The organism is Pseudocitrobacter sp. 2023LY-00077 (assembly GCF_055796175.1).
On record NZ_JBSPEI010000004.1, the window covers coordinates 187,590 to 245,260 of the forward strand.

Below are 57,671 nucleotides of genomic sequence, written 5' to 3' on the forward strand. Positions count from 1 at the left end.
AGGTTATGCAAATAAATAACCCGCCTGTGGGCGGGTTCCTTTTGGGTTATGCGAAGCGCAGTACCCAGGCATCAGAACGTTGGTCGTAATGTTTACGGTAAAGGACAGAGTGTTCGCCGTTGAGTACGGCAGGGACGCTGGTGTCGGCATCCCAGGCGTCTAGCTGCATGCATAAGTCAGGGTCGGATTTACAGGGGATGCTTAACGTTCGTTCACCGTGCTGCTCGCCGTGCAGTTCGGCATCATCTATCTCGAATGCGCCGATGCGTACGTTGGTTTTACTCATGATGCTCTCCGTTGGTCGCTGATATTGTGGTACGACCAGTTCAGGTCGCCCATTTTTTAGCGTAGCCAACGAAGAGAATATCGCCAGTCAAAAAGTGCGCTATTTTTGCGCGCTTATCAGGGTTTTTCGGCAAAAAGTTTGCCGTCGCGGACCAGTTCGCGCGGATAACTGTTTTTCAACCGTGAGCTGATTCGCTTCGCCAGCCCAAGCGGGAAGCCCTGATACGTCACCACCACATCGTCGTGATTTGGCACATTTTCTGGGTAGATATCGCGCCCGCGATACCACTCCTGTGCCTCAGTCTGCGTCAGCTCATGCCCCAGTTTGTCGGTTTCGGCCAGCGCAATCACCGCTTCGTGCTGCCAGCGATAACCTTTGTTATGCGTCTCGGCAAGCTTGAGGCCAATGCGCGAGAAACGGACTTTTCCGAGCAGCGGTTCAATCTCTGCCGGGAAGAGCCAAATCTCTTTATCGCGCTGCCAGAGGGAAAGCGCGTCATTCCAGAACAGTCCGACCTGACTGGCTGCCTCAGTGACGGCGGCGGATTCGCGGGTTTTCATCGGTGTGAACGGGAATTTACCCACTTTATAGCCCGGTGCTGGCAGAGGCTCGACCGAGGCGATTTTACGCAGACGGGCAACGAAGAAGCCTTCGCAATCGTAAATTTGCGGGAAGACGTGGAGGAAACCTTCGGGCGTGATCGCCTCTTTAGCTGAAGGGAACAGGGTTGCCAGCGATTCGATTTCCACAGCCTGCGGATACTGTTCCAGCAGCCAGGCCAACACCGATTCGTTTTCGTCGCGATTGAGCGTACAGGTTGAATAGACCAGCGTACCGCCAGGTTTCAGTGCGTGAAAAGCGCTGTCGATAAGCTCTCGCTGCGTGGCGGCAATCTCAAGATTACTTTGTACCGACCAGTTTTTCAGCGCGTCGGGATCTTTACGCACTACGCCTTCGCCGGAACACGGCGCATCAAGCAGAATAGCGTCAAAACTTTCCGGTACTGCCGCACCGAAGACGCGGCCATCAAAATGGGTCAGCGCCACGTTGGCAATACCGCAGCGGCTGATATTGGCGTGGAGAACTTTTACCCGGCTGGCGGAAAACTCATTGGCGAGAATTGCACCCTGGTTGCCCATGCGAGCGGCAATCTGGGTGGTTTTCGATCCGGGAGCGGCGGCGACGTCCATCACCCGTTTTGGCAGCTCGTCCCCGGTAAACAGCGCAGCGACCGGCAACATCGAGCTGGCTTCCTGAATATAAAACAGACCGCTAAGGTGCTCAGCGGTGCTGCCTAACGGCAGTGACTCTTCGTCTTCGCGTTCAATCCAGAAACCTTCCGCACACCAGGGCACCGGCGTCAGTTGCCAGCCATAAGGGGCGACCAGTGCCAGGAAATCGGCAACGCTGATTTTCAATGTATTGACGCGAATACTGCGGCGCAGCGGGCGCTGGCAGGCGGCAATAAAATCATCAAAGGCGAGGTGAGCAGGCATGGCCTCACGCATCTGCGCGAGGAATTCATCGGGAAGAAAGACAGAGTTTTGAGCCACTGGGGAGTACCACACGTAAACAGAGAGCGTGCAGTTTAGCATAAACGCCCCGGCGCAGTGACACCGGGGCGTTTAACATTAACGTGGCAGGGCGGTGCCCCATTGGCGCCACTCTTTCGGCTCCTCTTCCTGTAACAGGAAGTGTTTGCCTGCCTGCGCTTTCGGCGCGAGCGGTGTGCCTGGCGGCGTGGCAAAGGCAATACCGCCGCGAATGAACTGATTGAAGGTGCCGGTTTTCACCACGCCCCCTGTCAGGCCGAAGTCGAGGCTGTAACCGGAAGCCAGCCAGAAGACTGAGTTGTTGCGCACCAGATGCTGATAACGCTGGCTGATACGTAGTTCAACCATCACGCGGTCAGAAAGCGACCCCAGCGTCAGACCCGTTACCGTGCCCACTTCGATACCACGGAACAACACCGGGGTGCCAATGCCCAGCGAACCGGCTTCCGGCGCTTCCACCACAAGACTCAGCCCGTCGAGATAGCGGGAGTCGGCGATGGTGGCTTCCTGCAGCTCAAATTCGCGACGTGGCGAACCCTGGCCCATCTCAACGTTGATGTAAGGTTGCAGGATGGTATCGAGGTGCTCTACACCGGCAGCGGAAATCTGCGGCGTCACAACCGAGAAGCGACTGCCGCGACGCGCGAAGGTATTCACATACTCCGGATAAAGCACCGCGCGCGCCTGAACTTCGTTGCGCCCGGCGTTCAGTTCCAGCGTTTGTACCTGTCCAATATCAATGCCCAGATAACGAATTGGCATGCCTGCCGCCAGTTTCCCGGCATCAAAGGCGTGCAGCGTAATCTGGCCACCTACCGCACGCGCCGCCGTTTCAGACGCGAACAGGATACGTTTGTCGCCTTTACGGGTATTACCACCCGCGCCGCTCAGGTTATCGAAACTGATCGCGCCTTTCAGCGCACGGGACAGCGGCGAGGCCTGAACGGTTAACCCGCTTCCGTTCAGCTGTACTTTTGCACCGCCTTCGGCCCAGAACACGCTGTCCGGCGTCAACAGGGAACGGTATTCCGGTTTGATGTGCAGCGAGATATCAAATGCGTTAGCGCGAGGGCTTACGGTAATCACTTCACCCACTTCAAACTTGCGATACAGCACCACGGACCCCGCCTGAATATCCGGCAAGGTTTCAGCTGTCAGGGTGAGAGTAGAAGTAGGCAGCTCGCTCAGGCTATTTTCCTGCGCTTTCTCGAGGTTGGCGTACAGCGGATAATCGGCTTTCATCTCGCCTTTTTCACCCGGCAGAATGCGGATCCCGCCGCTCAGCCATTCATTGGCGCTCGCGCCGAGGAATTCAACGCCATCAAGACCGACTTTGACATCGACGCGGCTGTTCACCACAAACTTGCTGTCGCCATGGATCAGCTCACGATATTGCGGCTCGATTGCGATGGTGAACGTGACGCCTTTATTCGTCAGCTTACGCTCCATCACCTGGCCGACCTTCACGCCGTGCAAAATCAACGGTTGCCCGGCATCAATGCCGTAGCTTTCCGGCGCGCTCAGGGAGAGCGTCATGACGTCAGGCTGTTGTAACAGCGTTTTGCTGGCCGGGAGAACCGTAAAGCTGTCTCGTGCCTCGCCTTCGCCCGGCACCAGCTCAAAGGTACTTCCGGTGAGAAGCATGCTGAGATTGGCGTTCTCCAGCGACAGTTTTGGCTCATGCAGTTCAATGCGCGTTTTCTCGCGCAGCAGCGTGACCACGCTGGGGTCAACGGTCATTTCGCCCGTCACGGAGCTGTCGGTATTGAGATTCAGTTTGGTCAACTGACCCACTTCCAGCCCCTGATAGAGCAGGGGAGTAGAACCCGCTTTCAGCCCCTGACCGCTGGGAAGCTGCAATTTAACGATAACGCCGCGCTGGCTGTGGGCCAGATCTTCATACAAACCGTACTCGTCATTTTGCGCAGCCACTTCTGAATTTTCCGGTGAGTCGAAGGCTATCGCCCCGTTAACCAACGCGGTTAAGCTTTCAAGCTGCACCTTCGCACCGCTCAAATCGACGTCTGCTTTGATACCCGACACATTCCAGAAGCGGCTGCCTTTTTTCACCAGATTGGTGAAACGGCGCTCAATCAGCACGTCGATGGTCACCCCGCGTTTGTTGGCATTAATGGCGTAATCGTACACGCGTCCAACGGGGATTTTGCGGTAATAGACCAGCGAGCCGCTGCTGAGCGAACCGAGATCCGGCGCGTGCAGGTGAATCATCAGCTCGCCGTTATTCAGACGATATTTTGGCTGCGTATCCAGCGCGGTGAAGTGATCGCGCGCTTTACCTTTGCCGGGCATCATGCCGATATAGTTACCGCCGACCAGCGCATCCAACCCGGAAACACCGGCCAGAGAGGCCTTCGGCGTCACCAGCCAGAATTGCGTATCATCACGCAGCGCGTCTTCCATATCGCTTTTGATGCTGGCCTTCACTTCGATACGGTTCAGGTCTTCGGTCAGGCGAATTTCCTGCACCGTACCCACTTCCACCCCCTGATAGCGCACAGGCGTACGGCCAGGAACGATACCGTCCGCCGACATGAAGTCGATGGTGATAGTGGTGCCGCGATCTTCGTAACTGTTCCAGATGAGCCAGCCTGCAATCATCAGCGCGATGATCGGAAGCAACCAGAAAGGTGAAATGCGACGTTTAATTTTAATCTTCGCTTCAGTCGGTGAAGCGGGCGTTTCCTGACTCATGAGCGTCCCAAAGTAAGCGGCTGTCCAGCCAATTAACAGCAAGAATAGTCAATATCACCGCGGCACCGAAATAAAAAGCCGCCGGGCCCATTGTAAAGGCGAGAAGCTGATCGCGATTAATCAGCGACATGGTCAACGAGATCACAAACAGATCCAGCATCGACCAGCGACCAATCCACGTCACGAATCGCAGTAACAGAATTCGCGTGCGTAAACCCTGTTCACATTTGGAATGAATGCTAATCAGCAGCGTAAACAACACGATGATTTTGGTAAACGGTACCAGGATACTGGCGAAGAATACCACGGCGGCGACGGCGACGTTACTGTCCGCCAGAGAAAGAATCCCCGACATGATGGTATCTTCCTGTCGCCCGCCGTTAACGTAAATAATTGATATCGGCAAAAAGTTTGCCGGTAACAGAAAGATGACGGAGGCAATCAGCGCTGCCCAGCATTTCTGCAGACTCTGGCGACGCCGCCTGGAGAGTGGAACGTGGCAACGATGGCAGCGCCCGCGCGAATCCGGGAAGCCGGTGTGATGGCATTCCAGGCACACCATCAGCCCTTCATGGGGGCGGGTGACCGGGCGTTGAGGATAGAAGCGTTCCCAGAGCTCCTCGATATTCAGATGGATAAGCGTCAGAATGCTGAGGATCACCAGAGAAATAAACGCCAGCAGGCCGAGACCTGGTTGCAGGAAGGCGTAATCCTGTACCTTAATAGACGCAACGGCGATCCCTACCAGATAAATATCCAGCATCACCCACTCTTTGAGCTTCTCCAGCATCAGCAGCACCGGGCGCAGGTTCATGCCCAGAATATTGCCAAGCCAGAGATAGGCGATGGCGATAACCAATACCGCTGGCGCGGCGACGCTACAGAACAGCACCATTGCGGCGGTAATGGGATCGCCCTGGGCGGTCATTTGCTGGATACCGTGTAGCACGTTTGCGTCGATGCGTACGCCAAGCAGATGCAGACGGAGCAATGGCTCGCTCCAGGCGAACGGCATCAGCAGCATCATGGCAATCGCCATTGCGCCAAGACGCGTTAACGACCAGTCGCGACCGTCGCGAACTTTGGCATTGCAGCGCGGGCAATAGGCACATTGGTGCGATTTAACCGACGGTAACTGAAAAAGCGTATCGCACTGCGGGCAACGTTGGTATTGTGCCTGCGGGATAGGATCACCCATCGCATGAATACGAATTTTCTGTGTCGGTGTAATGCGTGATGTTTTTAGTGGCATTTATTACATCGTAGAATGAATGTATAACTCTATCTTAACTCATGAATGGATTGAACTTGAGCCCTGACGCATTTAATGCTTATTTTATAGGGGTATGCGTCGTCGATAGTATCAGTAATTGAAGTAGACAATAGTGGTTTAATAATGAACAAAACAGAACTTTACGCGGATCTTAACCGTGATTTTCAGGCATTGATGGCAGGTGAGAACAGTTTTCTAGCTGTAATCTCTAACACCAGCGCGTTGCTTTTTGAACGTCTGGCGGATGTTAACTGGGCAGGTTTTTATTTACTGGAAGGCAATACGCTGGTTTTGGGGCCATTCCAGGGCAAGCTGGCGTGCGTGCGCATTCCGGTTGGCCGGGGAGTATGTGGTACGGCGGTGGCGAAGAATGAAGTGCAGCGCGTAGAAGACGTGCACGCGTTCGACGGTCATATCGCCTGTGACAGCGCCAGTAACTCCGAAATCGTACTGCCGCTGGTGGTTGACGGAGAGGTGATTGGCGTGCTGGATATCGATAGCCCGCTCTTTTCACGCTTCAGCGAAGAGGACGAACAGGGCCTGCGTGAACTGGTCGGTCATCTCGAAAATGTGCTTGCTGGCACCGATTATCAAAAATTCTTTGCCCGCGTCGAAGGATAATCAACGGATAACGTAGCATTTAGCGATGGCGTCATTATAATGTCGCCTGTTCATGCCTGCGGCTTGTTGGCTACGTCCGTTGTAATCAGGAAATTTCATGGAAAATCAACCTAAGTTGAATAGCAGTAAAGAAGTTATCGCATTTCTGGCCGAACGTTTTCCGCACTGCTTCAGTGCCGAAGGTGAAGCTCGTCCTCTGAAAGTCGGTATTTTTCAGGATCTTGTCGAGCGTGTTGATGGTGAGATGAACCTCAGCAAAACCCAATTACGTTCCGCATTACGTCTTTATACTTCAAGCTGGCGCTACCTTTACGGTATCAAAGCTGGCGCAGTACGTGTCGACCTCGACGGTAACCCTTGCGGTGAACTCGACGAGCAGCACGTTGCCCATGCTCGTCAGCAGCTTGAAGAAGCCAAAGCGCGTGTTCAGGCTCAGCGTGCTGAACAGCAGGCGAAAAAACGCGAAGCTGCCGCTGCTGCGGGTGAAGGCGATGCACCGCGTCGCGAGCGTAAGCCGCGTCCTCCGGTTCGCCGCAAAGAAAACGCTGAGCGTAAACCACGCGATGCTAAACCTGCTGCGAAAGCCGTACGCGAAGTACGCGAAGAAAAGCTTACTCCTGTTTCCGACATTTCTGCGCTGACCGTTGGTCAATCCCTGAAAGTCAAAGCGGGCAATAACGCAATGGACGCCACGATTCTGGAAATCACCAAAGATGGTGTCCGCGTGCAGCTTACTTCTGGTATGTCAATGATAGTACGCGCAGAACACCTGGTGTTCTGAAACGGAGGCCGGGCCAGGCATGAACAAACTTTTTAGGCTCTCCGCCCTCGCTGGCCTGTTTTTAATAACAGGCCACGCCTTAGCGGTGGAAGATATTACTCGTGTTGATCAAATTCCGATTCTTAAGGAAGAGACTCAGCACGCAACGGTGAGCGAGCGCGTGACATCGCGCTTTACCCGTTCTCATTACCGTCAGTTCGATCTCGACCAGTCCTTTTCCGCCAAGATTTTTGACCGCTATCTGAACCTGCTCGATTACAGTCACAACGTCCTGCTGGCCAGCGACGTTGCGCAGTTTGCTTCGAAGAAAGGACAGATTGGCGATGAACTGCGCTCGGGCAAGCTCGACGTGTTTTACGATCTCTACAATCTGGCACAAAAGCGACGTTTTGAACGTTATCAGTACGCGCTGAAAGTGCTCGAACGCCCGATGGACTTCACCGGCAACGACACCTTCAATCTTGACCGGGCAAAAGCGCCATGGCCAAAAGATGAAGCCGAGCTGAACGCCCTGTGGGATGGCAAGGTCAAGTTCGATGAACTGAGCCTGAAGCTGACCGGGAAAGATGAAAAAGAGATCCGCGAGACCCTGACGCGTCGCTATAAGTTCGCGATTCGTCGTCTGGCGCAAACCAACAGCGAAGACGTTTTCTCGCTGGCGATGACTTCTTTCGCGCGCGAAATCGACCCGCATACCAACTATCTCTCTCCGCGCAACACCGAACAGTTCAATACCGAAATGAGCCTGTCTCTGGAAGGTATTGGCGCCGTGCTGCAAATGGATGATGACTACACGGTAATCAATTCCATGGTGGCCGGTGGGCCAGCGGCGAAGAGTAAAGCGATTACGGTTGGCGATAAAATTGTCGGCGTAGGCCAGGCGGGTAAAGGCATGGTCGATGTGATCGGCTGGCGTCTGGATGATGTCGTGGCGCTGATTAAAGGGCCGAAGGGCAGTAAAGTTCGTCTGGAAATTCTGCCTGCGGGTAAAGGTGCGAAAACCAAAATCGTCACCCTGACGCGCGAACGCATTCGTCTGGAAGACCGTGCCGTGAAGATGTCGGTGAAAACCGTCGGCAAAGAGAAAGTGGGCGTGCTCGACATCCCTGGTTTCTATGTTGGCCTGACGGAAGACGTTAAGGTGCAGTTGCAGAAGCTGGAAAAACAGAACGTCAGCAGCGTGATTATCGATCTGCGTACCAACGGCGGCGGGGCATTGACGGAAGCGGTATCGCTCTCTGGCTTGTTCATTCCGTCCGGCCCGGTTGTGCAGGTGCGTGACAACAACGGCAAAGTGCGTGAAGACAGCGATAACGACGGCGTGGTGTACTACAAAGGCCCGCTGGTGGTGCTAGTTGACCGCTTCAGCGCCTCGGCATCTGAAATCTTTGCTGCTGCCATGCAGGACTACGGACGCGCGCTGATCGTCGGTGAACCGACCTTCGGGAAAGGCACCGTTCAGCAATACCGTTCTCTGAATCGCATTTACGATCAAATGCTGCGCCCGGAATGGCCAGCGCTGGGTTCCGTGCAGTACACCATTCAGAAGTTCTACCGCATTAACGGCGGCAGTACGCAACGTAAAGGTGTAACACCGGATATCCTGATGCCGACCGGTTCGGAAGAGACGGAAACGGGCGAGAAGTTTGAAGATAACGCATTGCCGTGGGACAGCATTGATGCCGCGACCTATGTGAAATCCGATGATTTAACACCGTTTGGTCCGGAACTGCTGAAGCTGCACAATGCGCGTATCGCGAAAGATCCTGAATTCCAGTACATCATGAAGGATATTGCGCGCTTTAATGCGATGAAAGATAAGCGCAATATTGTCTCTTTGAATTACGCTCAGCGTGAAAAAGAGAATCTGGAAGATGATGCAACACGTCTGGCTCGCGTTAACGATCGCTACAAACGCGATGGAAAACCGTTGCTGAAGAACATCGACGATTTGCCGAAGGATTATCAGGAGCCGGATCCCTATCTGGATGAAACCGTGAATATCGCGGTTGACCTGGCGCATCTTGAAAAAGACAGGCCAGCCGCAACACCTGCGACCAGCAAGTAATTCTCCCTAAATAAAACAGGCACAAGCGATTGTGCCTGTTTTTTTACATCTCTAAACCGCGCGTAAGCAAGTGTGCGAAAAAATGTAAAGTTGTGTCTTTCTCGTGACTTACCCGCCGTGGATAGTTGAAAATTGTATTAATACCCATACGATGTGGGTAATCGCATAGTGCGTTTTGTTAAAACGAGGTTAAAAGTAAATTATGATGCGAATCGCGCTCTTCCTGTTGACCAACCTTGCTGTGATGGTTGTGTTTGGGCTGGTGCTAAGCCTGACAGGAATTCAGTCGAGCAGCATGACGGGCCTGCTGATTATGGCTCTGCTATTTGGTTTTGGTGGTTCTATCGTTTCGCTGATGATGTCGAAATGGATGGCGCTGAAATCTGTGGGTGGGGAAGTGATTGAGCAGCCGCGCAACGAAACGGAGCGCTGGCTGATGGACACCGTGGCGCAACAATCGCGTCAGGCCGGTATTGGTATGCCGCAGGTCGCTATCTATCATGCGCCGGATATCAACGCCTTTGCCACCGGCGCGCGCCGTGATGCGTCTCTGGTAGCGGTCAGTACGGGTCTGTTGCAGAACATGAGCCGTGACGAAGCGGAAGCGGTCATCGCGCACGAGATTAGCCACGTGGCTAACGGTGATATGGTGACCATGACGCTGATTCAGGGCGTGGTGAACACCTTTGTTATCTTCATCTCGCGCGTCATTGCGCAGATTGCCGCCGGTTTCCTGAGCGGTAACCGTGATGAAGGTGAAGAGGGTGGTAACGGTAACCCGCTTATCTATTTTGCGGTTTCAATGGTCCTTGAACTGGTGTTCGGTATTCTGGCCAGCATTATTACCATGTGGTTCTCGCGTCACCGTGAATTCCACGCGGATGCTGGTTCAGCGCGCCTGGTAGGGCGTGAAAAAATGATCGCAGCCCTGCAACGTCTGAAAACCAGCTACGAACCGCAGGAAGCCAGCAGCATGATGGCCTTCTGCATCAACGGTAAGTCCAAAACGCTGAGTGAGCTGTTTATGACTCACCCGCCGCTGGACAAGCGTATCGAAGCGCTGCGTACCGGTGAGTACCTGAAATAATGAAAAAGCGCCTCAATCGAGGCGCTTTTTTTTAGCTCTGTACGCGCGGTTGCGTCACCCTCAAGCCGCTAAACAGCGCTGCAACTACCGCCAGACTTCCTGCCAGCAGCAATGACACATGTGTCCCGCTATCGCCAAACGCATTAAACATCAACGCCACCAGCGCCGCACCGGTGCTTTGCCCCAGCAGGCGAGCCGTACCCAGCATCCCGCTGGCGCCACCGCTTCGCTGCCGGGGTGCGGCGGAAATAATGGTGTGGTTGTTGGGTGACTGAAACAGACCGAACCCTGCGCCGCACAGGATCATGCGCCAGATGATATCCAGATCGGAAGGCGATGAAGGCAGCAGAGCAAGCGCAAACAATCCGCAGGCCATTACCGCCATGCCAAGCGCGCCCAGGAATCCGGCGTGGACTCGCTCAATTAAATACCCGGCCAGCGGCGCCATTACCATGGTGGCTAAAGGCCAGGGCGTCAGCAGCAAGCCCGTTTCCACTTCGCTGCGCCCCATCATGGTTTGCAGGAAGAAGGGAAGCGATACCAGCGCCAGCATCTGCGCGCAGAAAGAACAGATAGACGTGCAAATAGAGAGTGAGAACAACGGGATACGCAGTAAATCGACCGGTAATAGCGGTACGGGTAAACGCAACTGACGACGGATGAAAAAGAAACCGACAATCAGTAACAGCACCACTTCCGCGACCACCTGCGTGGTCGATTGCCCCTGCGCAAACCCGCCCAGTGCGGTGATCAGCAGACCAAACGTCAGGGCATTCATGATTGCGCTTGGCAGATCGAAGCGCGTGGCCTGGCTGCGCGAACCGTTTGCGGGCAGATAACGCACCGCCAGCACCCACGAGATAATGCCCAGCGGCACGTTCACAAGGAATAGCCATTGCCATGACGCGACTGACAGAATCGCCGCCGCGATGGTCGGCCCGGCCGCTGAGGAGACGGCAACCACAAACGAGTTAATCCCCATACCGCGCCCCAACTGGCGCTGTGGATAGATGAGCCGAATGAGCGCCGTATTCACGCTCATGAGCGCCGCGCCGCCAAGGCCCTGCGCCACGCGCGCAAGCGTTAGCATCTCCAGCGAATTCGACATCGCACACAGCCCAGACGCGAGGGTAAAGACAATCAGGCCGATTTTGTAGATCCGGTGATAGCCAATCATGTCCCCCAGAAAAGCCAGTGACAGCAGCGAGATGACGATAGCTATCTGATAGGCGTTGACTATCCAGATAGACGCTGCCGGTGAGGCATGCAGATCGCTGGCAATTGTCGGTAAGGCAACGTTGGCGATAGCCCCATCGAGCACCGCCATCGTAATACCGAGCACAATGGTTAAGATAGCGCCATACCGTTGAGGGACAGGTAAGCCATCTGAGATTTTTTTATCCATGAGAAAAATGCGGTTTTTAAGAAATTATTTGTCAGAAAACTATTTTAGCATTGATTATTCGGCTGTATGTCGCAGATTTGTAACCAGGTTGCAGAAGATTCATTGCGACGAACGCTTTGCGAAATTATAATAAAAACCGGTTCTAATTTTTATAAAACAGTTGCGATGAGGTGATAAATGGCAGTTGCAGATTTGGATAAACAGCCAGATTCTGTCTCTTCAGTATTGAAGGTTTTTGGCATCCTGCAGGCGCTTGGTGAAGAGCGCGAAATCGGAATTACCGAACTGTCGCAGCGTGTCATGATGTCGAAAAGCACTGTTTATCGCTTTTTGCAGACCATGAAATCATTGGGATACGTTGCCCAGGAAGGGGAATCTGAAAAGTATTCGTTAACGCTTAAGCTGTTTGAGCTGGGCGCGCGCGCATTACAGAACGTTGATTTAATTCGTAGCGCAGACATTCAGATGCGTGAACTCTCGCGTTTGACGAAAGAGACGATTCACCTTGGTGCGCTGGACGAAGACAGTATTGTCTATATCCATAAAATTGACTCGATGTACAACCTGCGTATGTACTCTCGCGTAGGTCGTCGTAACCCGCTTTACAGCACCGCGATTGGTAAAGTGCTGCTGGCCTGGCGCGACCGCGATGAAGTGCGTGAAATTCTGCAGGACGTAGAATATAAGCACAGCACCGATCGCACCATCACCAGCACCGATGAACTGATGCCGGTTCTGGATCTGGTTCGTCAGCAGGGGTATGGGGAAGATAACGAAGAACAGGAAGAAGGTCTGCGCTGTATTGGCGTACCGGTCTTTGACCGATTTGGCGTGGTCATTGCGGGTTTGAGTATTTCGTTCCCGACGCTGCGTTTCTCTGAAGAGCGCCTGCACGAGTATGTGGCGATGCTGCATACGGCGGCGCGTAAGATTTCAGAGCAGTTAGGCTATAACGATTATCCGTTTTGATTAAGCGCTTAATCAAAAAAAACGCCGCGATGTTCGCGGCGTTTGTTTATCCATTATCGACCACAGTTTCACTTTTTCGCAGGACCGGACAATCGGTCAGGCCAATGATCCCACTGCTGGAATGAACGTATTGTGCTGTGCTGGTGCCTCGTGCGGTCAGATATTTACATTGTAGCCCCAAACCGCCAGCATTCTCCGTGCTGCCGATTAAAACACCATAACCGCTCAGCAATATGCCAATCCAGACAATGGCCAGTATAATAATTGTTCTGATCGCAAATCTCATGACATCCTCACGTCTTTTCTATCCTTGATAATAGAGTAGCTTTTCAATATTGCGAGACAACTCCATGATTCCTAAAAGCAGAATTTATCTGTACAGTTAGCCGCGGTTTAAGATGTCCGTGTTAATTTGATCGTCTGTTAATGCTATATGTCGTGGAGTGTGGAGTGAAAAAATTTCGGTGGGTGTTACTGATTGTCGTACTGGCGGCCTGTTTGCTGCTCTGGACTCAGACGCTCAACGTGTTGTGCGACCAGGATGTTCAGTTCTTTAACGGGATCTGCAGCATCAACAAATTCATTCCCTGGTAAAACATTTTTGCCATCAACGATTTCCTTCCTTAATACGAGTGGTAGAATAGCCCGTTCCTTTTGAGGTGGTGAAATGAGTGATCTAGTAAGTTCTGGGGCATTAAATCTGGCGTCTGTGGTGGTATCTGTTCTGCTGTTGGTCGTGGGGCTGGTACTTTGGTTCTTTGTTAACCGCGCAAGTTCGCGCACCAGTGAGCAAATTGAACTGCTTGAAGCATTGTTGGATCAGCAAAAGCGTCAGAATGCGCTGCTGCGTCGACTCTGTGAAGCCAATGAACCTGAAAAACCGGCAGTCGAAGAGAAAGCCGTTGAAGCAAAAAACGAAGATGAAGATGATTTCATTCGCCTGGTGGCAGAACGATAATCTTTTCTCCTCTTCACTCCGGCTGTCTCACCAGGCTGCCGGAGTCCGTAGGTTGCACCGCCGCGGTGCACGCAGTCTGAACAACGGTATTACCTCTCCCTCTTATCCATCTTCCTGAAGCGTCTCAACGCAGGTCCAGTGTCGTTTCTCAATCACGTGTTCGTATCTAATTGTATTTATAATTAATTTTTTACCAGCCAAACAGCCTGGTCAATTATCCATCACCCAAATGTATGAGTGACGGATATCTGTTTTATTTGCGCAACTTACTAGCTGCATTTGCCGTACGGTATTAGCGAAACGTTTTTATTGCGCGGTGATAACGTTATGTCATTAAACGTTCATTATTTTGGTGCAACCTAAGTACATTATTTGGCTGGTGTGAGTCACGGCAGCAGTATAGCGAAACGTTACTTACTTATAACCGGTTATCAAAATGCACCTTTCGAAAATTAGCTCGAAAATATTCTAACGATATAAAAAAATGTTGATGCCGCTTCGCTTTTCTGGACGTACTGAAAATGTTGGACTATGGTAAAAAAGTCTTACGTTACCGTGAGGTAGGTGAGATAAAAGACACGAGCCGGAGCGCGTCAGACAACTGTTTGCCGCATAAATGCGTAGTCGATCAAATGATTGTTGTATGATTTGTGCGGCTGATCGAGACACGTTTAAAAATGGCTTGCCATTATTAACGTTGTATGTGATAACACGTTTTGGGTTAAACGAGGTACAGTTCTGTCTATGTATGGCATTATCAGTAAAGAAGTCCTGAGTAAACACGTTGACGTTGAATACCGCTTCTCTGCCGAACCTTATATTAGTGCCTCATGCAGTCATGTCTCAGTTTTATCTATGAATGCGCCCACGGGCGAAGAAAACACTCTAAGGAATTTTGCAAATGGCAAAGATTAAAGGTCAAGTTAAGTGGTTCAACGAGTCTAAAGGTTTTGGTTTCATTACTCCTGCTGACGGCAGCAAAGATGTATTCGTACATTTCTCTGCAATCCAGGGTAACGGCTTCAAAACTCTGGCTGAAGGCCAGAACGTTGAGTTCGAAATTCAGGACGGCCAGAAAGGCCCAGCTGCAGTTAACGTAACTGCAATCTGATTCGACTGCCACTGATGCTTTGATGCGTGCGCGCATCATAATCAGCCTTAAAGCCTCGCAACCGCGGGGCTTTTTACATTCTTTGCAAAGTGTTTCTGATTTCCCTTCTGGTCGTCCTTTGTTGCAAATCCGCGATCTTATTAGCATTGTTGCGCGATAAATCTCTGAACTATTCCTGTTAAATCAGTCCGTTGCTTTTTAACGCTGGAGTCAGAGTGCAAGATAAATCCCGAGGGAAGCCCCCTCATTTTACCCCCGTCCGGTTTGGCCTGGTGTGCGCCGGTATTTTAAGCTGTCTGGGCTTCCTTCTTGCGCGAGTTGGCTGGTTGCAAATTGTCTCCCCCGATAACCTGGTCAAGCAGGAAGATATGCGCTCGGTACGCGAAGAACCGATTGATGTGCCACGTGGCATGATTGTCGATCGCGAAAACCGGCCACTGGCAGTGAGCGTGCCGGTTAGCGCGATTTGGGTCGATCCGCAAACCCTGATTGAGAAGGGCGGTGTGGGGTTCGATAACCGCTGGCAGGCGCTGGCAAAAGCATTAAATCTCTCCTTAAGCGCATTACAGGCCCGCGTCAATGCGCACCCGCACAGCCGATTTCTCTATCTTGCCCGCCAGGTGGACCCGCTTCAGGCGCAGTGGATTGATAAGCTGCATCTGCCAGGCATTAACCTGCGTGAAGAGTCACGCCGCTTTTATCCTGCCGGCCACGTCGCGGCGAACCTGATAGGTTTTACGAATGTCGACGATCAGGGCATTGAAGGTATTGAGAAAAGCTTTAACAGCCAGCTCATTGGCAAACCGGGTTTGCGTCAGGTGCGTAAAGATAAATTTGGCCGGGTAATCGAAAACATTACCGAAATGGCCCCCGTACCCGCGCATAACATTCAGCTCAGTATTGATGAGCGTCTGCAAACGGTAACGGAAGACGCGCTGGATAACGCTGTGCGCTGGAACAAAGCCGCGTCTGGCGCAGCGGTACTGGTGAAAATCGACACCGGTGAAATTTTGTCTATGGCGAGCTACCCGGACTACAACCCGAACAATCGCGAAACGGCCACGCTGGATGATTTCCGTAACCGCGCCATCAGCGACACGTTTGAACCCGGTTCCACCGTGAAACCGCTGGTGATCATGACCGCGCTTCAGCAGGGTATTGTTCGCCCGGATAGTGTCGTCGATACCCATCCTTATATGCTGGACGGCCATCGCATTCGTGACGTGGGCTATTATCCGGAGCTCACCCTAACCGGTATTTTACAGAAATCGAGCGACACGGGCGTATCGCGACTGTCGCTGGCGATGCCAGTACAAAAGCTGCTGGACACCTACACCGCGTTTGGTTTTGGCGAACCGACCGGATTGGGCTTAACCGGTGAAAGTCAGGGATTGTTACCGCATCGTCGTTACTGGGGCGAGCTGGATCGCGCGACATTCGCCTTTGGTTACGGCTTAATGGTCACGCCGCTGCAACTCGCGCACGTTTACGCGACCATTGGCGGCTTTGGCATTTCGCGTCCGCTGTCGATTACCCGTATTGATCCCCCCGTCATCGGTCATCGGGTGATGCCCGAACCTCTGGTGCATCAGGTTGAACATATGATGGAAAGCGTCGCGCTGCCGGGCGGCGGCGGGACAAAAGCCGCCGTTCGTGATTATCGCGTAGCGGTGAAAACCGGGACCGCCAAGAAAATTGGCGACGACGGGAAGTATGTCGATAAATATGTCGCATATACCGCAGGTGTCGCGCCCGCCAGCAACCCGCAGTTTGCGCTGGTCGTTGTGATCAACGAACCGCAGAACGGGCAGTATTACGGCGGGGCGGTTTCCGCACCAGTATTCAGTCAGATTATGGGCGATGTGTTACGTCTGGAAAACGTCATGCCGGATGGCTTACCCCAGGGCTCAGATAATTTGATTGTAATGCACGCCCCTGCGGGGGCACCTGCGCTGTAAATCCTCCCACTCAGGGGCGAAAAGCGGTACACTTTCGCCCTTTGAATGTTCCCCGGAGTTGTTATGTCCTGGAGTTGCCCGCTCTGCCACGCACCGCTCACCCGCAGCGGAAACAGCTATTGCTGTCCTCAACGCCATCAGTTTGATATGGCGAAAGAAGGTTATGTCAATTTACTGCCCGTGCAGCATAAGCGTTCCCGCGATCCAGGCGACAGCGCAGAGATGATGCAGGCGCGCCGCGCTTTCCTTGATGCCGGGCACTATCAACCTTTACGCGATGCTATTTGCGCGAAGCTTGACGAGATTAAGCCAGCACAATTACTGGATATCGGCTGCGGGGAAGGGTACTACACTCATGCTTTTGCCGAAATTGCCGGGCACACGTGGGGCCTGGATGTGGCAAAGAACGCCATTCGCGCCGGGGCAAAGCGTTACGCGAATGTCGATTTTTGTGTCTCTTCCAGCCAGCGACTGCCGTTTGAAGATAACTGCATGGACGTGGTGGTCCGTATCTACGCACCCTGCAACCCTGAAGAGCTGGCGCGCGTCGTTAAACCGGGCGGATGGGTGATTACCGTTACGCCGGGGCCGCGACATTTAGTTGAGCTAAAAGGGCTGATTTATGACGAAGTCCAGCTGCATGCCCCGCATTCGGAAACGTTGCCAGGCTTTGCGCTGCAAACGCACGATGCGTTAGCGTATCCGATGCAGTTAAGCGGGGCGGAAGCGGTGACGTTATTGCAGATGACGCCGTTTGCCTGGCGCGCAAAACCGGAGGTGTGGGAGACGTTGAAAGGGCAGGAACACTTTGACTGCCAGACCGATTTTGCTATTCATGTCTGGCAGCGTTTGGACGATTAACCGGCGAAATGGCTGTAGAGAATTTCTGCGCCAATGCCGATAAGTACGATACCGCCCAGAATTTCAGCCCGTTTGCCGAGCAGCGGGCCGATAAAGCGACCAATCATCATGCCAAGCGTGGACATGGTGAAGGTTGCGCAGCCAATGGCCAGCGCCATCACCAGAATATTGACCTGTAAAAACGCCAGGCCGACACCGACTGCCATCGCATCAAGGCTGGTGGCAATCGCGGTGGTCACTAATAACCAGAAACCGTGACGGCGGGGAGGTTCGCAATCTTCATCGCTATCGTCGCCCCGGAAACCTTCGACAATCATACGTCCGCCTAAAAAGACCAGCAGCACGAACGCTACCCAATGGCTCCATTCCAGCACAAAGCGGCTGGCGAGCATTCCCAGCCCCCAGCCAATCAGCGGAGTCAGGGTTTCGATAACGCCAAAGATAAGCCCAGTACGAATGGCTTCAGAGAATTTTGGTTTGTGGAGCGTGGCGCCTTTACCCATCGATGCAGCGAAAGCATCCATCGACATGCCAAGGGCGAGGAGAATAATTGCGTATGCGTTCATCAGAGCGTCCAGACCGGGAATATCCATATGACACACTCCTGCCCCCAGTAAACAGCAGTAAGTGCATCTATGGTCTCGCCTAACCATTCTGGGTTGAATGGTTCGCACGTGCCACGTTTTGCAACGAGTATGTTGACACGTACATTTTCAGATGACTGAAAATCGGCTACTCCCCAACGACGGACGCAACCTTAACATATTTTTAGAATATAAACCAAGAACAGAAAGTGTTATTTCTTTTAACTAAATGATAACGATTTTCATTTGCGAAATAAGGTGAGAAAAACGTTAATTATTATCGTTCATTTTTTGAGGGAATATAGCCAACGCTATATTAAAAGTGCCTGAAAATAGCACAATTATAGCACTGGCTATATTTACAACCTATTGAGCAGAAAGAAGAAGTTTAGAGATCTTTTCGAGGTCTTCAATATTCTTCACACGCACCAGCAGACGCCGTTGTTCTAATTGCATCACCAGCACGCCATCCTCGGATAAATTCATCTGTTTCACCCGTGGATATTCGATCCAGATATTGGCGAAGAAAAAGCCTGTCGATTTGAAAATGATTTTTGGGCTGCGGATCCAGAACAGATAAAGTCCCATCAATGCCAGCGACGATAACAGCCAGGTGGTGATTTGCGCACCATTATTGTTGATATTGTTATAGATAAGAATCGCGATAAGACCGACGAAAATTGCGCCATCGATACGGTTTCGACGCAGAAGGGGGATAGAAAGCAGCGTGGTGCCATGACGGCGGGGCATGATGAACTGGTCGTAAATTGCGAAAGCCAGCAGTGCGATGATGAAGAAAACCAGTACCCAATCCGTTATTGTCATTAAGCCTCCGAATAAAAAACCGGGGGCCTGAGCCCCCGGCGTACAACAGATATTACAGACCCAGCAGGCCGATTGCGTAGCCCACGATACCGATGACGAAGAAGCCAACGATGATCCACAGCGGGTTGACTTTCTTACGCAGCAGCCACATACAGGCGAAGGTCAACAGCAGCGGCACCAGGCCCGGCATCAGCTGGTCCAGGATGGTCTGCACAGTAGTGACACGCGTCTGACCATCCTGACCGGTAATGGTCGAAACCACCAGCGGGATGTTGACGTGCGTCCATTTGTTAACCAATGCCCCCATGACAAACAGGCCGAGGATTGACGCCCCCTCAGTCAGTTTCTGCAGGAAGCCGCCGCCCATATCTTTAACGATATCGACACCTTTACGGTAGCCGTACGCCACACCGTAGTAACGGGTAGCCAGACGCACCACGTTAAACAGGATGAAGAACAGCAGAGGCCCAAGCAGGCTGCCGCTCATCGCGATACCCGCACCCAGCGCCGCGAAGACCGGACGCACAGTACCCCAGAAGATCGGGTCGCCGACGCCAGCCAGCGGGCCCATCAGACCGACTTTGATACCGTTGATTGCCGCATCGTCGATTTCAGCGCCGTTAGCACGCTGTTCTTCCATTGCAAGCGTTACGCCCAGAACCGGTGCCGCAACGTACGGATGGGTGTTAAAGAATTCCAGGTGACGCTTGATAGCCTGTTTACGCGCATCGTTGTTCTCAGGATACAGACGACGGATCGCCGGTACCATGGAGAAGCAGAAGCCCAGCGCCTGCATACGTTCGAAGTTCCATGAACCCTGGAACAGGTTTGAACGCAGGAACACGCCACGGATGTCGCTCGGAGTGAGTTTTTTCTCGGTGGTAGTTTGAGTTGTATCAACCATGTCGCTCACCTGTTAGTCCAGTTCGTTATCAAGATCGTTCGCGCCAGCAGCCGGAGCCGCAGCACCCGCAACGCGGTTATATTTCGGGCTCAACTGAATGTACAGAATCGCCATTACCGCACCAATCACACCCAGTGCAACCAGGTTGAAGTTGGTGAAGGCAGCAGTCACGAAGCCCAGGTAGAAGAACGGCATCAGGTAGCCTGCACGCATCATGTTAATAACCATGGCGTAACCGACGACAACGATCATACCACCGGCGATGTTCAGGCCGCTGGTGACCACTTCCGGAATCGCGTTCAGCATGTTCTGCACTTCGCTGGTACCCACGGACACCGCCACGATCACTGCCGGGATAGCGATACGCATCGCCTGCAGGAACAGGGAGGAGACGTGGATCCAGGAGAGCGCCGTCAGGTTGCCGTTTTCGGCCGCCTTATCCGCTGCGTGCTGGAAGGCCACGGTAATGGTACGTACGATGATGGTCAGAACCTGGCCTGCCGCAGCCAGAGGAATCGCCAGCGCGATACCGGCGCCGATGCTCTGCTGACCTGCAATAACCAGAATGGTTGAGATGATGGATGCCAGCGCGGCGTCAGGCGCAACCGCCGCACCGATGTTCATCCAGCCCAGGGCGATCATTTCCAGCGTACCGCCGATGATGATACCGGTTTTCATGTCGCCCAGAACGATACCGACCAGGGTACATGCCACCAGCGGACGGTGGAACTGAAACTCATCGAGGATTGACTCCATACCTGCGATACAGGCAACGATGAATATCAGCACAATTTGAAGAGTGGTAATCTCCATTGTACTTCTCCTATAAACGTAAGACTAAAGTGTGAAAACTGAGTGACAATCAACGAGATAGCTTATTTGCCAATCTTGTTGATCAGATCCATCATTTTCAGTTTCGGATCGTTGGAGACCTTACGGACTTCCAGTTCGATACCACGGTCGTTCAGTTTCTTGAACGCTTCGATATCTTTTTCATCGACCGAAACGGCGTTATTCACCTGAGTTTTACCCTGGCGGAAGGCCATACCACCGATGTTGATGGAGGTGAATTTCACACCACCTTCAGCAAGGCGTTCGACATCCGTCGGGTTCGTGAACAGCAGCATCACTCGTTCACCCGCGTATTTCGGGTTGTTGTAGACGCGAAGCATCTTGGCAATATCAACCACATGCGCGGTTACGCCCGGAGGAGCAACCTGCGTCAGCAGGGTTTTACGTACGGTATCTGCGGCAACTTCATCGCTGACGACGATGATGCGGCGGACGTTGGTTTCTTTGGTCCAGCGAGTTGCGACCTGGCCGTGGATTAAACGGTCATCGATACGCGCCAGGCCAATGACCATATAGTCATTCTCACCCATTGGTTTAACCGGTGCCGCAGGTTTTGCTGCGACCGGGGCAGGCGCGGCTTTTTCAACCGGCTTCGCTTTCAGCGCTTTCACGCCTTCACGACCGGTTTCAACGGCAATCGCCACCAGTTCATCAAACGATGGGTTATCATCACGCGCCATCAGCGTTTCCACTAACATCGGGATGTTGACGCCCGCGATGACTTCATACTGTTCTTTATCAACGACAATTCGGCTGGCCGCGTTGAACGGGCTTCCACCCCAGGTATCAACGAGGAACAACACGCCTTTGCTGGTATCAAGCTTTGCCAGCTGTGCGTTGTATTTTTCGATCAGCGTCTCGGCATTTTCGCCAGGTACGAAATCGATCCAACCCACATTTTCCTGCTCGCCCAACAGCATCTCTGCCGTCTTCAGCAGTTGTTCTGCTGCCCAACCATGTGTGCCTATTACAATAGCAATCGTCACTTGCTACCTCCTTTTATTATCGTTGCATCAGGCGGGCTGATGCTTGTTGAAGCGATGTCGTTACCGAATCGATTCAGATAAGGGTTTGAGAGAAAAAATTAATAACTGCCGAGAATTATTTTAGATAGTGAAAAAATAATTAATGTGATGAAGATCCGTAATTTAGTCAAAGGGGGCCAATTATTTTGCGGCGCAAAAAATAATCGTAGTTATTGCAAAGACAGGTAAATCTTTGCCAAATTGTGATCAGTTTTTGCTATGTTTAGCTTCCGTTTAATTTTGCAGGAGTAAAGGGCAGTAGCCCAAAGTATGGACCGTCACCGACGCCTTTTCACATTCACATCGCACATTTGTGCAGTACATCCCGGCCAGCCGCGCCACCGTTCCCTTTTGTCCGAAATTGTCACGCCTGTATCTGACAGCGCGATGACGCGTCATCTTGTTAGCTGGAGTCGCTCATGGAATTGTTAATGGACCCGTCAATCTGGGCCGGTTTGTTGACGCTTGTCGTCCTGGAAATCGTACTGGGTATTGATAACCTGGTCTTTATCGCGATCCTTGCGGATAAACTGCCGCCAAAACAGCGTGATAAAGCGCGCCTGATTGGTCTGTCGTTGGCGCTGATTATGCGTCTGGGCCTGCTTTCGGTGATCTCGTGGATGGTCACGCTCACCGCGCCGCTGTTCAGCGTGTGGGATTACTCGTTCTCCGGGCGTGATTTAATCATGCTGCTGGGTGGTCTGTTCCTGTTGTTCAAGGCGACAACCGAGCTTCATGAACGGCTGGAAAACCGTCAGCACGATGCCGGTCACGGCAAAGGCTACGCCAGCTTCTGGGTCGTGGTGCTGCAAATTGTGGTGCTGGATGCCGTCTTCTCCCTTGATGCGGTGATTACCGCCGTGGGGATGGTGAACGATCTGCCTGTCATGATGGCGGCCGTGGTGATTGCGATGGGCGTGATGTTGCTGGCTTCCAAGCCGCTGACGAATTTTGTCAACCAGCATCCGACGGTTGTGGTGCTCTGTCTGAGCTTCCTGCTGATGATCGGTTTGAGCCTTGTGGCAGAAGGTTTCGGTTTCCATATTCCGAAAGGCTACCTGTACGCGGCAATTGGTTTCTCCATCATTATCGAACTGTTTAACCAGATTGCGCGTCGTAACTTTATTCGTCACCAGTCCACGCTGCCGCTGCGTGCACGTACGGCGGACGCTATTCTGCGCCTGATGGGCAGCCGTAAGCAGGCCAGCCCGCAACAGGAAGGTGATAACCCGACGCCAGTGTCTGTGCCGGAAGGGGCGTTTGCGGAAGAAGAACGCTATATGATTAACGGTGTGCTGACGCTGGCTTCGCGTTCCCTGCGCAGCATCATGACACCGCGCGGTGAAATCAGTTGGGTCGATGCCGACCTCAGCAAAGACGAAATCCGCGAACAGTTGCTTTCGTCGCCGCACAGCCTGTTCCCGGTGTGTCGTGGCGAACTGGATGAAGTGATTGGTATCGTGCGTGCCAAAGAGATGCTGGTGGCGCTGGAAGCGGGTGATGACGTGGCGGCTATTGCCTCAGCGCATCCGGCCATTGTGGTGCCGGATACACTCGACCCGATTAACCTGCTGGGCGTGCTGCGTCGGGCAAAGGGGAGCTTTGTTATCGTCACCAACGAGTTTGGTGTGGTGCAGGGGCTGGTGACGCCGCTGGACGTACTGGAAGCTATCGCCGGTGAATTCCCGGATGCCGATGAAACCCCGGAAATCGTCGCCGATGGCGAAGGCTGGGTGGTGAAGGGCGGTACCGACCTGCACGCGCTGCAACAGGCGCTGGGGATAGATAACCTGGTGAACGAGGAAGAAGATATCGCTACCGTCGCGGGCCTGGTGATTGCCGTTAACGGCCATATCCCGAAAGTGGGCGATGTGATTGAACTGGCACCCTTGCAGATAACCATCACTGAAGCCAATAACTACCGCATCGATCAGGTGCGCGTGGTGAAGCAACCGTCAGAACATGACGACGAAGAGTAATGCGGGTCCTTAAGGCGTAACGGGCGGAGGTAGCCCGTTATGCTTCGCCAGCCACTGGGGGAATTCCGCCAGTGGCATTGGCGGCGCGTAGAGATAACCTTGCAGTAAATGGACGCCGTGGCGCTGCAAATAGTTTGCCTGCTCCGGCGTTTCCACCCCTTCCGCGACCAGCTCAATATTCAATCGTTGCCCCAGCGCAATAATAATGTCCGTTACCGTCGAATTGACCGCATCGGTGCCAATCGCATGGGTAAACGACTTATCAATTTTCAGCACATCGGGATGCAGTTTCTCAAGCCATGAGAGCGAACTGTTGCCGGTCCCGAAATCATCAATCGCCAGCTGGACTTTCCTGCTGTGCAGTTCACGTAAAAGTTCACTGTTCACGTCGTGCAGCGCATCGCGCTCGGTCAGTTCAATGGTTAACTGGACGGCGGGATTTACGCTAAACCACAGGTTATTGAGGTCTGCAAGCAGCAGCGTGTCGTCACGGAAATGCGCTGCGGCCGCGTTGATGCCAATATGGAACTTAGGATCTGCGGGAAAGTAGTGCAGCTGTTGTGCCGTTTCACTCAGCACATAACGGGTCAGAGGCAGGATAAGATTTTTGGCTTCGGCAATGGGGATAAACACATCTGGCGCGATTGGCCCCAACCGAGGATTGTTCCAGCGCAGCAGGATCTCCACACCGTCACAACGCTGGGCGCGGGTGTTCAGCAGCGGCTGGCAGAAAAGCGTGAACTCGCGCTGGGCGATGCCCATGTTGATTTCCCAGGAGAAGCTCATGCGTCTGGCGGTCGCAATCCACGTTATCCAGGCGAAAAGCAGGCCGAAGATCAACGCCAGCGGCAGCCTGCCGGGTAACTCACGCAATGCCAGCGTCCAGAACGAGGGGCCACTGACGGCAATGCTGAAAGGGTATGCACGCGATGCCTGCGAATAGAACATCTCACCCTTGCGCTGTAATCGCTGTTCGGTAATGCCGACACCGTCCATGTAATAGGCGTTGTCGATATTCAGACTGGTACGGGTAATGAGCGGCGGGAAGGGATCGAGAATCATCTCGCTGACCAAATCAATGTTAATGCCGATCACCACACCATTTTGGTCGTCCTGCGCTGCCGGGAACCACTGCATCAGCACGGGACTTCCTTTGACCAGCGAACGATCTATGGTCAGGATCATTTTAGGCTTGCTGTCCGCTAACCTGGGCTGCAGTTTGCGCAACGGAATATCGCGCTCGCCGAAGGCGCTGGAGCAGTAAAGAATACCGTCCTTGACCAGGAAAATAGAGCGGGCGGTTTTTAAGGTTGCGACCTGTTGACGAAGCTGTAACAGACTGTCATTACAGGGTTTTCCGATAAGCGGTTGCAGGCGAACGCGTTCTTTTTCCAGGCTCCGCAGGATCTTATCCATCGTGGTCACTGCGCGCAGGGTATAGCTTTCTATCTGCTGTTTATTTTCGCTACGCTGTAAAATAAATCCAATACCCAGCGTAAGCGAAAAGACACCCAGCGCCACCAGGACACAGAGAAGAATACGCTTATGGAGATATTGTTTTACTATCCAGTGCGCAGATTGCATATCCGATGCTCAATACCTGGCCAGAGCCTTTTACGGCAACACAAGCAAGTTTAGCGGTGCGCGAGGAAAAAAGTGAGATAAAAGAGAGAAATAAATCGCCCATCCGAAGATGGGCGAGGAGAGGTTAGTCACACTGAACTTTAATCGCCAGGCCGCCGCGTGAGGTTTCGCGGTATTTGGCATTCATATCTTTCCCGGTTTCATACATCGTTTCGATGACTTTATCGAGAGAGACGCGCGGCTCGCTGGTACGGCGCATCGCCATGCGTGAGGCGTTAATCGCTTTTACCGAGGCAATCGCGTTACGTTCAATGCACGGAACCTGAACCTGACCGGCAACCGGGTCGCAGGTGAGACCCAGGTTGTGCTCCATACCGATTTCAGCCGCCACGCAAACCTGTTCCGGGCTGGCGCCCAGCAGTTCTGCGAGACCCGCAGCCGCCATGGAGCAGGCCACGCCCACTTCGCCCTGACAACCGACTTCAGCACCGGAAATAGAGGCGTTCATTTTATAGAGCGCGCCAATCGCCCCGGCGGCGAGGAAGTAGCGGATGTAGATATCCGGGCTGACGGATTCAATAAAGTGATCGTAATAGGCGAGTACTGCTGGCACGATCCCGCAGGCGCCGTTGGTTGGCGCAGTGACCACACGGCCCCCGGCGGCGTTCTCTTCGTTCACCGCCAGCGCGAACATATTCACCCAATCGACCACGTTCATCGGGTCGTTAGAGAGCTTATCGTTAGCGACCAGCAGACGGCGCAGGGCGGAGGCGCGACGCGGAACACGCAGCGGGCCTGGCAGCACACCTTCGGTGTTCATGCCACGGTCGATACAGGCCTGCATGGTCTGCCAGACGTTAGCAAAGTACTCTTCAATCTCTTTCTTGCTGTGCAGCGCCAGTTCGTTCTGCATCACCATGCCAGAAAGTGACAGTCCGGTCTCTTTGCAGTAGTTCAGCATTTCGGTCGCGGAAGCGAACGGGTAAGGCACTTTCACTTCATCGACCGCATCTTTGCCGAAATGCTCCTCATCAACGATAAAACCGCCGCCGATGGAGTAATAGGTTTTGCTGTAGACTTCCGTTTCACCCGCCCAGGCGTGGATCTGCATACCGTTTTCATGCAGTGGCAGGTTGCCATTGTGGAAGCGCATGCCGTTATCTTTCGGGAAATCGACTTCTTTGCGTCCCTGCGCCAGCAGCAGACGACCACGCGTTTCGACGTCGCGAATAAACGCGGGAATAGTATCAATATCGACCGTCGCAGGCTGATTGCCCGCCAGGCCCATAATAATGGCGATATCAGTATGGTGACCTTTACCGGTTAACGAGAGTGAACCGTAGACGTCAACCGCGACGCGGGTAACATCATCAATCAAACCTTTTTCGACCAGGTCATCGACGAACTGCTTGCCCGCTTTCATCGGCCCTACAGTATGGGAAGATGAGGGGCCAATCCCCACCTTGAACATGTCGAATATACTAATCACTTTCTTACTCCTGACAGGGTTACCGGCGTGTTGCGGCAACGATGTTATAATTGCGCATAGTGTATGAGGGAACCGGATATTCGGCTGAACTATTCACATGAATTAAACTAATGAATCGTTCCTGTTTTACTAATGCCGAACATCTTGCTGTTGCGCTAAGTATATTCAGGGTTTCAGGCCTACCTGTAGCGCAAGTTCACGAATAATGCCGGCGGTCATTCCCCAGACAAAATAGTGCTGGTACCACGAAAGCCATACACGGTGTGAATCACCTCGGCGATGAATGTCGAGCGGATGGTAGCGGCCGAGTCGCAGCGCCTCCGCCAGCGGCATTTCAAATACTGATGACACTTCATCGACGCTGGCGTGATAGTGCAGATTTGGCGGAATAACGCCGACTACGGGCGTGACCTGAAAACCGGTTACGCTATCGACCGGCGGCAGCATGCCGATGATTTCAACGCTCTCAGGCGGAATAGCAACCTCTTCCTGCGCTTCACGCAGCGCGGCGGCAATCAGCGATGCATCGGTGCTATCGACCGCCCCGCCGGGGAAGGCTACCTGGCCGGGATGTTTGCGCAACTTTGCCGAACGTTGGGTTAACAGCAAACCGGGTTCGGGCCGCCGCACGATGGGCACCAGCACCGCCGCCTGCCGCTGATTGACCGCCATACGGTTCGCCTGTGGGCGCAGCAGTTGAAAGCGCGAGAGAAAATCATCCAGGTTCAGAGCAGGGGATGCCATGGTTACGACTCCAGTTGATGCAGAATACGGTTAACTTTATCAAACGTTTCCTGATATTCCGCGGCTTCGTTGCTGTCTGCTACGATACCACCCCCGGCGGAACAGTAAACCTGCCCGCGCCAGGCGGTAACGGTGCGAATGGTGATGCTGGTATCCATGTTGCCACAGGCGCTGAGATACCCGATGCTGCCGCACCAGGCATTACGGCGATGCGGTTCAAGTTCGTCGATAATCTGCATGGCCCGCACTTTTGGCGCACCGGTAATCGAACCGCCGGGGAATGCGGCGCGCAGCAGGTCGCTGGCGTGGAGCGTATCCGGCAAGGTCGCGGTGATGGTACTCACCAAATGGTGCACCGCCGGGAAGGGCTCGACCACAAACAGCTCCGGCACGCGAACGCTGCCCGGTACCGCGACGCGGCCAATATCGTTGCGCATCAAATCGACAATCATCAGGTTCTCGGCGCGATCTTTCGGCGAGTTCGCCAGCCGTTCAGCCTGCGCGGCATCTTCAGTGGCGTCGGCCAGGCGTGGAAGGGTGCCTTTAATCGGGCGCGTCTGAATCTCGCCGTGCTCCAGCAGAATAAACCGCTCCGGCGACAGGCTTAAAATCGCCCCTTCATCAAGCCGGATAAACGCGCTGAACGGTGCGCGATTACTACGGTTAAGCTGAACGAAAGCCTGCCATTCATCGCCGGTATAGCTCGCCTGAAAACGCTGAGCAAGGTTGACCTGATAACAATCGCCGCTGTGCAAATACGCCTGTACCTGGCGGAATTTTTCGCCGTACGTTTCCCGGCTCATATTTGCCTGCCACGCCGAGGTAAGCGCAAATGGCAGCCCCGATTGCCCCTGCTGATTCAGCAGCCAGTCCAGGCGCTCCTGCGCGTTACGCTGACTGACCAGCGTCACCGTTTGCTGATGATGATCGACAATCAGCACCCAGTCATAAATACCCACCGCCATATCCGGCAGGTCGATATCCTGCTGCGCATGACGGGGAAGCTGCTCAAAGCGGCGACCCAAATCGTAGCCGAAAAGCCCCAGCGCACCGCCGATAAACGGCATATCAGGAAGCGAATCGGTATTGAACGCATGGTCATCGAGTTCTGCTTGTAAAAGAGAGAGCGGATCCTGCGTTGACGCGGTATGCTCACTGCCGCGCGTAATCGTGGTTATTTCGCCCTGCGTCACCAGGATAGTGAGAGGTTGCGCAACCAGAATGTCGTAACGACTGTGTGGATGGTCCGCATGGCCCGAGTGCAGTAGCATCGCCCACGGCTGGTGGCTTAACGGCGCAAAATAGTGCTCAGCGGCATCCTGTCGCCACGGTAACGTAATCATTGAAGGGAGTAACATCTTCCTCAAACCCAAACAGCGTGAAATAATAAGCGCCAACAATGTAGCAGGAGTCAAACATGTTTGCAGGATTACCTTCGCTGACCCACGAGCAGCAGCAACAAGCGGTAGAACGTATTCATGACCTCATTTCTCAGGGAATGAGCAGCGGCGAAGCGATTGCGCTGGTCGCCGCAGAAATTCGCGCCACCCACACGGGCGAGCAGATCGTGGCGCGTTTTGAAGATGAGGATGAAGAAGAGTAGGGCCGTTACACTGCGGCGATAATTTTAATTTCGACCTTATACTCCGCTTTCATCAGTCTGGCCTGCACGGTGCAACGCACCGGCGCATGGCCCGCAACAACCCATTCATCCCACGCTTTGTTCATTGCGGCGAAATCATCTCCGTTGGCGAGAAAAATCGTCGCATCAAGAATTTTGGTTTTATCGCTACCCTGTTTTTGCAAAATCGCGTCAATCTGCGCCAGAGTGTTCGCCGTTTGCTCGTAAGCATCCGCTTGCAGATTTTCCGGTACCCCGGTGTAGTACAGCGTCTGGTTGTGAATCACGACATCAGACCAGCGGGCTTCGGCATCAATACGCGTAATCGTCATTGCAGTTTCCTCTGTTGAAGTTCCTTTACGTGCGCAAGAGTGCCACATTGTTGCCCGGTCGTCATCCGTTCGACTGGCGAAAGGACGGTCAGCCTGACATAATCACTGTCCAAATAAACAGGGGGCAGTGTGACGGACGATTTTGCAGCAGACGGTCAGTTAGCGAAAGCGATTACCGGTTTCAAACCACGCGAACCGCAGCGCCAGATGGCGCACGCCGTGGCGCAGGCAATCCGTGACGGCGAACCGTTGGTGGTGGAAGCGGGTACCGGCACCGGGAAAACCTACGCCTATCTTGCGCCCGCGCTGCGCGCCGATAAAAAGGTGATTATCTCTACCGGCTCGAAAGCGTTGCAGGATCAGCTCTACAGCCGCGATTTACCGACGGTGGCGAAAGCCCTGGAATTCAAAGGCAAGCTGGCATTGCTGAAAGGGCGTTCGAACTACTTGTGTATTGAACGTCTTGAACAGCAGGCGCTGGCGGGCGGCGATCTGCCAGTGAACACCTTAAGCGACGTTATTCTGCTACGCTCGTGGGCGAATCAAACGATTGATGGCGACATCAGCACCTGTGTCAGCGTCGCGGAAGATTCGCAGGCCTGGCCGCTGGTGACCAGCACCAATGACAACTGCCTCGGTAGCGACTGCCCCCAGTACGCCGACTGCTTTGTGGTGAAGGCGCGTAAAAAAGCGATGGACGCCGATGTGGTGGTCGTCAACCACCACCTGTTTCTGGCTGATATGGTGGTCAAAGAGAGCGGTTTCGGCGAACTCATTCCTGAAGCCGAAGTGATGATTTTCGATGAAGCGCATCAGCTTCCGGATATCGCCAGCCAGTATTTTGGCCAGTCGCTCTCCAGCCGACAGCTGTTAGACCTCGCCAAAGACATCACCATCGCGTACCGAACAGAACTGAAAGACACCCAGCAATTGCAAAAATGTGCCGACCGCCTGGCGCAGGCCACCCAGGACTTCCGCTTGCAACTGGGCGATCCTGGCTATCGCGGAAATCTGCGCGAACTGCTGGCGGATAATACCATTCAGCGCGCGTTGTTGTTGCTGGATGATGCGCTGGAGCTCTGCTATGACGTCGCCAAACTGTCGCTGGGGCGCTCTGCCTTACTGGACGCGGCCTTTGAACGTGCGACGCTGTATCGCGCGCGACTCAAGCGGCTGAAAGACGTCAACCAGCCGGGTTACAGCTACTGGTATGAGTGCAACTCGCGCCACTTTACCATGGCGCTAACGCCGCTCACGGTTGCCGATAAATTCAAAGAAGTGATGGCGCAGAAGCCGGGTAGCTGGATTTTTACCTCGGCCACTTTATCGGTGAACGACGATCTGCATCACTTCACCGATCGCCTGGGTATCGGTGAGGCCCACTCGTTGCTGTTGCCAAGCCCGTTTGACTATGCGCATCAGGCGCTGCTATGCGTACCGCGTAATCTGCCGTTACCTAATCAGCCGGGCGCGGCGCGTCATCTGGCGGCCATGTTAAAGCCGATCATCGAAGCCAATGATGGGCGCTGTTTTATGCTTTGCACCTCACACGCCATGATGCGTGACCTGGCGGAGCAGTTCCGCGCCACCATGACGTTACCGGTGTTGCTACAGGGCGAAACCAGCAAAGGGCAGCTGTTACAGCAGTTCGTCAGCGCGGGTAATGCGCTACTGGTGGCGACCAGCAGTTTCTGGGAAGGTGTGGACGTGCGTGGTGATGCGCTCTCATTGGTCATCATCGACAAACTGCCGTTTACCTCGCCGGATGACCCGCTGCTGAAGGCGCGAATGGAAGATTGTCGTTTGCGTGGCGGCGATCCGTTTGAAGATGTTCAACTGCCGGATGCAGTCATTACCCTCAAACAGGGTGTCGGACGTTTGATTCGCGACACCGACGATCGCGGCGTGCTGGTGATTTGCGACAACCGTCTGGTGATGCGCCCCTATGGCGCAACGTTCCTTGCCAGCCTGCCGCCTGCGCCGCGCACGCGGGATATCGGGCGCGCCGTTCGCTTCCTGGCAATGTCATCCATTCGTTAACAAGGGCGCAGCCTGGTACAAAGTGTGCTAAGATGCGCGCCATTTTATTGATCTGCAATTGCGAGAGCGCGACGAATCATGCGAATTCTGGCTATCGACACCGCCACGGAAGCCTGCTCGGCTGCCCTGTGGAATACCGGTGAAATCTGTGCTCATTTTGAACTCTGTCCTCGTGAACACACCCAACGCATTCTGCCTGTGGTGCAGGATATTCTTAGCCAAAGCGGCGTCACCCTGGCGGAGCTGGACGCGCTGGCGTTTGGCCGTGGGCCGGGCAGTTTTACCGGCGTGCGTATCGGTATCGGTATCGCGCAGGGCCTGGCGCTGGGCGCTGAACTGCCGATGATTGGCGTCTCGACGCTTGCGACGATGGCGCAGGGCGCGTTCCGCAAAAGCGGCGCGACGCGTGTTCTGGCCGCCATTGATGCGCGAATGGGCGAAGTTTACTGGGCGGAGTACGTTCGCGACGAGCAGGGTATCTGGCACGGCGAAGAGAGTGAAGCGGTACTGAAACCGGAATCGGTGAAAGAGCGTCTCATGCAGTTATCTGGTGAATGGGTAACCGTGGGGACCGGTTGGCCGGCATGGCCCGAACTGGCCGCCGACGCTACGCACCTCACGATAACCGATGGCGAGGTGTTACTGCCCGCAGCCGAAGACATGTTGCCCATCGCGGTTTATCTGCTGGAGCAGGGCAAAACCGTCGCCGTTGAGCAAGCTGAACCTAAATATTTACGCAACGAAGTGGCATGGAAGAAACTTCCGGGCCGTGAATGAATCTTAGTAAGTAAATACTGAGAAAAAGGAGTTGCATCATGGCGGGTCAAAAAGCGGTCGTTCGCGTTGCTCTTGCGGGGCTTATTGCCGTCGCACTGAGTGGCTGCGTCAGCGTGCCGGATGCTATTAAGGGCAGTAGCCCAACGCCGCAGCAGGATCTGGTGCGCGTAATGGCGTCGCCGCAGCTGTATGTCGGCCAGGAATCCCGTTTCGGTGGGAAAGTGGTCAACGTGCAAAACACCAACGGTAATACGCGTCTGGAAATTGCTACCGTGCCGCTCGACAGTGGTGCGCGCCCGATTCTTGGAGAACCTTCTCGCGGGCGAATTTATGCCGATGTTAATGGTTTCCTCGACCCCGTCGATTTCCGTGGGCAACTGGTGACGGTGGTTGGCCCTATTGCGGGAACGGTGGAAGGCAAGATTGGCAATACCGCCTACAAATATCTGCGTGTTCAGGTCACCGGCTATAAACGCTGGCGCGTGACCCAGCAGGTGGTGATGCCGCCGCAGCCGATTGATCCCTGGTTCTATGGCCCGCATCCGTGGCGTGGGGGTTACGGTTATGGTGGTTGGGGATGGTATAACCCCGGCCCCGCTCAGGTACAAACTATCGTTACTGAATAACGAATTGATTTGTAAAAGAAAAGAGGCAGCGGCTAGTCCGCTGTCTCTTTATTTAGATGGTATTAGAAAAATAAAAAGTGACGCGCTTCGCAACCTGCGGTTTGTGTAATTAATAAACTGGTACGCTGAGTTAATATTATGTTAACGGATGGTTTATTAATTGGGGTTGCGATGACGACGAATACGCATTTTAGAGGTGATACTTTGAAGAAGGTTTGGCTCAACCGTTATCCGTCCGATGTTCCGGCGGATATCAATCCTGACCGTTATCAATCCCTGGTTGAACTCTTCGAACATGCCACGACGCGCTATGCTGACCAGCCAGCGTTCGTCAATATGGGCGAAGTGATGACGTTTCGTAAACTGGAAGAGCGCAGTCGTGCGTTCGCCGCCTATCTGCAGCAAGGGCTCGGGTTACAGAAGGGCGATCGCGTTGCGCTGATGATGCCGAACCTGCTGCAATATCCGGTCGCGCTGTTTGGTATTCTGCGCGCGGGCATGATTGCGGTGAACGTCAACCCGCTTTATACCCCGCGTGAGCTGGAACATCAGCTCAACGACAGCGGTGCGGCAGCGATTGTGATCGTCTCCAACTTTGCCCATACCCTGGAAAAAGTCGTCGAAAAAACCCAGGTGAAGCACGTTATTCTCACGCGCATGGGCGATCAGCTTTCCACCGCGAAAGGTACGCTGGTTAACTTTGTGGTGAAGTACATCAAGCGCCTGGTGCCGAAATACCATCTGCCGGATGCTATCTCTTTCCGTCGCGCGCTGCATAACGGCTATCGACTTCAGTACGTTAAACCCGATATTACCGCTGACGATCTCGCCTTTCTGCAATACACTGGCGGCACCACCGGCGTGGCGAAAGGCGCGATGCTCACGCACCGCAATATGCTCGCCAACCTCGAACAGGTCAACGCGACCTACGGGCCGCTGTTGCATCGCGGAACGGAGCTGGTGATCACTGCGCTGCCGCTGTATCACATCTTTGCGCTCACCATGAACTGCCTGCTGTTTATCGAACTGGGCGGTAAGAACGTTTTAATCACCAACCCGCGCGATATTCCGGGGCTGGTGAAAGAGCTGGCAAAATATCCGTTTACCGCGATGACCGGGGTGAACACCCTGTTCAACGCGCTGCTGAACAACAAAGAATTCCAGCAGCTCGATTTTTCGACGCTGCATCTCTCGGCGGGCGGCGGCATGCCGGTACAGAATGCGGTTGCCGAACGCTGGGTAAAACTGACCGGGCAGTACCTGCTGGAAGGTTACGGCCTGACGGAGTGCTCGCCACTGGTGAGCGTCAACCCGCACGATATCGACTATCACAGCGGCAGTATTGGTCTGCCGGTGCCGTCCACCGACGTTAAGCTGGTGGATGACGACGATAACGAAGTGGCGCACGGCGAGCCGGGTGAACTGTGCGTGAAAGGGCCTCAGGTGATGCTCGGCTACTGGCAGCGTCCGGACGCGACGGATGAAATCATCAAAGACGGCTGGCTGCATACCGGCGATATTGCGGTGATGGATGACGAGGGCTTCCTGCGTATCGTCGATCGCAAGAAAGATATGATTCTGGTTTCTGGCTTCAATGTGTATCCGAACGAAATCGAAGACGTGGTGATGCAGCATCCTGGCGTTCAGGAAGTGGCGGCCGTCGGCGTACCGGCGGGCAGCAGCGGCGAACTGGTGAAGATTTTTGTCGTCAAGAAGGACGCTTCGTTAACCGATGAAGCGCTTATCACCTTCTGCCGTCGTCAGTTAACGGGCTATAAAGTGCCGAAACTTGTCGAATTCCGTGATGAATTACCGAAGTCTAACGTTGGTAAGATTTTGAGACGAGAATTACGTGACGAAGCACGTGCTAAAGTAGAGAATAAAGGCTGAGAAATTTCTAAGTCGCCAGACGCCGGCTATGCCGGCGTTTTTATTGGGCGCAATCTAAGAGAGTATGATTTGAACTATCAGATGATCACCACCAACGAAGCGCTGAGCACCTTGTGCGAAGCCGTTGCGCAGGTTACTTCCATCGCGCTGGACACCGAGTTTGTCCGCACCCGGACCTATTATCCGCAGCTGGGACTCATTCAGCTGTTTGATGGCCAGCAAACGTCGCTTATCGATCCGCTCGGCATTACCGACTGGTCTCCGTTGCAGGCGATTTTGCAGGACACCCGCATCACTAAGTTCCTGCACGCGGGTAGTGAAGACCTGGAAGTGTTTCTGAATGTATTCGGTTCAATGCCAAAACCGCTGATTGATACCCAAATTCTGGCCGCATTTTGCGGCCGCCCGATGTCCTGGGGTTTTGCGGCGATGGTGGAAGAGTATACCGGCGTCAAACTGGACAAAAGCGAATCGCGAACCGACTGGCTGGCGCGCCCGCTTACCGAGCGTCAATGCATCTATGCGGCCGCAGACGTCTGGTATCTGCTGCCTATCGCGCACAAGTTGATGGCGGAAACCGAGCAGGCAGGGCGCTTAGACGCCGCACTGGATGAGTGCCGTCTCATGCAGCAGCGTCGTCAGGAAGTGGTTGACCCGGCAGAAGCCTGGCGCGACATCACCAACGCCTGGCAGCTACGTACGCGTCAACTGGCGTGCCTGCAACTGCTTGCCGACTGGCGTCTGCGCAAAGCTCGTGAGCGCGATTTGGCGGTGAATTTTGTGGTGCGTGAAGAACATCTGTGGAGCGTGGCGCGCTATATGCCGGGCAGCATGGGTGAGCTCGACAGCCTGGGCCTTTCCGGTAGCGAAATCCGCTTCCATGGTAAAACGCTGCTGAGCCTGGTGGCGAAAGCGCAGGCGCTGCCGGATGACGCACTGCCAGAGCCGCTGCTAAACCTGATGGACATGCCAGGCTATCGCAAAGCGTTTAAAGAGATTAAAGCGCTGGTGCAGGAAGTGGGGCAGGAATCTGGCGTCAGTGCTGAACTGCTGGCGTCGCGTCGCCAGATTAACCAGTTGCTGAAATGGCACTGGCAGCTGAAAACCTTCGCCAGCGCACCAGAGATGATCTCCGGCTGGCGCGGCGAGCTGCTGAGTGGCCGTCTTGACGCGCTGCTCGCCGAGTATCCGCGCTAAAAAAGAAACCCCGGTGGCCTGCGCCTTCCGGGGTTTTTTCTCACATCGACCAGCAATATCAGGACTTAGATTCTTCCGCTTCCGGTAAGGTCACGTTAAGTTCCAGAATCGAGATATCCCCGTCTTTCTGCTCCAGCTGTACGGTCACCATTTCCGGATCAATCTGAATGTATTTGCAGATGACCTCCAGGATGTCCTTACGTAGCTGCGGCAGGTAATGCGGTTCAGCATCGCTGCGGCGACGTTCTGCCACAATAATCTGTAAGCGTTCTTTCGCGATATTCGCGGTGCTCTTTTTTCGTGAGAGAAAAAAGTCGAGTAATGCCATGATTTATCCTCCGAACAGGCGTTTGAGGAAACCTTTCTTCTCTTCTTCAATGAAGCGGAAAGGACGTTCTTCTCCCAACAGACGATCCACAGTGTCAGCGTAGGCTTTACCTGCATCGGACACCGCATCCAGAATAACCGGTTCACCCTGGTTGGATGCGCGCAGTACAGATTGATCTTCCGGGATGACGCCGACCAGTTTGATGCGCAGAATTTCCAGCACATCTTCCATGCTCAGCATATCGCCTTTGTTTACGCGACCCGGATTGTAGCGGGTCAGCAGAAGGTGTTCTTTGATAGGCTCTTCATCGTTTTCCGCACGACGCGATTTCGAGGCCAGAATGCCCAGAATGCGGTCGGAGTCACGCACGGAAGAGACTTCCGGGTTGGTGGTGATGATTGCTTCATCGGCGAAATAGAGCGCCATCAGTGCGCCGGTTTCGATACCCGCCGGGGAGTCGCAGACCACAAAGTCGAACTCCATCTTCTTCAGTTCTTCGAGTACTTTCGCGACGCCTTCGCGGGTCAATGCGTCTTTATCACGGGTCTGCGAGGCCGGAAGAATAAACAGATTTTCCGTGCGCTTATCTTTGATCAGCGCCTGGTTCAGCGTAGCATCGCCCTGAATAACGTTAACGAAATCATACACAACGCGGCGTTCACAGCCCATAATCAGGTCGAGGTTTCGCAGGCCGATATCGAAATCGATAACGACAGTTTTCTTTCCCTTCTGCGCCAAACCAGTCGCGATGGCCGCGCTGGAGGTGGTTTTGCCCACGCCCCCTTTACCCGAAGTCACAACAATAATGCGTGCCATAGAAATTCCTTGTTAAAAGGGATTAATTAAACGGTTGAATTGTCAAAGCGCTGTCGTCTAAACGCAGACGCGCCGCTTTGCCATAAAACTCGGCTGGGATCTTATCGCTCAGCCAATATTCCCCGGCAATGGACATTAATTCCGCTGCCAGATGTGTACAAAAAATTTGTGCCTCACGGTCACCGGCAGCGCCAGCCAGCACGCGTCCCCGCATCATGCCATACACATGAATGTTACCATCGGCGATAAGTTCAGCGCCTGCACTCACGTGGTTTGTAACAATCAGATCACAGTTTGGCGCATAAATGCGCTGACCGGAACGAACCGGCATATCAATCAATCGCGTTTTTGTGATCGTGCTAACAGTTGGGGCAGGTTCTGGCTGAGGTTGCGGTTCGACGGGAGCAGGGCGGGTGATTTTTTCTTTACCCTCAGTGAGTAAAGGTAGCCCCGCTTTGTCGATTTCCGCTTTCATGCGCGGGTTCTTCGCGCCGCTCACGCCCACAATTCGCAAGCCCGCAGCGTTAATCGCCTGCTGCAACGGCTGCCATTGGGTTGTCTCTTCCAGACTACTGACGTTTACCACCACCGGCGCGTGACGAAAAAAAGCCGGAGCCTGAGCCACCTTGTCTTCTAACGCCTGACGAATAATCTCGGGATTTGCCTCATGCAAATGCACCACTGATAAAGTGAAGCTACTGCCTTTAAGTTCGATTGGCGTGTTTGACATCCTGGCCTTACTCAATTTGCTATTTATCATCCAGCACAATGCGGTGATATTCCGAAGACTATCAGGCATGTTATAGTCACTGATATATAGAGGCAAGTCACCACGGGCTTAAATAAGAGTAAAAACATGTTTTGTGTGATCTACCGGAGCGCTAAACGCGACCAAACCTATCTTTATGTCGAAAAAAGAGACGATTTCTCCCGCGTGCCTGAGGAGCTGATGAAAGGCTTCGGACAACCGCAGCTGGCGATGCTGCTGCCGCTGGACGGGCGTAAACAGCTGGTGAATGCGGACCTCGAGAAGGTAAAACAGGCCCTCAAAGAGCAGGGATATTATTTGCAGATCCCGCCGCCGCCTGAGAATTTACTGAAACAGCATCTGGCCGAATCAGGTAAACCGCAAGATTAATCCTGGTCCGTTATTGATGTTGGTCGAAAAATGAGTCTATTAGTTATAACAAATATGTTTGAAAAACGAATAGGGGAAACGAATGTATCAGCATCATAACTGGCAAGGGGCATTGCTGGATTATCCTGTCAGCAAAGTCGTCTGTGTCGGCAGTAATTACGCAAAGCACATTCAGGAAATGGGCAGCGCTATTCCGGATGAACCGGTGTTGTTTATCAAACCGGAAACCGCGCTTTGTGATATTCGCCAACCGCTGGTGTTGCCGCAAGGGCTGGGTTCCGTGCATCATGAAGTCGAGCTGGCGGTATTGATTGGCGCGACATTGCGCCAGGCAACCGAAGAACACGTTCAGAAAGCGATTGCGGGCTATGGTGTGGCGCTGGATCTCACGCTGCGTGATGTGCAGGGTAAAATGAAGAAAGCGGGGCAGCCGTGGGAAAAAGCCAAAGGCTTTGATAATTCCTGCCCGATTTCTGGTTTTATTCCCGCAGCCGAGTTCAAAAGCGATCCGCAGGATACGCCGCTGGCGTTAACGGTTAACGGTGAAGTGCGCCAGCAGGGCACGACGGCCGACATGATCCATAAAATCATCCCGCTGATTGCCTACATGAGCCGCTTCTTCACCCTGAAGCCGGGCGATGTCGTGCTGACCGGCACGCCGGAAGGCGTTGGGCCACTGCTGAGCGGCGATGAACTGACCGTACAGTTCAACGGCCTTTCCCTCTCTACCCGCGTACTGTAATCCCTTCTTGCCGCCCTGATTGGGCGGCAAAACTTGCATACCTGTGCCAGACTGGTTATAAGGTGCACCCTGGTTTTTGATGTGGACATCCTTATGAGCGAATTACCTTTCTGGCAAAGCAAAACTCTCGACGAAATGACTGACGCCGAGTGGGAATCGCTGTGCGATGGCTGCGGGCAATGCTGCCTGCATAAACTGATGGATGAAGACACGGATGAAATCTATTTCACCAACGTTGCCTGCCGTCAGCTGAACATCAAAACCTGTCAGTGCCGTAACTACGAACGTCGCTTCGAATATGAGCCGGACTGCATCAAACTCACCCGCGAGAATTTGCCAACCTTCGAATGGTTGCCGCACACCTGCGCCTATCGCCTGCTGGCGGAAGGGAAAGGTCTGCCGGAGTGGCATCCGCTGCTGACGGGCTCAAAAGCCGCGATGCATGGCGAGCGTATTTCGGTGCGTCATATTGCGGTGAAAGAGTCGGAAGTGCGCGACTGGCAGGACCATATTATGAATAAGCCTGAATGGGCAGACTAACCCCTACTTCATCACGAACAATAAACGTTCGCCGCCATTGGTCCGCGTAAACCATTTACGCGGCAAAACTCCACGCGCATGCCGGGGATCAGAGATTCGGATTGATGGGTACTGAGGGCTGAGATGTGAACCTGAACGTCTTTACGACCATCTGAAGGGGTGATGAGACCTTTACCGCTGAGGGAGTCAAAAGCTTTGACAATGCCTGTCATTTTACGAGACAAATAAATTCCTTTGTATTGATAACGCCGAACACTATACGCAGGTTTGGATATTTATCCAGTACTTTATTTTGTCAGACAGCACTGCTGAATTAAAAAACGCGCCTTTTGGCGCGTTTTTTATACGTCATTATCGACCAAACAGGTCGCGTTTTTTCGGCTTAAACGGCTGTGCAATAATCACCAGCACGGCGACCGCCAGATAGGCCGCGAAGATACCGACCAGCCACTGCGGCATTTCCAGCGACAGGAACGACCACTGACGTACCGCGCAGTCGCCGGAGGCGACGAACACCTGCGGCAGCCATTTATCGAGCGGCAGCCAGGTCGGGAAGCGTGCGGCAAAGTCGCAGGTCATAAACGGCGACGGATGAAGCTGAATCATCGTGTGCTCCCAGGCAAGCTGTAAACCACGAATGGCGCTGTAGATCCAAATTACCATGGCGACGTAACGCAGCGGCGTTTTTGGGGCGATGGCGCCTACAATACCTGCACCCATAATGCCGAACAGGGCGCAACGCTCATAGATACACATGACGCACGGCTGCAGCAGCATAATATGCTGGAAATACAGCGCAACGAGTTCAAGTGCAAAGGCAGTAAACGCCATCAACAACCACGCGCCACGGCCTCGTGAGCACTGGTTCAAATATCGCAACATAATCATTTCCCTGGAACATGTTTAAGAGCAGCAGTTTAAACCAAAAAAAGCCTGCCGCCACTGACGTTTAGCAATTATTACGTAAATGAACATTAAATGCCCGGCACTACTCGCCGGGCAGTTTAGCTTTATGGTAAGTGTGGGGAGGGGATCCAACCGAGTGCCAACAGCCAGTCGCTGGCGGGTTGCAGGACAAACTCAACGCACAGCAGCCCCACCAGCGTCAGCACAATGGTATAAGGCAGCGCCATCCAGACCATGCGACCATAAGAAAGTCGTATGAGCGGTGCCAGCGCCGAGGTAAGCAGGAACAGAAACGCCGCCTGGCCATTCGGCGTGGCGACGGACGGCAGGTTAGTGCCGGTGTTGATCGCGACCGCCAGCATCTCAAATTGTTTGAGGTCGATAGCGCCAGACTCCAGCGCAGCCTTCACTTCGTTGATATAGACGGTTCCAACAAACACGTTATCGGAAATCGACGACAGCAAACCGTTGAAGATATAGAACAGCGAGCGCTGCGCGTGCGGTGAGGCTTGCAGCACAAAATCGATGATTGGCGCGAACAGATGCTGGTCAATAATCACCGCAACGACCGCGAAGAAGACGGTCAGCAGCGCGGTGAAGGGCAGCGCCTCGGTGAAGGCTTTGCCGATGGCATGTTCATCGGTAATGCCGGTGAACGAGGTGGCAAAGATGATAACCGACAAACCAATCAACCCAACTTCCGCCAGGTGGAAAGCCAGCGCCAGCACCAGCCAGACGCCAATCACCGCCTGAACGCACAGACGCATGGTGTCCTGACGCGTGCGCTGTTTACGGCTTCGCTCATCAAAATCATGCAGTGTTTTGCGCACGGTCTCCGGAAGCGTGGCCCCGTAACCAAACAGCTTGAATTTTTCTAAAAGCAGGCAGGTGGTTATGCCGCAAATAAACACCGGCACGGTAACCGGAGCCATTCGCATAAAGAACTCACCGAAGTGCCAGCCGGAGGCTTTGGCGATAATCAGGTTCTGTGGTTCACCGACCATCGTCATCACGCCGCCAAGCGCGGTGCCGACGCCCGCATGCATCATCAGGCTGCGCAGAAACGCGCGGAATTGTTCCAGTACGTCGCGATAGTGTTTATCGATGTGGCTATCATCAAGCAGATCGTCATCGTCAGTACGGCTTGACGCCGCACGGTGGTAAATACCATAGAACCCCACCGCGACGCTGATGATCACCGCGACCACCGTCAGCGCATCAAGGAAGGCTGACAAGAACGCCGCCGCCAGGCAAAACGCCAGCGAGAGCAGCATTTTGCTGCGAATGCTCAGCAACAAACGGGTGAAAATAAACAGCAACAGCTGCTTCATAAAGTAGATACCGGCGACCATGAAGATCAGCAGCAGCAACACTTCGAGATTAGCCGCAATTTCTTCGCGCACGTGTTCGGCAGAAGTCATGCCGACAATCACCGCTTCAATCGCCAGTAGCCCGCCAGGGATCAACGGATAGCATTTGAGCGCCATCGCCAGGGTGAAGATAAACTCGATAACCAGCAGCCAGCCCGCAAGAAAGGGGTTAACGAGAAAGATAATCGGGTTAATTACCAGGAATATCAGGAGTAAAAGTTTATACCAGTCGGGGGATTGCCCGAGAAAATTGCGCCATAACGCGCGACAGTATGAGATTTCCATGACCAATAGTCTGCCTCGTAGAAGTCATCTTTTGTTACAACCAGGGCTGAAACTCTAGCAGAGATCGCCGCAAAAAACGCTCTTAAGTACGGAAAAGGAAAATCAAAAAATGAAACGGCGATCCCTTTTTAATTCGCTTCGTATGCTATCTGCTGTTGATGCGGTCTGGTATGATGAGTGGATTGCAACGCTGTGTAATGGAAATTCTAACTATGGTCATTAAGGCGCAAAGCCCGGCGGGTTTCGCGGAAGAGTATATTGTTGAAAGCATCTGGAATAACCGTTTTCCACCAGGGTCTATTCTGCCTGCCGAGCGCGAACTTTCTGAACTGATTGGTGTGACCCGTACAACCTTACGGGAAGTGTTGCAGCGTCTGGCTCGTGATGGCTGGTTGACTATCCAGCACGGTAAGCCGACGAAAGTAAACAACTTCTGGGAAACGTCCGGCCTCAATATTCTGGAAACGCTGGCGCGTCTCGATCACGAAAGCGTTCCGCAACTGCTGGATAATCTGCTTTCCGTGCGCACCAACATCGCCACCATTTTTATCCGCACTGCGTTCCGTCAGCATCCTGACAAAGCGCTGGAAGTGCTGGCCACCGCGCGCGAAGTCGAAGACTACGCCGATGCGTTTGCCGACCTCGATTACAATATTTTCCGTGGTCTGGCGTTTGCCTCCGGCAATCCGATTTATGGCCTGATTCTGAACGGCATGAAAGGGCTCTATACCCGTATTGGCCGTCACTATTTCGCCAATCCGGAAGCGCGTAGCCGCGCACTGGGCTTCTATCATCGCTTAACGGAAGTGTGCGAGCAGGGTCTGCATGACCAGGTGTATGAAACCGTGCGTCGTTACGGCCATGACAGCGGCGAGATCTGGCACCGGATGCAGAAAAGTATGCCGGGCGGTGTATAAGTATCCATAGAAAAAGCCTCTCAATTGAGAGGCTTTTTTGTATCACAAGGCGCTCGGTCTCGGTGGGCAACGTTCAAGTAACTCAACGCTGCCGTCCGCGTTCTGCTGCTCAAGATGCACTTCAAAGCCCCACAGACGATGCACGTGCTTGAGCACTTCCCGGCGGCCCTTATCCAGCGGCGCGCGGTTGTGCGGCACATAACGTAGCGTCAGCGAACGGTCGCCGCGCAGATCCACATTCCACACCTGAATATTCGGCTCCAGGTTACTGAGATTATATTGCGATGAAAGCTGGGCGCGGATTTCGCGATAGCCGCTTTCATTGTGGATCGCCGAGATCTCCAGATAGTTATTGCGATCGTCATCCAGCACCGTAAACAGGCGGAAATCACGCATCACTTTCGGTGACAGGAACTGGCTGATAAAACTCTCGTCTTTAAAATCGCGCATCGCAAAATGCAGCGTTTCCAGCCAGTCGGAACCGGCCATATCCGGGAACCAGTAGCGGTCTTCCTCCGTCGGCGTCTGGCAGATACGTTTGATATCCTGGAACATGGCAAAGCCCAGTGCATACGGGTTAATACCGCTGTACCACGGGCTGTTATAAGGCGGCTGGAAGACCACGTTGGTGTGGCTGTGCAGAAACTCCAGCATAAAGCGCTCGGTCACTTTCCCTTCGTCGTACAGATGGTTGAGAATGGTGTAGTGCCAGAACGTGGCCCAGCCTTCGTTCATTACCTGCGTCTGTTTCTGCGGATAAAAATACTGGCTCACCTTACGCACAATGCGCATGATTTCGCGCTGCCACGGCTCCAGCAATGGGGCATTTTTCTCCATAAAGTACAGCAGGTTCTCCTGAGGTTCGGAAGGATAACGGCGTGCGGATTCCACCGTTTTCTCCTCTTCACGCTTCGGCAGAGTGCGCCACAGCATATTCACCTGGCTTTGCAGATACTCTTCGCGACTTTTCTGCCGGGCTTTCTCCTCCTGCAACGAGATTTTTTGCGGACGTTTGTAGCGGTCCACGCCGTAGTTCATCAACGCGTGGCAGGAGTCGAGCAGCTTTTCCACTTCATCTACGCCGTAGCGCTCTTCACACTCGCTAATGTATTTACGGGCGAAAAGCAGGTAATCGACGATGGAGCTGGCGTCTGTCCAGCTGCGGAACAGATAGTTGTTTTTAAAGAAGGAGTTATGCCCGTAGCAGGCGTGCGCCATCACCAGCGCCTGCATAGTAATGGTGTTCTCCTCCATCAGATACGCGATACAGGGATTGGAGTTAATCACAATCTCATAGGCCAGCCCCTGCTGGCCGTGCTTATAGGCCCGCTCGGTCTCAATGAACTTCTTGCCGAACGACCAGTGGGTGTAGTTTATCGGCATCCCGATGCTGGAATAGGCATCCATCATCTGCTCAGAGGTAATGACTTCGATTTGATGGGGGTAGGTGTCCAGCCGGTAGAGTTTGGCTACCCGGTCTATCTCAACCAGATAGGTTTCCAGCAGGGGAAATGTCCAGTCGGGTCCGTCGCTTAAACGCGTGCTGTCCTTATTCATCGAATCAATCGTTGCCATTAGCGCGCCCTCATTGTTGGCGACTCTCTCTGTCTGGAGAGCCTCTGTAAAAGAATAGAACACCTGCGAAAAACTGTAACAAGCGCCAATTTTTTTCTTCGCGATTTCTTCATTTTGATGACGATATTTTTACAATTATGCGGCATTTTATGCTGGGTAAAATTATTGCTCAGCAGGAGATGTTGATTCTCGCATGCCAGCGCTGGCGGGGCTGTATGTGAACTACGTCACCATAAAAAAAGCCTATGTTGAATAATATTTTCATCTGGGTTATCAATTTGTAATCAGAAGATTGTTCTTTTACTCATTTCGATTCTGGAGTAGCTATGCACGTTGTCATACTGGGAAGTGGCGTAGTAGGCGTGACCAGCGCCTGGTATTTAAGTCAGGCAGGACACCAGGTTACGGTTATCGATCGTGAAGTGGGCCCGGCGATGGAGACCAGCGCCGGAAATGCCGGGCAGATCTCCCCCGGTTACGCTGCGCCCTGGGCGGCACCCGGCGTGCCGCTGAAGGCGATTAAATGGATGTTCCAGCGCCACGCGCCGCTGGCGATTAGCCTCGATGGCACACAGTTCCAGTTGAAATGGATGTGGCAAATGCTGCGCAACTGCGACACGCGGCACTACATGGAGAACAAAGGCCGCATGGTGCGTCTGGCGGAGTACAGCCGCGATTGCCTGAAAGCGCTACGTGAATCCACCGGGATTGCCTACGAAGGTCGTCAGGGCGGCACGTTGCAGCTTTTCCGCACCGCACAGCAGTATGAAAACGCGATGCGCGACATTGCCGTGCTGGAAGATGCGGGCGTGCCGTATCAACTGCTGGAGTCAGCCCGACTTGCCGAGGTTGAGCCTGCGCTGGCGGGCGTGGCGCACAAACTGACGGGCGGCCTGCGTTTACCGAATGATGAAACCGGCGACTGTCAGCTCTTCACTCAGCGTCTGGCGCAGATGGCTGAAAACGCGGGCGTCACTTTCCGCTATAACACGCCGGTCGATGCGCTGCTGCGGGAAGGTGAGCACATCTATGGCGTGAAGTGCGGCGATGAACTGATTAAAGCCGATGCTTACGTGATGGCGTTTGGTTCCTATTCCACCGCGATGCTCAAAGGGCTGGTGGATATTCCGGTATATCCGCTGAAAGGGTATTCCCTCACCATCCCGGTGAAGGAGGAGGCGGGCGCACCGGTTTCGACTATCCTTGATGAAACCTACAAAATTGCCATTACCCGCTTTGATAATCGTATTCGCGTTGGCGGGATGGCGGAAATTGTCGGCTTCAATACCGAACTGCTGCAACCGCGCCGCGAAACGCTGGAAATGGTGGTGGGCGATCTGTTCCCGCGCGGCGGCTATATTGAGCAAGCCACGTTCTGGACCGGCCTGCGCCCCATGACGCCGGATGGCACGCCAATTATTGGCAAAACCGCATTCAAAAATCTGTGGCTGAACACAGGCCACGGTACGCTGGGCTGGACCATGTCCTGCGGTTCCGGGCAGTTAATCAGCGATTTAATCTCCGGGCGGACGCCTGCCATTCCTTATGATGATCTAAGCGTGGCGCGTTACTCGCCGGGCTTTACGCCGTCGCGTCCTCAACATTTGCACGGCGCTCATCATTAAGGAGAAGGCATGTCTCGTCCTGTAGAAGCCAGCATCGATCTTTCGGCGCTGCGGCAGAACCTGAACGTTGTACGCCGGGCGGCTCCGGAATCACGCGTCTGGTCGGTGGTTAAAGCCGACGCTTACGGGCACGGTTTGAAGCGCGTCTGGGGCGCATTACGCGAAACAGACGGTTTCGCGATGCTCAATCTGGAAGATGCCATCCAGCTACGTGAGTGGGGATGGAAAGGTCCTGTTCTGCTGCTGGAAGGGTTCTTCCACGCCGATGAGCTGGAACTGTTTGATAAGTATCGCTTAACGACCAGTGTTCACAGTAACTGGCAGATCAAAGCGATTCAGGACGCCCGGTTAAACGCTCCGCTGGATATCTATCTGAAAGTGAACAGCGGTATGAACCGGCTCGGGTTTACGCCGGATCGCGTCAGTACCGTATGGCAGATCCTGCGTAAAGTGCCGAACGTCGGCGCGATGACGTTGATGTCGCACTTCGCGGAAGCAGAAAAAAGCGAGGGCGTCGAACGGCCGATGCAGCGAATCGAGCAGGCTGCGGAGGGGCTGGAATGCCCGCGCTCGCTTGCCAATTCGGCAGCAACGCTCTGGCACCCTGAAACGCATTATGACTGGGTGCGGCCGGGCATTATTCTCTATGGCGCTTCGCCTTCCGGCCAGTGGCAGGATGTGGCCAACAGCGGTATTAAACCAGTGATGACCCTGAGCAGTCAGATTATCGCCGTGCAAAACCTCAAACCGGGCGACACGGTGGGCTACGGTAGCCGCTATACCGCCACGCAGGAGCAGCGAATAGGTATTGTTGCCTGTGGATATGCGGACGGTTATCCGCGTATTGCGCCGTCGGGTACGCCGGTGATGGTAGACAGCGTGCGTACCTCCACGGTAGGAACGGTGTCGATGGATATGCTGGCGGTGGATTTGACGCCGTGCCCCAATGCAGGAATCGGCGCGCCGGTAGAGCTGTGGGGCAACGGCATCAAAATCGATGACGTTGCCGCCTGTGCGGGCACTGTGGGCTACGAGTTAATGTGCGCGCTGGCACCGCGTGTACCGGTTGTGACGGTGTAACTTATCTCGCGTCTGTTTTGCCGGATGCGGCGTAAACGCCTTATCCGGCCTACAAACGATCGCCAATTCCCTGTAGGCCTGATAAGCGAAGCGCATCAGGCAATCTCAGGCGGTTATTCCGCCTCTTCTTCTGCAACTTTAACCCCGACTTTGACCACTTCATTATCGGCTTTCTCCGCGACCGTCCACACCATTCCGGCAAACTCTACCTGATCACCGACAACCGGCGTGGCGCCTAACAGCTGCTGAACGATCTCGCCCAGCGACTGCTGTTTATCGCGAAACTCTTCGACACCGTCGAGACCGTAAATCATCGCCACATCGGCGAATTTGGCGCTGGCTTCGAGAATAAAGTCACCAAAGAAACGTTGATCCAGCGCTACCGGCGGTGACTGACTGAACAGTTTACCGAGCGCCGGAATATCACGCTCGCGGGCAATCACGCACAGAATATCACCTTCGCGCAGGCGTGTGCTGCCGTTCGGGTGCAGCAGAACGTTATCGCGGAACAGCGCGGCGATGCGCGTATCCTTCGGCATATGCAGGTCACGCAGCGCGGCACCCACGCACCATTTGTCGGCGCTCAGCTGATAAATAAGCTGTTCCCACGGGTTTTCCGGGTGAATGTCCAGCCCGACGCGCGACACCGGCCAGCCAACGGGCGGCACCACCACTTTGGCGCGTTTCGCCGCCCAGGAGAGTGAGGTGCCCTGAAGCAGCAGCGATACCAGCACCACGAAGAAGGCGACGTTAAAGAACAGACGCGCGTTATCCAGCCCGGCCATCATCGGGAATACGGCGAGGATAATCGGCACCGCGCCGCGCAGACCCACCCAACTGATGAAAATGCGCTCGCGCAGGTTAAAACCGCGAAACGGCAGCAGGCCGATAAACACCGATAATGGGCGGGCGAAGAAGATCATCCACAGCGACAGCAGCAGGGCGGAAGCGGCAATCGGCAGCAGGTCAGACGGTGTCACCAGCAGACCGAGTACCAGGAACATGCCGATTTGCGCCAGCCACGCCAGCCCGTCGAAGTTTTGCAGGATACCGAAGCGGTTACGAATAGGCCGATTACCCAGCAGGAAACCGCACAGGTACACGGCGAGGATGCCGCTGCCGTCCAGCGAGGTGGTAATGGCGAAAATCATGATCCCGCCGCTGAGGGCCAGCAGCGGATACAGCCCGGTTGGCAGGGTGATGCGGTTAATCATCTGCAACAGCAAATAACCGCCCGCAAGGCCAATCAGAATACCCAGACCAAACTGCTGAATGATATGCACGGCAAACATCCAGCTTAACCCTGTTTCATGCTGCTGGATCATCTCAATCAGGGTGATGGTCAGAAAGACCGCCATCGGGTCGTTGCTGCCGGATTCAATCTCAAGCGTCGAGCCGACACGCTCGTTCAGCCCTTTACCGCCCAGCAGAGAGAACACCGCCGCCGCATCCGTCGAACCGACAATCGCGCCAATCAGCAGGCCTTCAATCCAGTTAAGATTAAACAGCCACGCCGCCGCAATACCCGTCAGCCCCGAAGTGATTAACACGCCTACCGTGGCCAGCGACAGCGCCGGGCCAAGGGCGACGCGAAATGAGCTCGCCTGGGTGCGCATCCCGCCATCCAGCAGGATCACCGCCAGCGCGAGGTTACTCACCATATAAGCGAACGGATAATTATCGAAAGGAATGCCGCCGATGCCATCTACGCCTGCGAGCATGCCAATGGCGAGGAAGATAACCAGAATCGGGATACCGAGGCGGGAAGAGAATGAACTTAAAAGAATGCTACAGGTTACTAAGACTGAACCCAAAATAAAGAGACTAATGACTGCCGCGGCGTCCAATGTTCACGTACTCCCCGATAACGAACAAGCTAGTTACAAAAAGTTATCATAATTAGCGCGTGAACAGGGGAACAATAAGAGGATTGAATGTTTTTTTATTTTACAGCGTCGCCCGATAACTCGACCGGGCGACGCTGTAGGTTATGGCGTTAGCGGTTCTCTTTAAGTTCCTGTCGCGCATGGGCCGAACGCAGATACTGCTGAAACTCTTCAATCACGCTGACCGCAGAGATTTCTGTTTTCGTTCCATCCTGTGCTTTACGCATATTCGCATAGACGATCAGCGCAAAGAGTTTGCCCACACCCCGGTTTTCCACGCCGCGCACCATACGCCTGAGTTTCTTCGGCGGCTGATAGCCCTCCCGCCAGCTCAACACGATGCGCAACGCTTCATGACGTTCCTCAACGTCAAAGTCAGTAATGGCGGTCCACTCAATAGGTTTATCCAGATCGCTACACTCAATGTGCGTTGGCGTGAAGGTATAGAGCGGTTTTTGACCGGAGCGATACAACATGAAAGTCATAATCGCTAATAACCAGGCCAGGGTAATGAGAAATAGGGAAAAACCGGAGCTGGTTGGCGCAAAAAGAGATAGGAAACCTATCACCATGAGGAACACAGCCCCCGCGCTTTGCAGCAACACTTTTTTCTTGTTGTCGCGCCAGATTTCGCAGCTTTCCGTCGCCAGTACCGCGTGCGATTCCAGCATCTGCTGGTGCTCTGTATTATACCGGACGGCTTCTTCCGTCAGAGATTGTGACATCGACGCGCGCACCCCTTCCAGCCCGCCGAATAACGCGCCCAGAGAGGCAAAATCACCCTCGGACACCTGGCGAGTCGCGTGCGCAATCAGGCTGTCGTCTATTTTAACGTCCAGCGCCTCAATACGCGCGCGCGTGACCGGGTGGCTGTCTGTCGGGTGCTGAATCTCATGTTCCAGGCACGCCTGCACATCGAAGGTATTTGATTTGCTCGCTTCGCCGAGCAGGCCGCTTATCCACTCCTGCTGTGTCTGTTCTTTACCTGACATCACTGTGTTGAGATAGTTGCCGACCATCTCTGATAGCGCAGAAATACGCAGCAGTGCGCTGGAAAGTGCCTGCGGCGAGCTGGCCCGTGCACCAGTTTGGTCAGCGGCGAACTCACGAATGCGGCTCCAGTAGCTGACGGTTTCGTGAAACTTAATCAGGAACCACAGGCCCATATCCAGTGCAGGATGCAACACGATGCGGTCAATCCACGCCACACCGTTTGAGTTATTTGCCATCTGCTGTAGCGTATTTTCAAACCCGGCATAAACCGGGGCAAAACGTAAACTGTACTGCGTATCCTGCCCGGTAAAATGGCCCAGTTCGTGGCCAATAACCGCAGCCACCTCGTCTTTATCCATCAACGATGAGTAAGTGAGGGGTAAATAAAGGGTATTACCGGTCAGCAGATCGCCGCTGTTCAGACGAACGTTATTGGCGGTGACATAAAAACAGTCAAAGAAACCGACCACGATATTATCTGGCATAACGACCTGGCTTTTTTGTGCCAGTTCGCGCACCCAGCCCCACAGCTGCGGCGATTGTTCCTCAGAGACGGAGTGGCCGTGAATATGACTTTCTTCGCGCTTAAAGAAAGCAAAGCAGCGACGGATGGAAAACATGCTTTTCAACAGCATCCACAATATGGCGCCAATAGCAAAGAGCGCCATCACAAATACTTTTTCTGACCCGTGACCGGAATGCGAGAGCGAAACCAACCAGGCCAACTCACCGCCCACTAACAGGACAATCCCCAGCCCGTTAAAGATCATAATCAGCAGCATAAAGATGGGGATAATGCCCCGGCACAGGGTAAATGTGGCAATCAATTTATTTTGCGAGGTACGCGACGCGACTACGCTCAAATAGCAAATCACCATCGCCAGAAGACAGATGAGAATGGAGCCTGCGCTACAGAGACCCGCAAAGACGGAGAGACCTGCGCGGAGCGCAGCTGAGGAATTGTGCCCCGAAGGCGTGCCGCCGAGACGCCAGAACTGCCAAAAACCATAAATCAGAATTAATATTGGGATTAAAAATATTCGTCTGAAAGCTTTTATTTCCATATAAAAAGACTCGTATTAAGTGAAGGATTTAAAATGGCGGTTCATTTTAAATTGGCCTTAAGGGAGCTTTTGTTATTATTTCTTACGAAGGCTTTAAGATATTTTAATTATATTTAGAAAGGGAATGTGTGGATTTATGGGATGCTATATATGTTGCAACATCCCACCAATAAGCCTTAACGAAGGACCGGATGCCCGCTGATGGTCAGTGTGGTTGCGTCTGCCGAGTGTACCAGCTTCGCCTGCGCCCCCAGCGGCAGCGTGACGGTGCGCTGCTCGTGGCCGAAATCGAGCCCGCTGATGACCGGAATCGCCAGCCTTGAACGCAAATAGTCGTACATAGTCTGCAAATCATAACCCGCGTCGTAGTCATTCGGCGTAGCGCCGGTGAAGCTGCCGAGCACGATGGCCTTTTGACGCGGTAGAATACCGGCGTACAACAGTTGCAGCAGCATGCGTTCCACGCGGAAGGGATGTTCGTTGATATCTTCCAGCACCAGAATACCGTCGCTGATTTGCGGCATCCATGGCGTACCCACCAGCGACGTCAGCATCGCCAGATTCCCGCCCCACAGTTTGCCTTCTTCGCGGCACTGCGGACCGTCGCCCGCCCACTCAAGCGTGAAGCTTTCATTGCGCAGCGCCTGCCAGAAGTGATGCACGGTAAAGTCGTTCAGGGCTTCTGCACCAAAATTCCCCGCCAGCATCGGCCCGCTGAAGGTGATGACGTCACCTTTTGCCAGCAGCCCCATCTGAATGGCAGTGAAATCGCTGTGGCCGCAGATAAGTAGTGGATCCTGCTGCTGGCGCGCGATTAGCGACGGCCAGTCGATGGCATCCAGCAGACGGCTTGCGCCGTAGCCGCCGCGTACCGCCAGCACTATCTGATTTTTACCTTTTAGTTCAGCGAGTTGATTGATATCGGCAAGACGTTCACTTTCGACGCCCGCAAAGCGCTGGCTGCGCCGGGGAATGACCTGCTGGTGGTTGACCTGATGCCCTGCGCTTATCAGTCGGTTAACGCCCATTTCGGCGGCGGATTGATTGATGCAGTAGCCCGACGGGGCGATCAGATGAAACTGTGACATGGCAATTCCTTGCAGAGAACGAAACGAGTATCATGCCGCCTGAACCCGTTATTGTCATTACTGGCGACATACTTGAGCTAAAAAGGATAGTTGCGTGAAATTGAGATGGTTTGCTTTTTTAATTGTGTTACTTGCCGGATGCAGTTCAAAACAGGATTACAAAAATCCGCCCTGGGACCCACAGGTGCCGGTGAAGCGCGCAATGCAATGGATGCCGATTAGCGAAAAAGCCGGTGCGGCGTGGGGCGTAAGCCCGCGTTTGATCACCGCCATCATTGCGGTCGAGTCTGGCGGCAATCCGAATCTGGTCAGTAAATCCAACGCCGTCGGCCTGATGCAGTTGAAGGCGTCCACCTCCGGGCTGGACGTTTACCGGCATATGGGCTGGAGCGGTCAACCGTCAACCAGCGAGCTGAAAAACCCGGAGCGTAATATCTCCATGGGGGCGGCTTATCTGAGCATACTGGAACATGGCTCGCTGGCAGGCATTAAGGACCCGGAAGTGATGCAGTACGCGCTGATGGTCTCTTATGCCAACGGCGCGGGCGCGCTGTTGCGGACGTTCTCCTCCGATCGCAAAAAAGCGATCAGCAAAATCAACGATCTGGATAAAGACGAGTTCTTCGAACACGTCGTCGAAAACCATCCGGCTCCGCAGGCGCCGCGCTATATCTGGAAAATGCAGAAAGCGATGGATGCGATGTAACTAGTCGCGAACCTTGTTGGCGCGTTCACGCGCTTCTCGCTCCAGCGAAAAAATAATACGCTGGAGCGAGCGTTCTGCCGCCGGGTTAACGTTGAGAAAACGCAAACTCAACCGTGGCGTACTCACCGTTTCGTTTTTATGATCGACCACTCTTCGCTCACTGACCGCAATCAGCTGCGCATCAAAATGAAATTTTCCCCATTGCCCCATATCCAGCTCCAGCTGGGAAAAACGCATTCCCGGCTGTAAATGGCTTTCCGGCTGACTCTCCAGCAGTGCCCCCATCCCTCCCAGCGACAGGTCAAAAAGCCGAAAATGCAGCGCCTGATTACCAGGGAGTTGGGCTTTGCCAAAGTAGGGCGGATGCAGCGGGGCCGCGATGCGGAAATACTCACGTCGCTGTATAAACCAAAGTGTCGGCGGAACGGGAACAATAAACGCCGGCAGCCCCTGATATTCTCCCGCCTGCAACTGTGTCACCGTGAATTCCATTTTAGCGCCGGCGGTTTCGGCGGTGATGGTGACGTTTTCCACCCGCTGTACTGCGCGGTTCTCGTATTCCTGACTGCCAAAATCGACTATCAGCGCGGTTTTGCTCACCTCCAGAAGGCGACTGATAAATTGCCCGCTTCCCCACGAGACGCGTAGCGGAACGTCATCGCGATGAAGATCGCGCAGAATATTCAAAACGGCCAGCGGGTTTTGTTTCAGGAATTGCGAAGGGTATTGATTCATCTGCTATCTCTTCTGGAGGATAAACCGTCTGGTTGTTATCGGTTTACGTCCAGGAAACTTCAGCCCCGGTAAAAAAAATTTTTGTTCGCTTTCTGCGCGGCGTGCGGGCGGGAAGGGCCTGTTCAGGTCAAACATATTCAGCATATGAATAAAATATAAGCGCGGCGGCGAGATTTTTAAGAGTAATTACCTATACTTGAAACATTAGCGGCGCAGAATGTCGGCGCTTTTTTTGAGGTTTTTTTAATTGGAGGATGGTGAAAATGGGTGTTATTGCCTGGATTATTTTTGGTCTTATTGCGGGTGTTATTGCCAAACTGATTATGCCGGGGAAAGACGGCGGCGGCTTTATTCTGACCTGCCTGCTGGGGATCGTCGGTGCGGTCGTGGGCGGCTGGATTGCCACCACGCTGGGCTTTGGCGATCGCGCGATGGGCTTTGATATGCACAGCTTCCTGGTTGCCGTTGTGGGCGCCATTGTCGTGCTGGGTATCTTCCGCTTCCTGCGCCGCAACAACTAAGCATCACGCTTCAACGGCCCCATTCGGGGCCGTTTTTCTTCCTTTTTGTTGATTCCCCACAAATTTTTCAGACTCTGTGCATCTGGCTATTGCGCGTTAAATAAAAATGAGAATAATTGGCATTCTTTATTCTAATAATTGGTCAGACAAACATTATGCGCTTTGCCTATCGTACGCTCTCGGGAATGATTACACTTGCTCTCGCCACACCGGCCCTGGCCGACAACGCTGAAACCACTATGGTCGTCACCGGTTCACAGGGGAGCAGTGAACTGCCCGTCTGGACCAACAGCGCCACCAAATCCGCTGTTGCGGAGAGCAAAACGCCGCAGGTCATCAATACCATCAGCGAGAAAGAAATTACTCAACGTCACGCTAACTCGGTCAATGAAATTCTGCGCTACGCACCGGGCGTCTCGACGGAAGTGCGCGGCAGCACCAGCTACATGAGCGAATATAAAATTCGTGGCTTTACCGTCGACAATGAATTTTATAACGGCCTGCAATTGCCCTATAACGTCAATGGCAACACCAAAGCGCGTATTGACCCGCTGCTGATTGAAAACGTGGATATTCTGAAGGGGCCGTCTTCGGTGCTTTATGGCAACGGTTCGCCGGGTGGTCTGGTGAACATCCAGGGAAAAAAACCGCAAACCGAGCCGCGCACGGAAGTAGGGTTTAACACCGGCACGCGCAACCTGAAAGAGGGGTATCTGGATTCCACCGGACGTATCCTCGACAGCGACTGGAGCTATCGCCTGCTGGGCAAAGCGCGTGAAGGCGATGACCAGCCGCACACCACGCGTTACGAAGATTATCTGGTTGCGCCGAGCATCACCTGGCAGCCCGATAACAAAACGCGTCTGACATTTGACGCGCTGGCGCAAAATACGCCGAGCCTGACGCCGTCCAATCCATTACCGCTTTCGTATCTGCGTTCCAGCTATGCCGGGCGTCGCGATTTTGCGGGTGATAAGTGGAGCGGTTTCGAACAGCGCCAGTGGATGGTGGGTTATAGCTTCGAGCATGAGTTTGACAGCGGTTGGGGCATCGCCCAGAAAGCGCGTTATTTTGACATCGATACTCATCAGCGCAGCGCTTATTCCACCGGAAATGCGGGCAGCGCCAACGTCTATGAACTTAACCGCTTTGCCTATACCACCGATGAAGATCTGCACAGCTTTAATATCGATAACCAGGTCAGTAAAACCTTCGCGCTGGGTGACTGGCAGCATCACCTGCTGGCGGGGTTCGATTACCAGAAACTGAATTCGCACTATAACTATCGCTACGCCTCGACCACGCCGGGCATCGATATGCTGCATCCGGATTACTCGCAGATCACCAGTGATAATTTAGGGCTCTACACCGCGCAGAAAAATCGTCTTTCTTACAACCAGAAGGGCTATTACTTCCAGGATCAGGTGGAGTTCGGCGGCCTGAATATTCTTGGTAGCATTCGCTATGATGAGTACCAGTCCGCTACCACGGATTATCTCAATGACCAGCAAAAAGCGTGGATCTCGCAGGATCGCGTGACTAAACGTCTGGGCGCGCTGTATGCCTTTGAAAATGGTCTGTCACCGTTTATCAGCTACTCAGAAGGTTTCCTGCCGGTATCGCCGCGCGGTAACCTGACCGCGCAGGATGTGAAACCGACCACCAGCAAGCAGCTGGAGGGCGGCGTGAAATACCTGCTGGCTGATTACGCGACGACCTTTACCGCGTCGGTGTTTAATATTCGCCAGAAAAACGTGGTGAGCGCGGACCCAAGCTGGAACTACCGCCAGACGGGGGAGATTGAATCGAAAGGCGCGGAGCTCTCCGTCGTCAGCCGTCCAACGGACAATATCAATCTGATTGCCAACTACGCCTATACGCACGCTATCAACACCGAGGATGAAACTTACGAAGGTAAGCGTCCGACGCAGGTCCCGGAGAATGCGTTTAACCTGTGGGGCGATTACACCTTTGACAGCAGCTTATTCAGCGGATTAACCGTGGGCGCGGGGGTACGCTACACCGGGCCGATGGAGATTTCTCCGGCCAATAACGAAGGCAAGCTGGGCGGTACGACGCAGTATGATATGGCGGTATCGTACGATATGTCGGCTATCGACAGCAGCCTGAACGGCTTGATGCTGAAGGCCAGCGCGCAGAACCTGACCAACAAAGAAACCTTCAGTTGCTACGACAGCACCAACTGCTGGATTGGCCGCGACCGCACGGTGCAGGTGGGGGCGAGTTATACGTTTTGATGGGGGGATTTTTCCCCCTCACCCTAACCCTCTCCCGCAGGGAGAGGGGACCGACCGTGCCAGTATTGCAGACCTGCGCTGGTTTTCTCCCTCTCCCTGAGGGAGAGGGCGGGGTGAGGGTGCATTACTTCGCCGCCTGAACCGGCGCATCCGGCACCGTATCGCACGGTTTCTCTTTCGGGCAAATCAAATCCAGCATCTTCAGCGTTACGCCGTTGGTCCAGCCAAAACCATCCTGCAACGGATATTCACCGCCGCCGCCGCCCGTCCCGGTGGAAGTAATGTCATATTTTTCCACCAGTTTTTTCTCCTTGTCATAGGTGTGCTGCACGTTGCTCAGGAAGCGCCAGGTGACGTCCATCGCCACTTTCTCCTGACCATAGTTCTGCAACCCTTCCACGGCGACCCACTGTAACGGCGCCCAGCCGTTTGGCGCATCCCACTGTTGCCCGCTGTTAATGGTAGTAGTGGTAATGCCGCCCGGTTTTAACAACCGGCTTTCCGTCGCTGCCGCTACTTTTGTCGCCCGTTCATGCGAAGCGGCATTCACGTACAGCGGGAACAGGGCGGCAGCGGTCAGCTGATTACGCACCTTGTGCGACTTCAGATCGTAATCGGCGTACCAGCCCTCTTTATCGTTCCACAGATATTTTTCGATAGCCTTCTGGCGCGCGTTAGCTTCGGTATCGTACTGGTTACTTTTCGCCGTATCACCCGCAGCTTTACTCCCCTCGGCAATCAGTTTTTCCATCTTATACATCAGCGCGTTCAGATCGACCGGCACGATGCTGGTGGTGCGAATGGTGCCCAGTTGCTGTGGGTTATCCATCCAGCGCGAGCTGAAATCCCAACCCGATGCGGCGGCGGAGCGCAGGTCGCGATAGATTTCCGTGGCGGGTCGATTTGGGTTTTTCTTCGCGGTAGTCACATCATCAAGCCACGATTCCGGACGCGGGGTGTCGTTATCATCCCAGTAGCGGTTGAGC

General features: G+C 53.8%; 53 protein-coding genes, 3 pseudogenes and 1 riboswitch (1 of these 57 only partly in view). Of the genes and pseudogenes, 28 read left to right on the top strand and 28 right to left on the bottom strand.

What is annotated here, in order from left to right; all coding sequences use genetic code 11:
- Window positions 1-46 precede the first annotated feature (46 nt).
- The 4 genes from ACWWFX_RS07250 to yebS all read right to left on the bottom strand — a co-directional run bounded on the left by ACWWFX_RS07250 (window position 47) and on the right by yebS (window position 5,803).
- The gene (locus ACWWFX_RS07250; RefSeq protein ID WP_015964053.1) at window positions 47-286 is read right to left on the bottom strand and encodes a YebV family protein; all 240 of its coding nucleotides are present in this window, start codon (window positions 284-286) and stop codon (window positions 47-49) included.
- A 116-nt stretch (window positions 287-402) separates the two neighbouring features.
- Window positions 403-1,839, bottom strand: a complete 1,437-nt coding sequence (gene rsmF / locus ACWWFX_RS07255; RefSeq protein ID WP_473223499.1) for a 16S rRNA (cytosine(1407)-C(5))-methyltransferase RsmF — start codon at window positions 1,837-1,839, stop codon at window positions 403-405.
- Window positions 1,840-1,917: 78 nt separating this feature from the next.
- Complete coding sequence (locus tag ACWWFX_RS07260; protein ID WP_276219914.1) at window positions 1,918-4,551, bottom strand: PqiB family protein; 2,634 nt, start codon at window positions 4,549-4,551, stop codon at window positions 1,918-1,920.
- Window positions 4,520-5,803, bottom strand: coding sequence for a membrane integrity lipid transport subunit YebS (yebS, locus tag ACWWFX_RS07265; protein ID WP_473223500.1), 1,284 nt, complete (start codon window positions 5,801-5,803; stop codon window positions 4,520-4,522). The genes ACWWFX_RS07260 and yebS overlap by 32 nt, the downstream gene beginning before the upstream one ends.
- Before the next feature lie 144 nt (window positions 5,804-5,947).
- Between yebS and ACWWFX_RS07270 the strand changes: the two genes are divergently transcribed.
- The 4 genes from ACWWFX_RS07270 (at window position 5,948) to htpX (ending at window position 10,381) form a co-directional block, all read left to right on the top strand.
- Entirely contained in the window at window positions 5,948-6,445 is a 498-nt protein-coding gene (locus tag ACWWFX_RS07270; RefSeq protein ID WP_276219916.1) for a GAF domain-containing protein, read from the top strand.
- A 97-nt stretch (window positions 6,446-6,542) separates the two neighbouring features.
- A complete protein-coding gene (gene proQ, locus ACWWFX_RS07275; protein WP_015964058.1) occupies window positions 6,543-7,226 on the top strand; it encodes an RNA chaperone ProQ in 684 nt (227 codons plus the stop codon).
- A 19-nt stretch (window positions 7,227-7,245) separates the two neighbouring features.
- Complete coding sequence (gene prc, locus ACWWFX_RS07280) at window positions 7,246-9,294, top strand: carboxy terminal-processing peptidase (RefSeq protein WP_231827027.1); 2,049 nt, start codon at window positions 7,246-7,248, stop codon at window positions 9,292-9,294.
- Window positions 9,295-9,496: 202 nt separating this feature from the next.
- Window positions 9,497-10,381 carry a protease HtpX gene (gene htpX, locus ACWWFX_RS07285; RefSeq protein ID WP_015964060.1) on the top strand — a complete coding sequence of 295 codons (885 nt, stop codon included), beginning with the start codon at window positions 9,497-9,499 and terminating at the stop codon, window positions 10,379-10,381.
- Between the two features lie 31 nt (window positions 10,382-10,412).
- Here the strand turns inward: htpX and ACWWFX_RS07290 are convergent, their stop codons facing one another.
- Window positions 10,413-11,786, bottom strand: coding sequence for an MFS transporter (locus ACWWFX_RS07290; protein ID WP_473223501.1), 1,374 nt, complete (start codon window positions 11,784-11,786; stop codon window positions 10,413-10,415).
- Between the two features lie 177 nt (window positions 11,787-11,963).
- Between ACWWFX_RS07290 and kdgR the strand changes: the two genes are divergently transcribed.
- Window positions 11,964-12,755 (top strand): DNA-binding transcriptional regulator KdgR, encoded by a 792-nt coding sequence (gene kdgR, locus ACWWFX_RS07295; RefSeq protein WP_149462792.1) that lies wholly within the window; start codon window positions 11,964-11,966, stop codon window positions 12,753-12,755.
- Window positions 12,756-12,801: 46 nt separating this feature from the next.
- Here kdgR and ACWWFX_RS07300 read toward each other — a convergent pair whose 3' ends face one another.
- Window positions 12,802-13,041, bottom strand: a complete 240-nt coding sequence (locus ACWWFX_RS07300; protein ID WP_149462791.1) for a YobH family protein — start codon at window positions 13,039-13,041, stop codon at window positions 12,802-12,804.
- Between the two features lie 164 nt (window positions 13,042-13,205).
- On the opposite strand from ACWWFX_RS07300, the gene mgrB reads away from it, so the two are divergent.
- The 6 genes and pseudogenes from mgrB to rlmA all read left to right on the top strand — a co-directional run bounded on the left by mgrB (window position 13,206) and on the right by rlmA (window position 17,643).
- Window positions 13,206-13,349: a PhoP/PhoQ regulatory lipoprotein MgrB gene (gene mgrB, locus ACWWFX_RS07305; RefSeq protein ID WP_015964064.1), complete on the top strand. Its 144-nt coding sequence runs from the start codon at window positions 13,206-13,208 to the stop codon at window positions 13,347-13,349.
- A gap of 73 nt (window positions 13,350-13,422) precedes the next feature.
- Window positions 13,423-13,713 carry a YebO family protein gene (locus ACWWFX_RS07310; protein ID WP_015964065.1) on the top strand — a complete coding sequence of 97 codons (291 nt, stop codon included), beginning with the start codon at window positions 13,423-13,425 and terminating at the stop codon, window positions 13,711-13,713.
- A gap of 744 nt (window positions 13,714-14,457) precedes the next feature.
- Window positions 14,458-14,602: pseudogene (locus tag ACWWFX_RS07315) on the top strand (DUF2627 domain-containing protein).
- A gap of 12 nt (window positions 14,603-14,614) precedes the next feature.
- Window positions 14,615-14,824 carry a transcription antiterminator/RNA stability regulator CspE gene (gene cspE / locus ACWWFX_RS07320; RefSeq protein ID WP_001062678.1) on the top strand — a complete coding sequence of 70 codons (210 nt, stop codon included), beginning with the start codon at window positions 14,615-14,617 and terminating at the stop codon, window positions 14,822-14,824.
- Window positions 14,825-15,039: 215 nt separating this feature from the next.
- Window positions 15,040-16,782: a peptidoglycan glycosyltransferase FtsI gene (ftsI, locus tag ACWWFX_RS07325; RefSeq protein ID WP_456145797.1), complete on the top strand. Its 1,743-nt coding sequence runs from the start codon at window positions 15,040-15,042 to the stop codon at window positions 16,780-16,782.
- A 63-nt stretch (window positions 16,783-16,845) separates the two neighbouring features.
- Window positions 16,846-17,643, top strand: a complete 798-nt coding sequence (gene rlmA, locus ACWWFX_RS07330) for a 23S rRNA (guanine(745)-N(1))-methyltransferase (protein WP_473223502.1) — start codon at window positions 16,846-16,848, stop codon at window positions 17,641-17,643.
- Here rlmA and mntP read toward each other — a convergent pair.
- The 5 genes from mntP to manX form a co-directional block, all read right to left on the bottom strand.
- Complete coding sequence (gene mntP / locus ACWWFX_RS07335; protein ID WP_149462872.1) at window positions 17,640-18,209, bottom strand: manganese efflux pump MntP; 570 nt, start codon at window positions 18,207-18,209, stop codon at window positions 17,640-17,642. The two genes, rlmA and mntP, sit on opposite strands and share 4 nt — an antisense overlap.
- An 81-nt stretch (window positions 18,210-18,290) precedes the next feature.
- A riboswitch (yybP-ykoY riboswitch) is annotated at window positions 18,291-18,396 on the bottom strand.
- A 197-nt stretch (window positions 18,397-18,593) separates the two neighbouring features.
- Complete coding sequence (locus ACWWFX_RS07340; RefSeq protein WP_276219922.1) at window positions 18,594-19,052, bottom strand: DUF986 family protein; 459 nt, start codon at window positions 19,050-19,052, stop codon at window positions 18,594-18,596.
- 52 nt (window positions 19,053-19,104) lie between these two features.
- On the bottom strand, window positions 19,105-19,956 hold the full coding sequence (locus ACWWFX_RS07345; protein WP_149462786.1) for a PTS mannose transporter subunit IID: 852 nt from the start codon (window positions 19,954-19,956) through the stop codon (window positions 19,105-19,107).
- 12 nt (window positions 19,957-19,968) lie between these two features.
- Window positions 19,969-20,769, bottom strand: coding sequence for a PTS mannose transporter subunit IIC (gene manY / locus ACWWFX_RS07350; protein ID WP_276219923.1), 801 nt, complete (start codon window positions 20,767-20,769; stop codon window positions 19,969-19,971).
- A 62-nt stretch (window positions 20,770-20,831) separates the two neighbouring features.
- The gene (manX, locus tag ACWWFX_RS07355) at window positions 20,832-21,794 is read right to left on the bottom strand and encodes a PTS mannose transporter subunit IIAB (protein WP_231827032.1); all 963 of its coding nucleotides are present in this window, start codon (window positions 21,792-21,794) and stop codon (window positions 20,832-20,834) included.
- Window positions 21,795-22,252: 458 nt separating this feature from the next.
- Here manX and yoaE point away from each other — a divergent pair, with 458 nt between their 5' ends.
- On the top strand, window positions 22,253-23,812 hold the full coding sequence (gene yoaE, locus ACWWFX_RS07360; RefSeq protein WP_276219924.1) for a CNNM family cation transport protein YoaE: 1,560 nt from the start codon (window positions 22,253-22,255) through the stop codon (window positions 23,810-23,812).
- Window positions 23,813-23,821: 9 nt separating this feature from the next.
- On the opposite strand, the gene ACWWFX_RS07365 is transcribed toward yoaE, so the two are convergent.
- The 4 genes from ACWWFX_RS07365 to pabB form a co-directional block, all read right to left on the bottom strand.
- Window positions 23,822-25,396 (bottom strand): EAL domain-containing protein, encoded by a 1,575-nt coding sequence (locus ACWWFX_RS07365; protein ID WP_276219925.1) that lies wholly within the window; start codon window positions 25,394-25,396, stop codon window positions 23,822-23,824.
- Window positions 25,397-25,520: 124 nt separating this feature from the next.
- Complete coding sequence (sdaA, locus tag ACWWFX_RS07370; protein WP_456145793.1) at window positions 25,521-26,885, bottom strand: L-serine ammonia-lyase; 1,365 nt, start codon at window positions 26,883-26,885, stop codon at window positions 25,521-25,523.
- A gap of 165 nt (window positions 26,886-27,050) precedes the next feature.
- Window positions 27,051-27,629: a CoA pyrophosphatase gene (locus tag ACWWFX_RS07375; RefSeq protein WP_456145792.1), complete on the bottom strand. Its 579-nt coding sequence runs from the start codon at window positions 27,627-27,629 to the stop codon at window positions 27,051-27,053.
- 2 nt (window positions 27,630-27,631) lie between these two features.
- Window positions 27,632-28,987, bottom strand: a complete 1,356-nt coding sequence (pabB, locus tag ACWWFX_RS07380) for an aminodeoxychorismate synthase component 1 (RefSeq protein WP_473223503.1) — start codon at window positions 28,985-28,987, stop codon at window positions 27,632-27,634.
- A gap of 59 nt (window positions 28,988-29,046) precedes the next feature.
- Between pabB and ACWWFX_RS07385 the strand changes: the two genes are divergently transcribed.
- Entirely contained in the window at window positions 29,047-29,232 is a 186-nt protein-coding gene (locus ACWWFX_RS07385; protein ID WP_015964079.1) for a YoaH family protein, read from the top strand.
- Window positions 29,233-29,237: 5 nt separating this feature from the next.
- Here the strand turns inward: ACWWFX_RS07385 and ACWWFX_RS07390 are convergent, their stop codons facing one another.
- A complete protein-coding gene (locus ACWWFX_RS07390) occupies window positions 29,238-29,582 on the bottom strand; it encodes a RidA family protein (RefSeq protein WP_015964080.1) in 345 nt (114 codons plus the stop codon).
- Between the two features lie 129 nt (window positions 29,583-29,711).
- Between ACWWFX_RS07390 and ACWWFX_RS07395 the strand changes: the two genes are divergently transcribed.
- The 5 genes from ACWWFX_RS07395 to rnd all read left to right on the top strand — a co-directional run bounded on the left by ACWWFX_RS07395 (window position 29,712) and on the right by rnd (window position 36,112).
- Window positions 29,712-31,622: an ATP-dependent DNA helicase gene (locus tag ACWWFX_RS07395; RefSeq protein ID WP_231827037.1), complete on the top strand. Its 1,911-nt coding sequence runs from the start codon at window positions 29,712-29,714 to the stop codon at window positions 31,620-31,622.
- Window positions 31,623-31,700: 78 nt separating this feature from the next.
- Window positions 31,701-32,399, top strand: a complete 699-nt coding sequence (gene tsaB / locus ACWWFX_RS07400) for a tRNA (adenosine(37)-N6)-threonylcarbamoyltransferase complex dimerization subunit type 1 TsaB (RefSeq protein ID WP_473223504.1) — start codon at window positions 31,701-31,703, stop codon at window positions 32,397-32,399.
- Window positions 32,400-32,437: 38 nt separating this feature from the next.
- A complete protein-coding gene (locus ACWWFX_RS07405) occupies window positions 32,438-33,025 on the top strand; it encodes a Slp family lipoprotein (protein ID WP_276219932.1) in 588 nt (195 codons plus the stop codon).
- 204 nt (window positions 33,026-33,229) lie between these two features.
- A complete protein-coding gene (fadD, locus tag ACWWFX_RS07410; RefSeq protein ID WP_473223505.1) occupies window positions 33,230-34,915 on the top strand; it encodes a long-chain-fatty-acid--CoA ligase FadD in 1,686 nt (561 codons plus the stop codon).
- 69 nt (window positions 34,916-34,984) lie between these two features.
- Complete coding sequence (gene rnd / locus ACWWFX_RS07415) at window positions 34,985-36,112, top strand: ribonuclease D (protein WP_473223506.1); 1,128 nt, start codon at window positions 34,985-34,987, stop codon at window positions 36,110-36,112.
- Between the two features lie 58 nt (window positions 36,113-36,170).
- Here rnd and minE read toward each other — a convergent pair whose 3' ends face one another.
- The 3 genes from minE to minC are packed head-to-tail and all read right to left on the bottom strand — an operon-like array spanning window position 36,171 to window position 37,986.
- A complete protein-coding gene (gene minE, locus ACWWFX_RS07420; protein WP_015964086.1) occupies window positions 36,171-36,440 on the bottom strand; it encodes a cell division topological specificity factor MinE in 270 nt (89 codons plus the stop codon).
- Between the two features lie 3 nt (window positions 36,441-36,443).
- The gene (minD, locus tag ACWWFX_RS07425; RefSeq protein ID WP_473223507.1) at window positions 36,444-37,256 is read right to left on the bottom strand and encodes a septum site-determining protein MinD; all 813 of its coding nucleotides are present in this window, start codon (window positions 37,254-37,256) and stop codon (window positions 36,444-36,446) included.
- 22 nt (window positions 37,257-37,278) lie between these two features.
- Window positions 37,279-37,986, bottom strand: a complete 708-nt coding sequence (minC, locus tag ACWWFX_RS07430) for a septum site-determining protein MinC (protein ID WP_456145787.1) — start codon at window positions 37,984-37,986, stop codon at window positions 37,279-37,281.
- 126 nt (window positions 37,987-38,112) lie between these two features.
- Here minC and ACWWFX_RS07435 point away from each other — a divergent pair, with 126 nt between their 5' ends.
- From ACWWFX_RS07435 to ACWWFX_RS07445, 3 genes are all read left to right on the top strand, one after another.
- Complete coding sequence (locus ACWWFX_RS07435; protein WP_015964089.1) at window positions 38,113-38,394, top strand: YcgL domain-containing protein; 282 nt, start codon at window positions 38,113-38,115, stop codon at window positions 38,392-38,394.
- Window positions 38,395-38,476: 82 nt separating this feature from the next.
- Window positions 38,477-39,136, top strand: a complete 660-nt coding sequence (locus tag ACWWFX_RS07440) for a fumarylacetoacetate hydrolase family protein (RefSeq protein ID WP_473223508.1) — start codon at window positions 38,477-38,479, stop codon at window positions 39,134-39,136.
- A 93-nt stretch (window positions 39,137-39,229) separates the two neighbouring features.
- Complete coding sequence (locus ACWWFX_RS07445) at window positions 39,230-39,676, top strand: YcgN family cysteine cluster protein (RefSeq protein WP_231827041.1); 447 nt, start codon at window positions 39,230-39,232, stop codon at window positions 39,674-39,676.
- 11 nt (window positions 39,677-39,687) lie between these two features.
- On the opposite strand, the gene cspF is transcribed toward ACWWFX_RS07445, so the two are convergent.
- The 3 genes from cspF to nhaB all read right to left on the bottom strand — a co-directional run bounded on the left by cspF (window position 39,688) and on the right by nhaB (window position 42,237).
- Window positions 39,688-39,900, bottom strand: coding sequence for a cold shock-like protein CspF (gene cspF, locus ACWWFX_RS07450; protein ID WP_231827042.1), 213 nt, complete (start codon window positions 39,898-39,900; stop codon window positions 39,688-39,690).
- A gap of 127 nt (window positions 39,901-40,027) precedes the next feature.
- Window positions 40,028-40,558 carry a disulfide bond formation protein DsbB gene (dsbB, locus tag ACWWFX_RS07455; protein WP_473223509.1) on the bottom strand — a complete coding sequence of 177 codons (531 nt, stop codon included), beginning with the start codon at window positions 40,556-40,558 and terminating at the stop codon, window positions 40,028-40,030.
- A 128-nt stretch (window positions 40,559-40,686) separates the two neighbouring features.
- A complete protein-coding gene (gene nhaB, locus ACWWFX_RS07460) occupies window positions 40,687-42,237 on the bottom strand; it encodes a Na(+)/H(+) antiporter NhaB (RefSeq protein WP_276219949.1) in 1,551 nt (516 codons plus the stop codon).
- A 212-nt stretch (window positions 42,238-42,449) separates the two neighbouring features.
- Here nhaB and fadR point away from each other — a divergent pair, with 212 nt between their 5' ends.
- On the top strand, window positions 42,450-43,154 hold the full coding sequence (fadR, locus tag ACWWFX_RS07465) for a fatty acid metabolism transcriptional regulator FadR (RefSeq protein ID WP_276220118.1): 705 nt from the start codon (window positions 42,450-42,452) through the stop codon (window positions 43,152-43,154).
- A 42-nt stretch (window positions 43,155-43,196) separates the two neighbouring features.
- On the opposite strand, the gene ACWWFX_RS07470 is transcribed toward fadR, so the two are convergent.
- Window positions 43,197-44,729, bottom strand: coding sequence for a SpoVR family protein (locus ACWWFX_RS07470; RefSeq protein ID WP_015964096.1), 1,533 nt, complete (start codon window positions 44,727-44,729; stop codon window positions 43,197-43,199).
- A 326-nt stretch (window positions 44,730-45,055) separates the two neighbouring features.
- Between ACWWFX_RS07470 and ACWWFX_RS07475 the strand changes: the two genes are divergently transcribed.
- From ACWWFX_RS07475 to ACWWFX_RS07485, 3 genes and pseudogenes are all read left to right on the top strand, one after another.
- Complete coding sequence (locus tag ACWWFX_RS07475; RefSeq protein WP_149462762.1) at window positions 45,056-46,354, top strand: D-amino acid dehydrogenase; 1,299 nt, start codon at window positions 45,056-45,058, stop codon at window positions 46,352-46,354.
- 9 nt (window positions 46,355-46,363) lie between these two features.
- Window positions 46,364-47,434 (top strand): catabolic alanine racemase DadX, encoded by a 1,071-nt coding sequence (dadX, locus tag ACWWFX_RS07480; RefSeq protein WP_276219950.1) that lies wholly within the window; start codon window positions 46,364-46,366, stop codon window positions 47,432-47,434.
- A 65-nt stretch (window positions 47,435-47,499) separates the two neighbouring features.
- Window positions 47,500-47,610: pseudogene (locus tag ACWWFX_RS07485) on the top strand (hypothetical protein); the annotation flags it as partial.
- Here ACWWFX_RS07485 and ACWWFX_RS07490 read toward each other — a convergent pair.
- The 3 genes and pseudogenes from ACWWFX_RS07490 to ldcA all read right to left on the bottom strand — a co-directional run.
- Window positions 47,566-49,281: pseudogene (locus ACWWFX_RS07490) on the bottom strand (potassium/proton antiporter); the annotation flags it as partial. The pseudogenes ACWWFX_RS07485 and ACWWFX_RS07490 sit on opposite strands and share 45 nt — an antisense overlap.
- Before the next feature lie 149 nt (window positions 49,282-49,430).
- A complete protein-coding gene (locus ACWWFX_RS07495; protein WP_473223510.1) occupies window positions 49,431-51,176 on the bottom strand; it encodes a M48 family metallopeptidase in 1,746 nt (581 codons plus the stop codon).
- Window positions 51,177-51,553: 377 nt separating this feature from the next.
- Window positions 51,554-52,465: a muramoyltetrapeptide carboxypeptidase gene (ldcA, locus tag ACWWFX_RS07500; protein WP_473223511.1), complete on the bottom strand. Its 912-nt coding sequence runs from the start codon at window positions 52,463-52,465 to the stop codon at window positions 51,554-51,556.
- 94 nt (window positions 52,466-52,559) lie between these two features.
- Here ldcA and emtA point away from each other — a divergent pair, with 94 nt between their 5' ends.
- On the top strand, window positions 52,560-53,171 hold the full coding sequence (gene emtA / locus ACWWFX_RS07505) for a membrane-bound lytic murein transglycosylase EmtA (RefSeq protein ID WP_015964101.1): 612 nt from the start codon (window positions 52,560-52,562) through the stop codon (window positions 53,169-53,171).
- Here emtA and ycgR read toward each other — a convergent pair whose 3' ends face one another.
- Window positions 53,172-53,906, bottom strand: coding sequence for a flagellar brake protein YcgR (gene ycgR, locus ACWWFX_RS07510; RefSeq protein WP_473223512.1), 735 nt, complete (start codon window positions 53,904-53,906; stop codon window positions 53,172-53,174).
- A 263-nt stretch (window positions 53,907-54,169) separates the two neighbouring features.
- Here ycgR and ACWWFX_RS07515 point away from each other — a divergent pair, with 263 nt between their 5' ends.
- Both ACWWFX_RS07515 and ACWWFX_RS07520 read left to right on the top strand, forming a co-directional pair.
- Window positions 54,170-54,427, top strand: a complete 258-nt coding sequence (locus tag ACWWFX_RS07515; RefSeq protein ID WP_015964103.1) for a GlsB/YeaQ/YmgE family stress response membrane protein — start codon at window positions 54,170-54,172, stop codon at window positions 54,425-54,427.
- A gap of 155 nt (window positions 54,428-54,582) precedes the next feature.
- Window positions 54,583-56,685 carry a TonB-dependent siderophore receptor gene (locus ACWWFX_RS07520; RefSeq protein WP_276219954.1) on the top strand — a complete coding sequence of 701 codons (2,103 nt, stop codon included), beginning with the start codon at window positions 54,583-54,585 and terminating at the stop codon, window positions 56,683-56,685.
- 124 nt (window positions 56,686-56,809) lie between these two features.
- Here the strand turns inward: ACWWFX_RS07520 and ACWWFX_RS07525 are convergent, their stop codons facing one another.
- Window positions 56,810-57,671, bottom strand: partial view of an alpha,alpha-trehalase gene (locus tag ACWWFX_RS07525; RefSeq protein WP_473223513.1) — the 3' portion only. The gene runs 776 nt beyond the window's last position; only the last 862 of its 1,638 coding nucleotides appear in the window; its start codon lies beyond the right edge, outside the window; the stop codon is at window positions 56,810-56,812.

Excerpts from the sequence above, each read along its gene's own strand:
- ACWWFX_RS07250 (WP_015964053.1), bottom strand. The coding sequence starts at position 286 with ATGAGTAAAACCAACGTACGCATCGGCGCATTCGAGATAGATGATGCC.
- ACWWFX_RS07260 (WP_276219914.1), bottom strand. The coding sequence starts at position 4,551 with ATGAGTCAGGAAACGCCCGCTTCACCGACTGAAGCGAAGATTAAAATT.
- yebS (WP_473223500.1), bottom strand. The coding sequence starts at position 5,803 with ATGCCACTAAAAACATCACGCATTACACCGACACAGAAAATTCGTATT.
- ACWWFX_RS07270 (WP_276219916.1), top strand. The coding sequence starts at position 5,948 with ATGAACAAAACAGAACTTTACGCGGATCTTAACCGTGATTTTCAGGCA.
- proQ (WP_015964058.1), top strand. The coding sequence starts at position 6,543 with ATGGAAAATCAACCTAAGTTGAATAGCAGTAAAGAAGTTATCGCATTT.
- prc (WP_231827027.1), top strand. The coding sequence starts at position 7,246 with ATGAACAAACTTTTTAGGCTCTCCGCCCTCGCTGGCCTGTTTTTAATA.
- htpX (WP_015964060.1), top strand. The coding sequence starts at position 9,497 with ATGATGCGAATCGCGCTCTTCCTGTTGACCAACCTTGCTGTGATGGTT.
- ACWWFX_RS07290 (WP_473223501.1), bottom strand. The coding sequence starts at position 11,786 with ATGGATAAAAAAATCTCAGATGGCTTACCTGTCCCTCAACGGTATGGC.
- kdgR (WP_149462792.1), top strand. The coding sequence starts at position 11,964 with ATGGCAGTTGCAGATTTGGATAAACAGCCAGATTCTGTCTCTTCAGTA.
- ACWWFX_RS07300 (WP_149462791.1), bottom strand. The coding sequence starts at position 13,041 with ATGAGATTTGCGATCAGAACAATTATTATACTGGCCATTGTCTGGATT.
- ACWWFX_RS07310 (WP_015964065.1), top strand. The coding sequence starts at position 13,423 with ATGAGTGATCTAGTAAGTTCTGGGGCATTAAATCTGGCGTCTGTGGTG.
- cspE (WP_001062678.1), top strand. The coding sequence starts at position 14,615 with ATGGCAAAGATTAAAGGTCAAGTTAAGTGGTTCAACGAGTCTAAAGGT.
- rlmA (WP_473223502.1), top strand. The coding sequence starts at position 16,846 with ATGTCCTGGAGTTGCCCGCTCTGCCACGCACCGCTCACCCGCAGCGGA.
- mntP (WP_149462872.1), bottom strand. The coding sequence starts at position 18,209 with ATGAACGCATACGCAATTATTCTCCTCGCCCTTGGCATGTCGATGGAT.
- ACWWFX_RS07340 (WP_276219922.1), bottom strand. The coding sequence starts at position 19,052 with ATGACAATAACGGATTGGGTACTGGTTTTCTTCATCATCGCACTGCTG.
- ACWWFX_RS07345 (WP_149462786.1), bottom strand. The coding sequence starts at position 19,956 with ATGGTTGATACAACTCAAACTACCACCGAGAAAAAACTCACTCCGAGC.
- manY (WP_276219923.1), bottom strand. The coding sequence starts at position 20,769 with ATGGAGATTACCACTCTTCAAATTGTGCTGATATTCATCGTTGCCTGT.
- yoaE (WP_276219924.1), top strand. The coding sequence starts at position 22,253 with ATGGAATTGTTAATGGACCCGTCAATCTGGGCCGGTTTGTTGACGCTT.
- ACWWFX_RS07365 (WP_276219925.1), bottom strand. The coding sequence starts at position 25,396 with ATGCAATCTGCGCACTGGATAGTAAAACAATATCTCCATAAGCGTATT.
- ACWWFX_RS07375 (WP_456145792.1), bottom strand. The coding sequence starts at position 27,629 with ATGGCATCCCCTGCTCTGAACCTGGATGATTTTCTCTCGCGCTTTCAA.
- pabB (WP_473223503.1), bottom strand. The coding sequence starts at position 28,987 with ATGTTACTCCCTTCAATGATTACGTTACCGTGGCGACAGGATGCCGCT.
- ACWWFX_RS07385 (WP_015964079.1), top strand. The coding sequence starts at position 29,047 with ATGTTTGCAGGATTACCTTCGCTGACCCACGAGCAGCAGCAACAAGCG.
- ACWWFX_RS07390 (WP_015964080.1), bottom strand. The coding sequence starts at position 29,582 with ATGACGATTACGCGTATTGATGCCGAAGCCCGCTGGTCTGATGTCGTG.
- tsaB (WP_473223504.1), top strand. The coding sequence starts at position 31,701 with ATGCGAATTCTGGCTATCGACACCGCCACGGAAGCCTGCTCGGCTGCC.
- ACWWFX_RS07405 (WP_276219932.1), top strand. The coding sequence starts at position 32,438 with ATGGCGGGTCAAAAAGCGGTCGTTCGCGTTGCTCTTGCGGGGCTTATT.
- minE (WP_015964086.1), bottom strand. The coding sequence starts at position 36,440 with ATGGCATTACTCGACTTTTTTCTCTCACGAAAAAAGAGCACCGCGAAT.
- minD (WP_473223507.1), bottom strand. The coding sequence starts at position 37,256 with ATGGCACGCATTATTGTTGTGACTTCGGGTAAAGGGGGCGTGGGCAAA.
- minC (WP_456145787.1), bottom strand. The coding sequence starts at position 37,986 with ATGTCAAACACGCCAATCGAACTTAAAGGCAGTAGCTTCACTTTATCA.
- ACWWFX_RS07435 (WP_015964089.1), top strand. The coding sequence starts at position 38,113 with ATGTTTTGTGTGATCTACCGGAGCGCTAAACGCGACCAAACCTATCTT.
- ACWWFX_RS07440 (WP_473223508.1), top strand. The coding sequence starts at position 38,477 with ATGTATCAGCATCATAACTGGCAAGGGGCATTGCTGGATTATCCTGTC.
- ACWWFX_RS07445 (WP_231827041.1), top strand. The coding sequence starts at position 39,230 with ATGAGCGAATTACCTTTCTGGCAAAGCAAAACTCTCGACGAAATGACT.
- dsbB (WP_473223509.1), bottom strand. The coding sequence starts at position 40,558 with ATGTTGCGATATTTGAACCAGTGCTCACGAGGCCGTGGCGCGTGGTTG.
- nhaB (WP_276219949.1), bottom strand. The coding sequence starts at position 42,237 with ATGGAAATCTCATACTGTCGCGCGTTATGGCGCAATTTTCTCGGGCAA.
- fadR (WP_276220118.1), top strand. The coding sequence starts at position 42,450 with ATGGTCATTAAGGCGCAAAGCCCGGCGGGTTTCGCGGAAGAGTATATT.
- ACWWFX_RS07470 (WP_015964096.1), bottom strand. The coding sequence starts at position 44,729 with ATGGCAACGATTGATTCGATGAATAAGGACAGCACGCGTTTAAGCGAC.
- ACWWFX_RS07475 (WP_149462762.1), top strand. The coding sequence starts at position 45,056 with ATGCACGTTGTCATACTGGGAAGTGGCGTAGTAGGCGTGACCAGCGCC.
- dadX (WP_276219950.1), top strand. The coding sequence starts at position 46,364 with ATGTCTCGTCCTGTAGAAGCCAGCATCGATCTTTCGGCGCTGCGGCAG.
- ldcA (WP_473223511.1), bottom strand. The coding sequence starts at position 52,465 with ATGTCACAGTTTCATCTGATCGCCCCGTCGGGCTACTGCATCAATCAA.
- ycgR (WP_473223512.1), bottom strand. The coding sequence starts at position 53,906 with ATGAATCAATACCCTTCGCAATTCCTGAAACAAAACCCGCTGGCCGTT.
- ACWWFX_RS07515 (WP_015964103.1), top strand. The coding sequence starts at position 54,170 with ATGGGTGTTATTGCCTGGATTATTTTTGGTCTTATTGCGGGTGTTATT.
- ACWWFX_RS07520 (WP_276219954.1), top strand. The coding sequence starts at position 54,583 with ATGCGCTTTGCCTATCGTACGCTCTCGGGAATGATTACACTTGCTCTC.